68 protein-coding genes, 1 rRNA gene and 1 other annotated feature (1 of these 70 running past the window's edge) are annotated in these 54,995 nt (G+C 51.6%); of the genes, 68 read left to right on the forward strand and 1 reads right to left on the reverse strand.

Features of this window, described 5'->3' with window-relative positions; translation table 11 throughout:
• Nucleotides 1-199: 199 nt before the first annotated feature.
• Nucleotides 200-316 (forward strand): 5S ribosomal RNA (gene rrf / locus GSF01_RS24110).
• Between the two features lie 60 nt (nucleotides 317-376).
• Here rrf and pdaA read toward each other — a convergent pair.
• Nucleotides 377-1,129 (reverse strand): delta-lactam-biosynthetic de-N-acetylase, encoded by a 753-nt coding sequence (gene pdaA, locus GSF01_RS24115; RefSeq protein WP_159887898.1) that lies wholly within the window; start codon nucleotides 1,127-1,129, stop codon nucleotides 377-379.
• Between the two features lie 412 nt (nucleotides 1,130-1,541).
• On the opposite strand from pdaA, the gene GSF01_RS24120 reads away from it, so the two are divergent.
• From GSF01_RS24120 to GSF01_RS24450, 67 genes are all read left to right on the forward strand, one after another.
• A complete protein-coding gene (locus GSF01_RS24120; RefSeq protein ID WP_159887838.1) occupies nucleotides 1,542-2,003 on the forward strand; it encodes a CtsR family transcriptional regulator in 462 nt (153 codons plus the stop codon).
• A gap of 47 nt (nucleotides 2,004-2,050) precedes the next feature.
• A complete protein-coding gene (locus GSF01_RS24125; RefSeq protein WP_159887839.1) occupies nucleotides 2,051-2,584 on the forward strand; it encodes a UvrB/UvrC motif-containing protein in 534 nt (177 codons plus the stop codon).
• A 14-nt stretch (nucleotides 2,585-2,598) separates the two neighbouring features.
• Nucleotides 2,599-3,675, forward strand: a complete 1,077-nt coding sequence (locus tag GSF01_RS24130) for a protein arginine kinase (protein WP_159887840.1) — start codon at nucleotides 2,599-2,601, stop codon at nucleotides 3,673-3,675.
• A gap of 59 nt (nucleotides 3,676-3,734) precedes the next feature.
• Nucleotides 3,735-6,179 carry an ATP-dependent protease ATP-binding subunit ClpC gene (clpC, locus tag GSF01_RS24135; RefSeq protein WP_159887841.1) on the forward strand — a complete coding sequence of 815 codons (2,445 nt, stop codon included), beginning with the start codon at nucleotides 3,735-3,737 and terminating at the stop codon, nucleotides 6,177-6,179.
• A gap of 182 nt (nucleotides 6,180-6,361) precedes the next feature.
• Nucleotides 6,362-7,729, forward strand: coding sequence for a DNA repair protein RadA (gene radA / locus GSF01_RS24140; RefSeq protein WP_159887842.1), 1,368 nt, complete (start codon nucleotides 6,362-6,364; stop codon nucleotides 7,727-7,729).
• A gap of 106 nt (nucleotides 7,730-7,835) precedes the next feature.
• Nucleotides 7,836-8,885 carry a DNA integrity scanning diadenylate cyclase DisA gene (gene disA / locus GSF01_RS24145; protein WP_159887899.1) on the forward strand — a complete coding sequence of 350 codons (1,050 nt, stop codon included), beginning with the start codon at nucleotides 7,836-7,838 and terminating at the stop codon, nucleotides 8,883-8,885.
• 76 nt (nucleotides 8,886-8,961) lie between these two features.
• A complete protein-coding gene (gene pssA, locus GSF01_RS24150) occupies nucleotides 8,962-9,699 on the forward strand; it encodes a CDP-diacylglycerol--serine O-phosphatidyltransferase (RefSeq protein WP_159887843.1) in 738 nt (245 codons plus the stop codon).
• Between the two features lie 169 nt (nucleotides 9,700-9,868).
• Entirely contained in the window at nucleotides 9,869-10,966 is a 1,098-nt protein-coding gene (locus tag GSF01_RS24155) for a PIN/TRAM domain-containing protein (RefSeq protein ID WP_159887844.1), read from the forward strand.
• A 124-nt stretch (nucleotides 10,967-11,090) separates the two neighbouring features.
• The gene (ispD, locus tag GSF01_RS24160; RefSeq protein WP_159887845.1) at nucleotides 11,091-11,798 is read left to right on the forward strand and encodes a 2-C-methyl-D-erythritol 4-phosphate cytidylyltransferase; all 708 of its coding nucleotides are present in this window, start codon (nucleotides 11,091-11,093) and stop codon (nucleotides 11,796-11,798) included.
• Nucleotides 11,795-12,280: a 2-C-methyl-D-erythritol 2,4-cyclodiphosphate synthase gene (gene ispF, locus GSF01_RS24165; RefSeq protein ID WP_159887846.1), complete on the forward strand. Its 486-nt coding sequence runs from the start codon at nucleotides 11,795-11,797 to the stop codon at nucleotides 12,278-12,280. Before ispD ends, ispF begins: the two co-directional genes overlap by 4 nt.
• A 34-nt stretch (nucleotides 12,281-12,314) precedes the next feature.
• Nucleotides 12,315-13,766 carry a glutamate--tRNA ligase gene (gltX, locus tag GSF01_RS24170; protein ID WP_159887847.1) on the forward strand — a complete coding sequence of 484 codons (1,452 nt, stop codon included), beginning with the start codon at nucleotides 12,315-12,317 and terminating at the stop codon, nucleotides 13,764-13,766.
• A 484-nt stretch (nucleotides 13,767-14,250) separates the two neighbouring features.
• Nucleotides 14,251-14,913 carry a serine O-acetyltransferase gene (cysE, locus tag GSF01_RS24175; protein ID WP_159887848.1) on the forward strand — a complete coding sequence of 221 codons (663 nt, stop codon included), beginning with the start codon at nucleotides 14,251-14,253 and terminating at the stop codon, nucleotides 14,911-14,913.
• Nucleotides 14,903-16,300, forward strand: a complete 1,398-nt coding sequence (gene cysS, locus GSF01_RS24180) for a cysteine--tRNA ligase (protein ID WP_159887849.1) — start codon at nucleotides 14,903-14,905, stop codon at nucleotides 16,298-16,300. The genes cysE and cysS overlap by 11 nt, the downstream gene beginning before the upstream one ends.
• Nucleotides 16,301-16,362: 62 nt before the next feature.
• Nucleotides 16,363-16,899 carry a Mini-ribonuclease 3 gene (locus GSF01_RS24185; RefSeq protein ID WP_159887900.1) on the forward strand — a complete coding sequence of 179 codons (537 nt, stop codon included), beginning with the start codon at nucleotides 16,363-16,365 and terminating at the stop codon, nucleotides 16,897-16,899.
• A gap of 57 nt (nucleotides 16,900-16,956) precedes the next feature.
• On the forward strand, nucleotides 16,957-17,697 hold the full coding sequence (gene rlmB, locus GSF01_RS24190; protein ID WP_159887850.1) for a 23S rRNA (guanosine(2251)-2'-O)-methyltransferase RlmB: 741 nt from the start codon (nucleotides 16,957-16,959) through the stop codon (nucleotides 17,695-17,697).
• A 37-nt stretch (nucleotides 17,698-17,734) separates the two neighbouring features.
• Nucleotides 17,735-18,250: an NYN domain-containing protein gene (locus GSF01_RS24195; RefSeq protein ID WP_159887851.1), complete on the forward strand. Its 516-nt coding sequence runs from the start codon at nucleotides 17,735-17,737 to the stop codon at nucleotides 18,248-18,250.
• A 114-nt stretch (nucleotides 18,251-18,364) separates the two neighbouring features.
• Nucleotides 18,365-19,009, forward strand: a complete 645-nt coding sequence (sigH, locus tag GSF01_RS24200; protein ID WP_072338043.1) for an RNA polymerase sporulation sigma factor SigH — start codon at nucleotides 18,365-18,367, stop codon at nucleotides 19,007-19,009.
• Nucleotides 19,010-19,295: 286 nt separating this feature from the next.
• Nucleotides 19,296-19,445, forward strand: coding sequence for a 50S ribosomal protein L33 (rpmG, locus tag GSF01_RS24205; protein WP_072338042.1), 150 nt, complete (start codon nucleotides 19,296-19,298; stop codon nucleotides 19,443-19,445).
• Between the two features lie 19 nt (nucleotides 19,446-19,464).
• Complete coding sequence (secE, locus tag GSF01_RS24210; protein WP_072338041.1) at nucleotides 19,465-19,677, forward strand: preprotein translocase subunit SecE; 213 nt, start codon at nucleotides 19,465-19,467, stop codon at nucleotides 19,675-19,677.
• 28 nt (nucleotides 19,678-19,705) lie between these two features.
• Nucleotides 19,706-20,239, forward strand: a complete 534-nt coding sequence (gene nusG, locus GSF01_RS24215) for a transcription termination/antitermination protein NusG (RefSeq protein ID WP_159887852.1) — start codon at nucleotides 19,706-19,708, stop codon at nucleotides 20,237-20,239.
• 39 nt (nucleotides 20,240-20,278) lie between these two features.
• On the forward strand, nucleotides 20,279-20,704 hold the full coding sequence (rplK, locus tag GSF01_RS24220) for a 50S ribosomal protein L11 (RefSeq protein WP_159887853.1): 426 nt from the start codon (nucleotides 20,279-20,281) through the stop codon (nucleotides 20,702-20,704).
• A gap of 78 nt (nucleotides 20,705-20,782) precedes the next feature.
• Nucleotides 20,783-21,475, forward strand: a complete 693-nt coding sequence (gene rplA, locus GSF01_RS24225) for a 50S ribosomal protein L1 (RefSeq protein WP_159887854.1) — start codon at nucleotides 20,783-20,785, stop codon at nucleotides 21,473-21,475.
• A 56-nt stretch (nucleotides 21,476-21,531) separates the two neighbouring features.
• Nucleotides 21,532-21,696: a sequence feature (ribosomal protein L10 leader region), on the forward strand.
• Between the two features lie 103 nt (nucleotides 21,697-21,799).
• Nucleotides 21,800-22,312 (forward strand): 50S ribosomal protein L10, encoded by a 513-nt coding sequence (gene rplJ / locus GSF01_RS24230; protein ID WP_159887855.1) that lies wholly within the window; start codon nucleotides 21,800-21,802, stop codon nucleotides 22,310-22,312.
• Between the two features lie 65 nt (nucleotides 22,313-22,377).
• Nucleotides 22,378-22,740 carry a 50S ribosomal protein L7/L12 gene (rplL, locus tag GSF01_RS24235; RefSeq protein WP_159887856.1) on the forward strand — a complete coding sequence of 121 codons (363 nt, stop codon included), beginning with the start codon at nucleotides 22,378-22,380 and terminating at the stop codon, nucleotides 22,738-22,740.
• Nucleotides 22,741-22,950: 210 nt separating this feature from the next.
• Nucleotides 22,951-23,550, forward strand: coding sequence for a class I SAM-dependent methyltransferase (locus tag GSF01_RS24240; protein ID WP_159887901.1), 600 nt, complete (start codon nucleotides 22,951-22,953; stop codon nucleotides 23,548-23,550).
• 386 nt (nucleotides 23,551-23,936) lie between these two features.
• Complete coding sequence (rpoB, locus tag GSF01_RS24245; RefSeq protein ID WP_159887857.1) at nucleotides 23,937-27,473, forward strand: DNA-directed RNA polymerase subunit beta; 3,537 nt, start codon at nucleotides 23,937-23,939, stop codon at nucleotides 27,471-27,473.
• A 120-nt stretch (nucleotides 27,474-27,593) separates the two neighbouring features.
• A complete protein-coding gene (rpoC, locus tag GSF01_RS24250) occupies nucleotides 27,594-31,214 on the forward strand; it encodes a DNA-directed RNA polymerase subunit beta' (protein ID WP_159887858.1) in 3,621 nt (1,206 codons plus the stop codon).
• Nucleotides 31,215-31,358: 144 nt separating this feature from the next.
• Entirely contained in the window at nucleotides 31,359-31,610 is a 252-nt protein-coding gene (locus GSF01_RS24255) for a ribosomal L7Ae/L30e/S12e/Gadd45 family protein (protein ID WP_159887859.1), read from the forward strand.
• Nucleotides 31,611-31,738: 128 nt separating this feature from the next.
• Nucleotides 31,739-32,158: a 30S ribosomal protein S12 gene (gene rpsL / locus GSF01_RS24260; RefSeq protein WP_159887860.1), complete on the forward strand. Its 420-nt coding sequence runs from the start codon at nucleotides 31,739-31,741 to the stop codon at nucleotides 32,156-32,158.
• Between the two features lie 53 nt (nucleotides 32,159-32,211).
• Nucleotides 32,212-32,682, forward strand: coding sequence for a 30S ribosomal protein S7 (gene rpsG / locus GSF01_RS24265; protein WP_072338031.1), 471 nt, complete (start codon nucleotides 32,212-32,214; stop codon nucleotides 32,680-32,682).
• 36 nt (nucleotides 32,683-32,718) lie between these two features.
• Complete coding sequence (fusA, locus tag GSF01_RS24270) at nucleotides 32,719-34,794, forward strand: elongation factor G (protein ID WP_159887861.1); 2,076 nt, start codon at nucleotides 32,719-32,721, stop codon at nucleotides 34,792-34,794.
• Nucleotides 34,795-34,828: 34 nt separating this feature from the next.
• Nucleotides 34,829-36,022 carry an elongation factor Tu gene (gene tuf / locus GSF01_RS24275; protein WP_159887862.1) on the forward strand — a complete coding sequence of 398 codons (1,194 nt, stop codon included), beginning with the start codon at nucleotides 34,829-34,831 and terminating at the stop codon, nucleotides 36,020-36,022.
• A gap of 249 nt (nucleotides 36,023-36,271) precedes the next feature.
• On the forward strand, nucleotides 36,272-36,580 hold the full coding sequence (gene rpsJ, locus GSF01_RS24280; protein WP_062410373.1) for a 30S ribosomal protein S10: 309 nt from the start codon (nucleotides 36,272-36,274) through the stop codon (nucleotides 36,578-36,580).
• A gap of 55 nt (nucleotides 36,581-36,635) precedes the next feature.
• Nucleotides 36,636-37,262 (forward strand): 50S ribosomal protein L3, encoded by a 627-nt coding sequence (rplC, locus tag GSF01_RS24285; protein WP_159887863.1) that lies wholly within the window; start codon nucleotides 36,636-36,638, stop codon nucleotides 37,260-37,262.
• 24 nt (nucleotides 37,263-37,286) lie between these two features.
• The gene (gene rplD, locus GSF01_RS24290) at nucleotides 37,287-37,910 is read left to right on the forward strand and encodes a 50S ribosomal protein L4 (protein WP_159887864.1); all 624 of its coding nucleotides are present in this window, start codon (nucleotides 37,287-37,289) and stop codon (nucleotides 37,908-37,910) included.
• Complete coding sequence (gene rplW, locus GSF01_RS24295) at nucleotides 37,910-38,200, forward strand: 50S ribosomal protein L23 (RefSeq protein ID WP_159887865.1); 291 nt, start codon at nucleotides 37,910-37,912, stop codon at nucleotides 38,198-38,200. The genes rplD and rplW overlap by 1 nt, the downstream gene beginning before the upstream one ends.
• Before the next feature lie 29 nt (nucleotides 38,201-38,229).
• On the forward strand, nucleotides 38,230-39,060 hold the full coding sequence (rplB, locus tag GSF01_RS24300; RefSeq protein WP_159887866.1) for a 50S ribosomal protein L2: 831 nt from the start codon (nucleotides 38,230-38,232) through the stop codon (nucleotides 39,058-39,060).
• A gap of 46 nt (nucleotides 39,061-39,106) precedes the next feature.
• Nucleotides 39,107-39,385, forward strand: a complete 279-nt coding sequence (gene rpsS / locus GSF01_RS24305) for a 30S ribosomal protein S19 (protein WP_159887867.1) — start codon at nucleotides 39,107-39,109, stop codon at nucleotides 39,383-39,385.
• A 50-nt stretch (nucleotides 39,386-39,435) separates the two neighbouring features.
• Nucleotides 39,436-39,771, forward strand: coding sequence for a 50S ribosomal protein L22 (gene rplV / locus GSF01_RS24310; RefSeq protein WP_072338023.1), 336 nt, complete (start codon nucleotides 39,436-39,438; stop codon nucleotides 39,769-39,771).
• Nucleotides 39,772-39,784: 13 nt separating this feature from the next.
• Nucleotides 39,785-40,450, forward strand: coding sequence for a 30S ribosomal protein S3 (gene rpsC / locus GSF01_RS24315; protein ID WP_159887868.1), 666 nt, complete (start codon nucleotides 39,785-39,787; stop codon nucleotides 40,448-40,450).
• Between the two features lie 2 nt (nucleotides 40,451-40,452).
• Complete coding sequence (gene rplP / locus GSF01_RS24320) at nucleotides 40,453-40,887, forward strand: 50S ribosomal protein L16 (RefSeq protein ID WP_159887869.1); 435 nt, start codon at nucleotides 40,453-40,455, stop codon at nucleotides 40,885-40,887.
• On the forward strand, nucleotides 40,877-41,077 hold the full coding sequence (gene rpmC, locus GSF01_RS24325; RefSeq protein ID WP_013921153.1) for a 50S ribosomal protein L29: 201 nt from the start codon (nucleotides 40,877-40,879) through the stop codon (nucleotides 41,075-41,077). The genes rplP and rpmC overlap by 11 nt, the downstream gene beginning before the upstream one ends.
• 24 nt (nucleotides 41,078-41,101) lie before the next feature.
• Complete coding sequence (rpsQ, locus tag GSF01_RS24330) at nucleotides 41,102-41,365, forward strand: 30S ribosomal protein S17 (protein WP_159887870.1); 264 nt, start codon at nucleotides 41,102-41,104, stop codon at nucleotides 41,363-41,365.
• Between the two features lie 41 nt (nucleotides 41,366-41,406).
• On the forward strand, nucleotides 41,407-41,775 hold the full coding sequence (gene rplN / locus GSF01_RS24335; RefSeq protein WP_159887871.1) for a 50S ribosomal protein L14: 369 nt from the start codon (nucleotides 41,407-41,409) through the stop codon (nucleotides 41,773-41,775).
• A gap of 80 nt (nucleotides 41,776-41,855) precedes the next feature.
• A complete protein-coding gene (rplX, locus tag GSF01_RS24340) occupies nucleotides 41,856-42,209 on the forward strand; it encodes a 50S ribosomal protein L24 (RefSeq protein ID WP_235941714.1) in 354 nt (117 codons plus the stop codon).
• Between the two features lie 34 nt (nucleotides 42,210-42,243).
• Complete coding sequence (rplE, locus tag GSF01_RS24345) at nucleotides 42,244-42,786, forward strand: 50S ribosomal protein L5 (protein ID WP_159887872.1); 543 nt, start codon at nucleotides 42,244-42,246, stop codon at nucleotides 42,784-42,786.
• 50 nt (nucleotides 42,787-42,836) lie between these two features.
• Nucleotides 42,837-43,022 (forward strand): type Z 30S ribosomal protein S14, encoded by a 186-nt coding sequence (locus GSF01_RS24350; RefSeq protein ID WP_010498863.1) that lies wholly within the window; start codon nucleotides 42,837-42,839, stop codon nucleotides 43,020-43,022.
• 33 nt (nucleotides 43,023-43,055) lie between these two features.
• Complete coding sequence (rpsH, locus tag GSF01_RS24355; protein ID WP_054797092.1) at nucleotides 43,056-43,454, forward strand: 30S ribosomal protein S8; 399 nt, start codon at nucleotides 43,056-43,058, stop codon at nucleotides 43,452-43,454.
• Between the two features lie 31 nt (nucleotides 43,455-43,485).
• Nucleotides 43,486-44,028, forward strand: a complete 543-nt coding sequence (gene rplF / locus GSF01_RS24360; RefSeq protein ID WP_159887873.1) for a 50S ribosomal protein L6 — start codon at nucleotides 43,486-43,488, stop codon at nucleotides 44,026-44,028.
• Between the two features lie 62 nt (nucleotides 44,029-44,090).
• Complete coding sequence (gene rplR, locus GSF01_RS24365; protein ID WP_159887874.1) at nucleotides 44,091-44,459, forward strand: 50S ribosomal protein L18; 369 nt, start codon at nucleotides 44,091-44,093, stop codon at nucleotides 44,457-44,459.
• Between the two features lie 29 nt (nucleotides 44,460-44,488).
• Nucleotides 44,489-44,986: a 30S ribosomal protein S5 gene (gene rpsE / locus GSF01_RS24370; RefSeq protein WP_159887875.1), complete on the forward strand. Its 498-nt coding sequence runs from the start codon at nucleotides 44,489-44,491 to the stop codon at nucleotides 44,984-44,986.
• 10 nt (nucleotides 44,987-44,996) lie between these two features.
• On the forward strand, nucleotides 44,997-45,185 hold the full coding sequence (rpmD, locus tag GSF01_RS24375) for a 50S ribosomal protein L30 (RefSeq protein ID WP_159887876.1): 189 nt from the start codon (nucleotides 44,997-44,999) through the stop codon (nucleotides 45,183-45,185).
• A gap of 33 nt (nucleotides 45,186-45,218) precedes the next feature.
• Nucleotides 45,219-45,659 (forward strand): 50S ribosomal protein L15, encoded by a 441-nt coding sequence (rplO, locus tag GSF01_RS24380; RefSeq protein WP_159887877.1) that lies wholly within the window; start codon nucleotides 45,219-45,221, stop codon nucleotides 45,657-45,659.
• Entirely contained in the window at nucleotides 45,659-46,957 is a 1,299-nt protein-coding gene (gene secY, locus GSF01_RS24385) for a preprotein translocase subunit SecY (RefSeq protein WP_159887878.1), read from the forward strand. Before rplO ends, secY begins: the two co-directional genes overlap by 1 nt.
• Nucleotides 46,958-47,120: 163 nt before the next feature.
• Complete coding sequence (locus GSF01_RS24390) at nucleotides 47,121-47,774, forward strand: adenylate kinase (RefSeq protein WP_159887879.1); 654 nt, start codon at nucleotides 47,121-47,123, stop codon at nucleotides 47,772-47,774.
• Nucleotides 47,771-48,523, forward strand: a complete 753-nt coding sequence (gene map / locus GSF01_RS24395; protein ID WP_159887880.1) for a type I methionyl aminopeptidase — start codon at nucleotides 47,771-47,773, stop codon at nucleotides 48,521-48,523. The genes GSF01_RS24390 and map overlap by 4 nt, the downstream gene beginning before the upstream one ends.
• Before the next feature lie 6 nt (nucleotides 48,524-48,529).
• Nucleotides 48,530-48,838 carry a KOW domain-containing RNA-binding protein gene (locus GSF01_RS24400; protein ID WP_159887881.1) on the forward strand — a complete coding sequence of 103 codons (309 nt, stop codon included), beginning with the start codon at nucleotides 48,530-48,532 and terminating at the stop codon, nucleotides 48,836-48,838.
• Nucleotides 48,839-48,840: 2 nt separating this feature from the next.
• A complete protein-coding gene (gene infA / locus GSF01_RS24405; RefSeq protein WP_072338006.1) occupies nucleotides 48,841-49,059 on the forward strand; it encodes a translation initiation factor IF-1 in 219 nt (72 codons plus the stop codon).
• Nucleotides 49,060-49,167: 108 nt separating this feature from the next.
• Nucleotides 49,168-49,281 carry a 50S ribosomal protein L36 gene (gene rpmJ, locus GSF01_RS24410; protein WP_003333770.1) on the forward strand — a complete coding sequence of 38 codons (114 nt, stop codon included), beginning with the start codon at nucleotides 49,168-49,170 and terminating at the stop codon, nucleotides 49,279-49,281.
• 15 nt (nucleotides 49,282-49,296) lie between these two features.
• Entirely contained in the window at nucleotides 49,297-49,665 is a 369-nt protein-coding gene (gene rpsM / locus GSF01_RS24415) for a 30S ribosomal protein S13 (protein ID WP_072338005.1), read from the forward strand.
• Between the two features lie 19 nt (nucleotides 49,666-49,684).
• Nucleotides 49,685-50,080, forward strand: coding sequence for a 30S ribosomal protein S11 (gene rpsK / locus GSF01_RS24420; RefSeq protein WP_159887882.1), 396 nt, complete (start codon nucleotides 49,685-49,687; stop codon nucleotides 50,078-50,080).
• A 126-nt stretch (nucleotides 50,081-50,206) separates the two neighbouring features.
• Complete coding sequence (locus tag GSF01_RS24425) at nucleotides 50,207-51,151, forward strand: DNA-directed RNA polymerase subunit alpha (RefSeq protein ID WP_159887883.1); 945 nt, start codon at nucleotides 50,207-50,209, stop codon at nucleotides 51,149-51,151.
• 45 nt (nucleotides 51,152-51,196) lie between these two features.
• Nucleotides 51,197-51,565, forward strand: coding sequence for a 50S ribosomal protein L17 (rplQ, locus tag GSF01_RS24430; RefSeq protein ID WP_159887884.1), 369 nt, complete (start codon nucleotides 51,197-51,199; stop codon nucleotides 51,563-51,565).
• Nucleotides 51,566-51,669: 104 nt separating this feature from the next.
• Nucleotides 51,670-52,446: a tRNA pseudouridine(38-40) synthase TruA gene (gene truA, locus GSF01_RS24435; protein ID WP_159887885.1), complete on the forward strand. Its 777-nt coding sequence runs from the start codon at nucleotides 51,670-51,672 to the stop codon at nucleotides 52,444-52,446.
• 130 nt (nucleotides 52,447-52,576) lie between these two features.
• Complete coding sequence (rplM, locus tag GSF01_RS24440; protein WP_159887886.1) at nucleotides 52,577-53,014, forward strand: 50S ribosomal protein L13; 438 nt, start codon at nucleotides 52,577-52,579, stop codon at nucleotides 53,012-53,014.
• Nucleotides 53,015-53,032: 18 nt separating this feature from the next.
• The gene (rpsI, locus tag GSF01_RS24445) at nucleotides 53,033-53,425 is read left to right on the forward strand and encodes a 30S ribosomal protein S9 (RefSeq protein ID WP_159887887.1); all 393 of its coding nucleotides are present in this window, start codon (nucleotides 53,033-53,035) and stop codon (nucleotides 53,423-53,425) included.
• A 233-nt stretch (nucleotides 53,426-53,658) separates the two neighbouring features.
• Nucleotides 53,659-54,995, forward strand: the 5' portion of a protein-coding gene (locus tag GSF01_RS24450) for a X2-like carbohydrate binding domain-containing protein (protein WP_159887888.1). It continues 325 nt past the right edge of the window; only the first 1,337 of its 1,662 coding nucleotides appear in the window; the start codon lies at nucleotides 53,659-53,661; its stop codon lies beyond the right edge, outside the window.

The raw sequence follows: 54,995 nt of genomic DNA on the forward strand, positions 1-54,995 counted from the left end.
AACGCGTGTAGCTGACGAATACTAATCGGTCGAGGGCTTATCCAAATAAGCTAACAGCATTCAGCATGCTTAGTTTCGCATCCAGTTTTCAAGGTGCAAGCCTTGAGAAAGCGGGGATATTTTCTCGCAGCGATTCCAGAGGAGTAATCCTCGAAAAATCCAAGCTTCCGAAGTAGTTTCACTTCGTGAAACTTGCAGGTTTGGTGATGATGGCGGAAGGGAACCACGCGTACCCATCCCGAACACGAACGTTAAGCCTTCCAGCGTCGATGGTACTTGGACCGAAGGGTCCTGGGAGAGTAGAACGTCGCCAAGCTTCCAAAACAGCCCGTTCAGTTCACGCTGAATGAGCTGTTTTTTTGTTGGCCGAGTCTGGTTACGGCTTGCGAACCGTCATTTCATCCAGGCTTTTGAACACATATCCTTGCTTGCGCGCTTCATCGATGATAGCTCCCAGAGCTTCAGTATTGTCCTTGGATACCGAATGCAGCAGCAGTACAGCACCGGGATGCAATTGAGCCATGACCTTGTCATAGGCGTACTTCCACCCCTTCTGATCCCTCGTATCCCAATCCTTGTAAGCGACCGACCAGAACACATTCGTATAACCAAGCTCTTTGCTCACGGCTAAGGTCCGTTCATTGAAAATGCCCCTCGGCGTACGCAAGTAGGTCATCTCCTGCTGGCCGGTAATGTCAGCTACCGCTGTTTTTACTTGGGTGAGCTCCTCCCGGATACGTTCAGCGGAAATCTGACTCATGTCGGGATGATGCCACGAATGGTTGCCGATCAGATGTCCCTCCGCTTTCATCCGCTTAAGCAGTTCGGCTTGCTCCTTAACATAGTGGCCGGTTACGAAGAAAATAGCGGGTACTTGCTTTTCTTTCAGCGTATCCAAAATGCGTGGGGTAAACCCGTTCTCATAACCGTTATCGAAGGTAAGATACAGCTCCTTTTGATTCGGGTCTCCGGTGAAAATAGCTCCGTATTTTTGCAGCAGCGGTTTAAAGCCTTCTTCATTGATGGAAGGCTCTTGCCCGTTGACGCTTTTTTTAAAGCCAAAATGATAAGCTACGTCAGCTTGTACATCATCCGGAAGAAACCAGACTGTAACTAGGCAGGCCAACATCCACGCGGCAATAAGCTTGGGTCTACAGCCTCTCTGCTTCACTTCGATACATCCTCCTGATTTAGTGAAAATTAACGTGCATGGAACCCTCAAAGCTCGTGTTACTATCCCACGATTCAAAAGAGGGTATGTATGCCCGATCTAGAAAAAATATGGGTTCAGCAGATCGGAAGGCCGCCTACTTTACACAACATTTGGCTGCCGCGCATACGTTAACTTGGTCCAGGAATGTACATACTGAGACAAACGTACTCAGATAATGGAGGGCAGGTCCGGGAGAGAAGGGCGTGGGAAGACCAGTTGCAATCCGAAATAAATCTGTTATAATATTACTAAAGTCAAAGAAAGTCAAAGTCAGTAAATGGTTTAAAAAGCAAGTACCTAAATAACCTTTGTATGGAGGTTGAAGCAGATGCGCAGTGTTTCAGAAATGATCGAGCAGCATCTGAAGCAAATCATGCAGCAGAGCCCGGATGGCGTAATCGAGATCCAGCGCAATGAGCTGGCCGATCAGTTTAATTGCGTTCCGTCGCAAATTAATTATGTCATCAGCACTCGTTTTACCTTGGAGAAAGGGTATATCGTCGAGAGCAAGCGTGGCGGCGGGGGGTATGTCCGGATTCAGAAGATCGTGCTGCATTCGCATGGCACGGTGCTTGATTATATTTTTCAAAATGTAGGCACTCACATTGACCAAAATGCGTCCGAAGGGCTTCTCTACCGCCTGGAGGAAGGCGGGTTCGTTACTACTCGTGAGGCTGCGCTTATGAAAGCGGCTTTGGACCGAGAGGTGCTTACGCTCAAGCTGCCTCTGCGGGACGAGATACGCGCCCGGATGCTGAAGGCGATGATGATCTGCTTATTGAGCAAGTAAACGAAAGTAAACGATATACCCTATACAACGCCGAAGGAGGGACTGCTTTGATTTGTCAGGAATGCGGGAAAAAGCAGGCGACACTTCATTTCACGAAAATCTTGAACGGCGAAAAAACGGAATTCCATATTTGCGAATCGTGCGCTCGGGAGAAGGGAGAGATGATTCCGGGCACGCCCGGAGGATTCTCGATTCATAACCTGTTGAGCGGCTTGCTCGACTTCGAGCCTACGTCTCCTAATCAGACGGCGGCCAAGGTCCAGCCGACCCGATGCGATCATTGCGGCTTGACCTATAGCCAGTTCAGTAAAGTGGGACGCTTCGGCTGTAGCGAATGCTACAAGCATTTTAACGAAAGGCTAGACCCTTTATTCAAGCGGGTTCACGGCAATACGACACATACGGGCAAGGTTCCCAAGCGCTCAGGCGGGTTAATAAAGATTAAACGGGAAATTGAGGAATTAAAGAAGGACTTGCAAGGCCGGATCGAGCAAGAGGAATTTGAAGAGGCAGCTAAGCTGCGGGACAAAATCCGCGAATTGGAAAAACAGGCAGCAGAAGGCCAGACGGCGGGGGAATAAGGAGGAGCACCCTTATGACGGAAGTGCAACGCTTTACGGAGCACGCCTTGAGCGATTGGATGAAAGAGGAAGGTCCGGACTCGGACATCGTAATCAGTACGCGTATACGCATAGCACGCAATGTGGGGGCGTATCCCTTCCCCATGCTGGCCACGAACCAGCAGTCTCAAGAGGTGCTGAACCGCGTCAAATCATTGATGGACAATGAAGATCTGGAGACGATCAGTCACTTTACCCTGCTGCCACTGTCCGAGCTGGATGAGCTGCAGCGGCGCGTGCTTGTGGAGAAGCATCTGATCAGTCCGGCCCTTGCCAATGATTCGCGCAATGGGGCTGTTATTCTTTCGGATAATGAATCCATCAGTATCATGGTGAATGAAGAAGATCACCTGAGGATACAGTGCCTATGCCCGGGGTTTCAGATCAAGGAAGCCTGGGATCTGGCCAATCAGATTGACGATGTTTTTGAAGTTCAGCTGGACTACGCCTTCGATGAGAAGCGGGGATATATGACAAGCTGCCCGACTAATGTCGGCACGGGCATCCGTGCCTCGGTCATGATCCATCTGCCGGCGCTTGTGCTTACTCAGCAGATCAACCGGATTTTGTCGGCTATTACGCAGGTAGGCCTAGCTGTCAGGGGGTTATACGGAGAGGGCAGCGAAGCGCTGGGCAATTTGTTCCAGATATCCAATCAGATTACGCTGGGCCAGTCGGAGGAAGAAATTATCGACAATCTCCACAGCGTCGTTCGCCAGATTATCGAGCATGAGCGCGCCGCAAGGATGAAGCTGTCGGTAGAGAACCGAGCCAAGCTATTGGACCGGGTGAGCCGGTCTTACGGTATTCTGTCGTACGCAGCGATTATGGACTCGAAGGAAGCGGCTCAGCGACTGTCGGATGTGAGGCTCGGTATTGATCTCGGTTTTATCAAAAAAGTGCCTCCGCAGGTGCTTAACGAATTGCTGGTGATGACTCAGCCGGGTTTTTTGCAGCAGTTAGCAGGAGAAAAGCTGTCGCCTGAAGAAAGAGACATTAGAAGAGCGCAGCTGATCCGAGACAAAATGTCCGAATCGGACGAAGTCCGCTGACACCACGATCACCAGAACAGCAAACAAATGAATGTTTACCAATCTTGGAGGTGTTACTCATGATGTTTGGCAGATTTACGGAACGCGCGCAGAAAGTATTATCCTTGGCTCAAGAGGAAGCTGTCCGGCTAGGACATAACAATATTGGAACCGAGCATATTTTGCTTGGCTTGATTCGGGAGGGCGAGGGCATTGCCGCTAAAGCGTTAATCGCGCTCGGACTAGGCCTGGAGAAGATACAGGACGAGGTGGAATCCCTCATCGGGCGGGGGCAGGAGCAGCCGACCAACATTGCTTATACGCCTCGCGCCAAGAAGGTCATTGAGCTGTCGATGGATGAAGCCCGCAAGCTTGGGCATACGTATGTCGGTACGGAGCATATCCTGCTGGGACTTATTCGCGAAGGCGAGGGTGTGGCCGCTCGGGTGCTGAACAATCTCGGCGTGAGCTTGAACAAAGCTCGTCAGCAGGTTCTGCAGCTGCTCGGCAGCAGCGAAGTTGTTTCCCCTAGCCACGGCAATCCGGTCAATGTCAATACGCCTACGTTGGACGGCTTGGCACGCGATCTGACCGCCTACGCGAAGGACGGCAATCTGGATCCGGTTATCGGCCGCAGCAAGGAGATTGAGCGCGTGATTCAAGTGCTCAGCCGCCGCACGAAGAACAACCCGGTTCTGATCGGGGAGCCCGGTGTCGGTAAAACTGCGATCGCGGAAGGTCTTGCCCAAAAAATTATTAACAATGAAATTCCGGAGACGCTGCGCGACAAGCGGGTTATGACGCTCGATATGGGCTCGGTCGTTGCCGGAACGAAATATCGCGGTGAATTCGAGGATCGTTTGAAAAAAATTATGGACGAAATTCGCCAAGCCGGGAACATTATTTTGTTCATCGACGAGCTGCATACCCTGATCGGAGCGGGGGGCGCAGAGGGAGCGATCGATGCTTCGAATATTTTGAAGCCATCCCTGGCCCGCGGCGAGCTGCAATGCATCGGCGCTACCACCTTGGACGAATATCGCAAATATATTGAGAAAGACGCCGCTCTAGAGCGCAGATTCCAGCCGATTACGGTAGATCAGCCTTCGCCGGAAGAAGCGATTCAGATCCTGCATGGTCTGCGTGATCGGTATGAAGCCCATCACCGGGTGAAAATTACGGATGAGGCGATCGAGCAAGCCGTTAAACTGTCCGACCGTTATATTACGGACCGGTTCCTGCCGGACAAAGCGATCGATCTGATCGATGAGGCGAGCTCCAAGGTAAGGCTCCGCTCCTACACGGTACCGCCGGATCTGAAGAAGCTGGAGAACAAGCTGGAAGACATCCGCAAGGAGAAGGATGCTGCGGTACAAAGCCAAGAGTTCGAGAAGGCAGCTTCTCTGCGCGACACGGAGCAGAAGATGCGCGAAGAGCTGGATACGACGAAGAACGAGTGGAAGGAAAAGCAAGGACGCACGGACTCCGAGGTAACCCCTGAAGACATCGCGCAAGTAGTGGCGAGCTGGACGGGAATCCCGGTCGTCAAGCTGGCGGAGGAAGAGACCGAGCGACTGCTGAAGATGGAATCCATCCTGCATGATCGCGTGATCGGGCAGGATGAGGCCGTCAAGGCCGTAAGCCGCGCTATCCGCCGGGCAAGAGCAGGCTTGAAGGATCCGAAGCGTCCGATGGGCTCCTTCATCTTCCTGGGACCTACGGGCGTCGGTAAAACCGAGCTGGCCCGCGCCTTGGCCGAGTCGCTCTTCGGGGATGAAAATGCGGTGATCCGCATCGATATGTCCGAGTACATGGAGAAGCATTCCACGTCGCGTCTCGTCGGGGCACCTCCGGGATATGTGGGGTACGAGGAAGGCGGTCAGTTGACCGAAAAGGTTCGCCGCAAGCCCTACTCCGTCGTCCTGCTGGATGAAATTGAGAAGGCGCATCCTGAAGTTTTCAACATCCTGCTGCAGGTGCTGGAGGATGGCCGCCTGACCGATTCCAAAGGCCGTACGGTTGATTTCCGCAACACCTTGATCATCATGACATCCAACGTCGGGGCCGATGTGATCAGGAAAAATTCGACGCTTGGTTTCACGGCGACGATCGATGCGGGCCGGGAATACGGGAACATGAAGGACAAAGTGATGGGTGAGCTGAAGAAGAGCTTCCGTCCGGAGTTCCTGAACCGGATCGACGAGATCATCGTCTTCCACTCCCTTGACGAGCAGCATATCGCTCAGATCGTGACGCTGATGGCGGACGATCTCCGCAAGCGTCTGAGGGAGCAGGAGGTGGACTTCGTGATTACGGATGCCGCCAAGGCATTCCTCGCGAAGGAAGGCTACGACCCGAGCTTCGGTGCCAGACCGCTTCGCCGGGCGATCCAGAAGCACATCGAGGACCGGTTGTCCGAGGAACTGCTCCGCGGCAACATATCCAAAGGCGATAAGCTGACGATCGACGAAAAGGATGGGGAACTGGTCGTGAACCGCGACCTCAGCGTCGGCTCGGAGGCCTAAAGGGAATCGCTAAATTATCTGCCTTACAGGCACCTGCCGTTACCGGTTTATCCGGTCGGCAGGTGTTTTTTGGCTGAAGCCAGATTTTATTTGCATTTTATTGCCTATACGAGGAGAGTAAGGGTTTTCTTTGCCCGAGCGGCATGGTAAACTTTGAATGGAACTTGAGGTGACTAGAGAAGATGGCCAAAACAAAAACGAAATTTTATTGTCAGCAGTGCGGCTATGAATCGCCGAAGTGGCTCGGGAAATGTCCGGGATGCGAGGCGTGGAATACCTTTGTGGAAGAAGTAGAGACGGTCAGCAAATCGAGGGGAGCGAGTACCTCGATTTCCAATAAGAAAGAAAAACCGGTTTCGATCATAAATATAGAAAGCAGCGAAGAGCAGCGGGTTATCACGAACAACCAGGAGCTGAATCGGGTGCTGGGCGGCGGGCTCGTGCCGGGCTCGCTAATACTCGTCGGCGGCGACCCGGGGATCGGGAAATCTACGCTGCTGCTCCAAACCTCCCATGAGCTGACCGAACAGCAGTTGAAGGTGTTATATATTTCCGGTGAGGAATCGGTTAGACAAACGAAGCTAAGGGCAGACCGCCTGCAAGCGGTGTCTCCGCTTCTCTTCGTACTCAGCGAGACGAATGTCGAGTTTATTGAGGCGGCTATCGACGAGCTGGAGCCTGACTTTATTGTAATCGACTCGATTCAGACGGTATATCATCCGGCTGTTACCTCCGCACCGGGCAGCGTGTCCCAGGTCAGGGAATGCACCGGGCATTTTATGCGAATTGCGAAAGTCAGGGGTATTGCAACCGTACTGGTTGGTCATGTTACTAAGGAGGGGGCGATCGCGGGCCCTCGGCTGCTCGAGCATATGGTGGATTGCGTACTCTACTTCGAGGGAGAGCGGCATCATTCCTACCGGGTGCTCCGTGCGGTCAAAAACCGGTTCGGCTCCACCAACGAGATCGGCATCTTCGAAATGCGGGAGAGCGGATTGGTCGAGGTCAGCAATCCGTCCGAGCTTTTCTTATCCGAGCGTCCGCTCGGGGTAGCCGGCTCCATCGTAGTCGCCAGTATGGAGGGTACGCGGCCTGTGCTCGTAGAGCTCCAGGCGTTAATCTCCTCCACCAACTTCCCTTCCCCGCGCAGGATGGCAACCGGTTACGACCATAACCGGTTGTCGCTGATCATCGCGGTGCTTGAGAAGCGAATGGGGATGTTTTTGCAGAACCAGGATGCTTATCTGAATATTGCGGGCGGAGTCAAGCTGGATGAGCCCGCTGTCGATCTGGCGGTTGCCGTCAGCATCGCATCCAGCTTCCGCGACCAGCCGACCCAGCCCTTCGATGTCGTATTTGGCGAAGTGGGCTTGACCGGCGAGGTACGGGGCGTATCGCGCGTCGATCAACGCGTCCGGGAGGCACAGAAGCTGGGCTTCAAACGGGTCATTATGCCGGAGAAGAGCTTGAAAGGGTGGACGCCTCCTCCGGGAATTGAGATCATCGGCGTGCAGACTGTAGCACAGGCGCTGTCTGCCGCATTGGTATAAATATGATGGGTGTACAAGAAGCTCGGCTTTTTGGAATCCGAACTTATAGTCGTCAGGAAGTCAGGAGGGACATCGCTTGAGCAAGGAAGATTCAAAACGCGACGTGATGAGCCAGCTGCTGCAGCTGGTTGCACCGGGTACGCCATTTCGCGATGGGCTGGAGAACGTACTGCGGGCAAAGACGGGCGGGCTGATCGTAGTCGGCTATAGCCCGGAGGTGATGGAGATCGTAGATGGAGGCTTCTCCATCAATTGCGATTTTTCCCCAAACTACTTATATGAGCTTGCCAAAATGGACGGCGCCATTATCCTCAGTGAGGATCTGAAGCGAATCCTTTATGCGAATACCCAGCTCATTCCGGATTCATCGATCTCGTCTTCCGAGACGGGGATCCGCCACAGAACCGCAGAGAGGGTCGCAAAGCAAACCTCGAAGCTGGTCGTGTCCATATCGCAGCGCCGGAATGTCATTACGTTGTATCAGGGAAATTTGCGTTATGCATTGAAGGATATTGGGGTAATACTGACTAAGGCGAACCAGGCGATTCAGACGCTGGAGAAATATAAGTCGGTGCTCGATCAGGATATGACGAATCTCGGTGCGTCAGAGTTCGAGGAGATTGTGACGCTGCATGATGTCACGGGCGTTATCCAGCGGATCGAGATGGTGCTGCGCATTAAAACAGAAATCAATCGGTATATTAATGAACTCGGCAACGAGGGCCGGCTGATCAGCATGCAGCTGGAGGAATTGGTGGGAAATACGGAACGCGAAGCTCTGCTGCTCGTAAAAGATTATATAAAGGAGGCTAACGAGGACAAGGTCAAGGATGTGTTCTCGCAGCTCAAGCGGCTTGCAGGAGACGAGATTATCGATCACTCCCAGATTGCCCGCGTTCTCGGATATCCTCATTTTTCCGCCAACGCCGAAGAAATCGTTTCACCGCGAGGCTATCGTGTGCTGAATAAGATCCCCCGGCTGCCTACGATTATTATTCACAATTTAATCGAGCGGTTCGGGCAGCTCCCCCATCTGATGATGGCTACGATCGGAGAGCTGGATGAGGTGGACGGGATTGGAGAGGTACGGGCACGAACGATTAAAGAAGGACTGAAGCGTATCCAAGATCAGGTACTCATTGACAGACATATCTAACTTGCTTACAATCATAGGGTGACCCCACTAGCATGTACGGCTTGGGGGAACAGTAAAACCAGAGGTGGACTAATCCATGATAACTAAATCCCTACCCAATGTCTTTACGATTGGGAATTTGTTCCTCGGTATCATCGCCATTATATCCGTTTTTAATAATAAGCCGGAGCTTGCGGCGATCATGGTCATTGTAGCGATGCTGCTCGATGGCTTGGACGGGCGCGTGGCACGTGCGTTGAATGCCCAAAGCGAGTTCGGTAAAGAACTGGATTCCTTGTCGGATGTCATTTCTTTCGGAGTAGCGCCGGCGTTCATTATGTATGTAGTAGCTTTTACCGATCTGAATACGGCTGCGGCCTGGATCGTTACGGCTGTGTTCCCGATCTGCGGAGCTCTTCGCTTGGCAAGATTCAACGTGGTCGCCGGAACGCCCGGCTACTTTATCGGACTTCCCATTCCAGCTGCAGGCGGCGTGTTGTGCACCCTTGCCCTGTTCCATCAGGAATTGAATACCCTGGTGCTGGTACTGTCCACGCTTCTGCTATCCTATCTGATGGTTAGCACCGTGAAATACCCGAACTTCAAGAAAATCGGCATCCCGAAGGCGGCTATCTGGATTACTCCGGTCGTTGTCGTCATTGCCGTTGTACTGGCCATTAAATTTCCAGGCACCTTGTCCAAGCTTATTTTCGTGCCGCTGCTCCTTTATGCGCTGTATGGCTTAAAAAAAAACGTTGATCGCCTCTTCTTCTTTGCCCGCAGAAAGCGGAAAAAAGAACTCGAGGAAGCGGAATCGCAAACTCCCATCCTCTAAAACACGTATAGACGGAAATGAAAAGCATTTATTTTCCTCCTGGAGAATAGATGCTTTTTTTGTTTTTTCGTCATTTTTGTAAATTCTTTGCCTGCAGGGATTAGCGAGGATGCTTTTGGATCATAATTGTAACGAGGAAGTTAGGAAATTATTGGAGGTGAAGACTAGGATGAAAAAAGGATTCCAGCTACTATTTGCACTGATCGGCGGCGCCTTGGGCGCGCAGTGGAGCGATGCGCTCGGTACTCCCGTATTTGATGTCCTAGCATCGATAGCGGGAGTGGACGAGATAAGGGGACAAGCCGTCTGGATGTTTTTGGCTTTCGCTTTAGTCTTTTACCTCGTCAGCGCTTGGGCTTTCCATTCCATGCTGGATGCCATTCAGGACGGGGAGCAACGGATCGAATCCGTCCCGATCATCGATCTGATCGCCGGGTCGACGGGCATGGGGATCGGCGTCTTGCTTTCCACGCTGCTGCTGCTCCCCCTCGATCGAACAGGCTTTTCCAATCCGCTGCTTCATATGCTGGTCATCGGCATCCTGGCTTTTGCCGGCTTTCGGCTGGGGCTAGTGAAGAAGGAAGAACTGCTGGCCCTATTGGAGAAGCGGGGAGAAGCGCGCGGTCGGCGCGGGGGGCAAGGAGAGGTAAAGGGCTTTGAGGAACATAAGATTCTGGACACCAGCGTCATTATTGACGGCAGAATTGCCGATATCTGCAAAACCGGCTTTATCGAGGGCACGCTTGTCATTCCCGAGTTTGTGCTGGAGGAGCTCCAGCATATTGCAGATTCGTCGGATTTGCTGAAGCGAAACCGCGGCCGTCGCGGGCTCGACATTCTGAATAAAATTCAGAAGGAGCTGGATGTGAAGGTGCTGATCTACGAAGGGGATTTCGAGGATATCTCCGAAGTGGACAGCAAGCTGGTCAAGCTGGCGAAGGTGCTGCGCGGCAAGGTGATCACGAATGATTTCAACCTCAATAAGGTATGCGAGCTGCAGGGCGTATCGGTGCTCAATATTAATGATCTTGCGAACGCCGTAAAGCCGGTCGTGCTGCCGGGGGAGGAAATACTGGTCCAGGTCATCAAGGACGGCAAGGAGTATGGTCAGGGAGTCGCCTATCTGGACGACGGAACGATGATCGTGGTGGAGGGCGGCCGCGAATTTATTGGAACGACGCTGGACGTGCTCGTTACAAGCGTGCTGCAGACATCGGCGGGCCGGATGATTTTTGCCAAGCCCAAGCTATTGGAAAAAGCGCTCTGAACCGTTATGATAGAGGAGATGCACCTTTACGATCTCCATCCAAGCGGTCAGAGATGCTTGTTGCGAGATGATGCGAATGTATGTTCGCGGCTGGTGTTAGACGGTTGGCAGGCAGGTGGGCATAGTGAGGAACAAGACAGGCGTTGTCGTCGTGGCAGCCGGGAAAGGCACCCGTATGGGCACGACGGAAAGCAAGCAGTATTTGCAGCTGGATGACAAACCGATACTTATACATACGCTACTAGCGTTCGAACGGATGGAGTTTGTCGATACGATCGTCCTGGTGACCGGCGCAGACGATGTGGAGCGCTGCCAGCATTGGGTCCGGCAATACGGTCTGGTCAAGACGGCTGCGGTGATTCGCGGGGGCAGGGAACGTCAGGATTCCGTGTATGAGGGACTGATGGCACTGCCTACCGGCATCGACTGGGTGCTTGTCCATGACGGCGTTCGTCCGTTCGCGGCAGCCCGCCATGTGAAGGCATGTCTGGAGCAAGCGCGGCTGACGGATGCGGCCGTTCTCGCCGTGCCCGTGAAGGATACGATAAAAATCGTGAACGGCGATGGCGTCATTGCGGCGACGCCGGACCGCAGCAGCTTGTGGGCGATACAAACCCCGCAAGCTTTTCGTCTTTCTTTATTGCTGGAAGCGCATGCCGGGGCTAAGAGGGACGGCTTTACGGGTACGGACGATGCGATGCTGGTCGAGCGTCTGGGGAGAAGCGTATCCGTCGTAGAGAGCGATTATTACAACATTAAGATCACGACGCCGGAGGACATGCCTTGGGCCGAATGGATCTTACATCATGTCAGGGGAGAGGGAAACGAATGATTCGCGTAGGACAAGGATTTGACGTGCACCAATTGGTAGAGGGACGGAAATGTATCATCGGAGGGATCGAGATCCCTTTCGAAAAGGGGTTGATCGGACATTCCGATGCCGACGTGCTGCTCCATGCGCTTAGCGATGCGATTCTCGGGGCGCTGGCTATGGGCGATATCGGCAGACATTTCCCGGATACGGCTGACGCGTATAAGGATGCAGACAGCTACGAGCTGCTGCTGCAGGTGTGGAAGCTCGCGGTGGAAGCGGGATACCGACTGGGCAATGCGGATCTGACGATCATCGCTCAGAAGCCCAAGATGGCGCCGTATATTCCGGCTATGGTGACGCGGATTGCAGCCGCCCTCGGCGCAGAGGAAAACCAGGTCAATGTGAAGGCTACGACGACCGAGCAGCTCGGGTTTACCGGACGTGGCGAAGGAATCGCATCCCAAGCGATTGTTTGTCTGGTTCGAGATGTGTTATCATAACACATTATAGATTTTACGGAAGGGGATTCAGGGGATGGCTGACGTTCGTGTAAGATATGCGCCGAGTCCGACCGGTCATTTACATATTGGCGGTGCCCGCACCGCCTTGTTCGATTATTTGTATGCCCGTAAGCATGGGGGGCAGTTTATCGTCCGCTTCGAGGACACGGATCAAACGCGTCATGTGGAGTCGGGAGTCGACAACCAATTGGAAGGCTTGCGCTGGCTTGGCTTGGATTGGGACGAAAGTGTGGATATCGGGGGCCCTTATGGTCCTTATCGGCAGATGGAGCGGCTGTCCTTGTATCAGCCATTCGTCGAGCAGTTGCTGAAGGAAGGACATGCTTACCATTGCTTCTGTACGGAAGCCGATCTCGAAGCGGAGCGTGCCGCCCAGGAGGCGGCTGGCGAGATGCCGATGTACTCCGGCAGGTGCCGCAGCCTGACTCCGGACGAGCGCCAGCGCTACCTGGATGAAGGGCGTCAGCCGTCCATCCGCTTCCGGGTGCCGGCAGATCGGACGATCGCCTTCACGGACCGTATCCGTGAGCGCGTGGAGTTCGAAACGAACGGGATCGGCGACTTTATTATCGTGCGGCCGGATGGCATACCTACTTATAACTTTGCCGTCATTCTGGACGATCACCTGATGAAGATCTCGCTCGTGATCCGGGGAGAGGAGCATCTGACCAACACCCCGCGCCAGATCATGATGTATGAGGCGCTTGGCCTGCCGGTTCCCGAGTTCGCTCATTTGGCGCTGATTCTGAATCAGGAACGCAAGAAGATGAGCAAACGGGATGAGTCGATCATCCAATTTATCCAGCAGTATCAGTCGCTCGGGTATTTGCCGGAGGCGGTGGTCAACTTCATCGCGCTGCTAGGCTGGTCGCCGAAGGGCGAGGAAGAGATGTTCTCCAAGGAAGAGCTGATCGCGCAGTTCGACCTCGACCGGGTATCCAAGAGCCCGGCTGTTTTCGATATGGACAAGCTGAACTGGATGAATAATGCTTACATCAAAAAAGCGGACCCCGAGCGGATCGCCGGGCTCGCGCTGCCGCATCTGCAGCAGGCGGGCTTGCTGCCCGGGGAACTGAGCGAGGAGCAGCATACCTGGGCCCGCTCGCTGATCAGACTGTACCAGGAGCAGCTGCGTTATGCCTCTGAGATTGTTAATCTGTCCGAGCTGTTCTTCCGTGAAGAGGTGCAGATCGGCGACGAAGCCGGCGCGCTGCTTGCCGAGGAGCATGCTCCTGTCGTACTCGCTGCCTTCCTGAAGCAGGTCGAGGCTGCCGCAGATTTTAGCGTGGATGCGATCAAGGGTCTGATCAAGGCCGTACAGACCGAGACCGGCTACAAGGGCAAGCCTCTGTTTATGACGATTCGCGTCGCGTTGACGGGCCAGATGCACGGTCCCGATCTGAACATGACGATTCATCTTCTGGGCCGGGACAAGGTGCTTGCGCGGCTTAAGAAGTTATTGTAATCAAGCGGTATTTCTGCTAACATCGTAAACAAACCTATATCCATCATGGCGTAGAACGGGAAAGTACGCGGAAAGGGCGGATTCACAGAGAGGATGACCGGCACAGAAGCCGGCTGCGAGTCATCCAATCCACCATCGGCGGAAGTGCACCCGGGAGCCGTAAAGACGATCTGATCCGCGAGGACTCCCTCGTGCTCAGGGTAGTTTTGCCGTACCGTTCACGATACGAACGAGTAAGATGCGCGGATGCGTGGTTTCCAGGCGGACAGCCGGACAGCCATCGCCCGTGCAAGCAGAGTGGAACCGCGACTTGACACGCCTCTGCAGCCTTGACGGCTGCGGGGGCTTTTTGAGCTTTAAGAAGGCGGGACAGTAAGAGAGTATTAGCCTGCGGGGCGCAGATGGCGCGGTTCGGTAAGGGAAGGAAAGCCGCAGAAGCGTTTATGCTGCAGGGAAGGATAAAGGAAGCGGGGTCCTAAAAGTCATGTTCGGCAGAATGAAAGAAGACATTGCCACGATTTTTGAGAACGATCCGGCCGCCCGCGGCTGGTTTGAGGTGGTATTCACCTACGCGGGGCTGCACGCTTTGTGGGCGCACCGGATCGCTCATTGGTTCTACAACCGAAAGTGGTATTCCTTGGCGAGGGTCATCTCACAGATCAGCCGGTTTATGACCGGTATCGAAATTCATCCGGGCGCCGTGATCGGCCGCCGCTTTTTTATCGATCATGGGATGGGAGTCGTCATCGGGGAAACCTGTGAGATCGGCGACGATGTCCTGCTGTATCACGGGGTGACGCTTGGCGGGACCGGCAAGGAGAAAGGCAAGCGCCATCCGACGATCGGCAATAATGTCGTGATTTCCGCGGGAGCGAAGGTGACGGGCTCCTTCACGGTAGGCGACAATTCCAGAATAGGCACCAACGCGGTTGTGCTCTCCGAGGTTCCTCCGAACAGTACCGTTGTCGGCATACCGGGACGCGTCGTGAAGCGCGACGGCGTGCGGATCGGCCGGCTGGAGCATGACAAGCTGCCGGATCCGGTCATCGAGATGTTCCGGAATACCCAGGAGCAAGTGGATGAATTAAAAAGGAAGCTGGCTATACTGGAATCTAAGAACGGAGGACAAAACTCTCATGACGCTTAATATTTACAATACGATGGCCCGTCAAAAAGAAGAATTTAAACCGCTTGAAGCGGGTAAGGTGAAGATGTACGTCTGTGGTCCGACCGTATACGACTATATCCATATCGGCAACGCGCGGCCGGTCATCTTCTTCGATGTGGTACGCCGGTATTTGGAATACAGCGGATACGAAGTCACTTTTGTTGTAAATTTCACGGATGTCGACGATAAGCTGATTAAAAAAGCGGCCGAGATGAACCTGACGGTTCCTGAGGTGGCCGATCTGTTCGTTCAGCATTATTACGAGGATACGCGGGGACTTGGCGTACGCGAAGCGACTGTGCATCCCCGGGTTACGCAAAATATGAAGGAGATCATCGAATTCATCTCCGAACTGGAAGCGAAGGGACTCGCCTACGAGGCAGGAGGAGACGTGTTTTTCCGGACGGCGAATTTCTCAGAATACGGCAAGCTGTCGCAGCAGAACCTGGAGGAGCTTCAATTCGGCATCCGGGTCGATGTGGATCAGCGGAAGGAGCATCCGCAGGACTTCGTGCTGTGGAAGGCGGCTAAGCCGGGGGAGATCAGCTGGTCCAGCCCGTGGGGCGAGGGACGTCCCGGCTGGCATATCGAGTGTTCCGCCATGGTGCGCAAGTACCTTGGAGATACGATCGACATTCACGGCGGCGGACAGGATCTGACGTTCCCGCATCATGAATGCGAGATCGCGCAGTCAGAGGGGCTGACCGGTCACACGATGAGCCGCTATTGGATGCATAACGGCTTCGTGAACATCAACAATGAAAAAATGTCCAAGTCGCTTGGCAACGGGATTACCGTGCATCAACTGCTCAAAACGATCCCGGCCGAGGTTATTCGATACTTCATGCTATCCGGTCATTACCGCAACCCGCTTAACTTCAGCGATGAGGCGGTAGAGCAAGCGAGAGGTAGCCTCGCCCGGATCGAGAACTGCCGGGCTGCGCTGAAGCACCGGTTGAAGACGGCGGATGCGAGCCATGCTGATGAGGCGGTGGCTAAGGCAGTGGCAGAGATCAAGGCGCAATTCGAAGCCAAGATGGATGACGACTTTAATACGCCGGATGCGATTACTGCCGTGTTCGAGCTAGTCAATGTGGCGAATCCCTACTTGAATCAGGATCATGTTCATGCCGAGACGGTGGAGCTGCTGCTTGGCCAGTTGACTGCAATGAACGAGGTACTCGGCATTCTGGCCAGCGATTCGGAGGAGCTGCTGGATACGGAGATCGAACAGCTGATCCTTGACCGGACGGAAGCTCGCAAGAGCAGAAATTGGGCGCGTGCCGACGAGATCCGCGATCTTCTGACCGAGCGCGGCATTGTGCTTGAGGACACTCCGCAAGGCATACGTTGGCGGCGCAAATGAGGGGGGACGAACAAGCGAAGCCGCAGAAGCCGGCAGTCGCAGCTTCTTCTCCCGGCGCCGAGATGTCCGTCTGCGGGCCGGTCAAGGATAGCGCGGCTGTGCCGGGGGCCCGGGGCATACCAAGTGGCGGTGCAGGGGCCGGTGGATCCAGAGAGGATCTGCAGCCCTTCCAAGGGAGCGCTGACCCGTTCGGGCTGAATCTGTTCGCCTACCCCCCTGCCCGCGAGCCGCGGCTGCTCAATCCGCTTGTACTTGCCTATATAGGGGATGCGGTATATGAGGTGTTCGTCCGTCAATATGTGATCGCGCAGGCGAATCATAAGCCCGATCATCTCCACCGGCTGTCTACGAAGTTCGTATCCGCCAAGGCGCAGGCCAAGGCGCTCGGCCGCTGGCTTCCTCAGTTGTCCGAGGAAGAATCCGATATCGTGAAGCGGGGCCGCAATGCCAAGTCGGGGACGACGGCCAAAAATGCAGACGTGCTGGAATATCGGCACAGTACCGCATTTGAATGCCTGATCGGCTACCTGTACTATACCCGCCGCTGGGAGCGTCTGCGCTTCCTGCTTGAGCTCTCGCTGGAGCGGGAAGAAGCCTGAATATGGCCCCGCCTGAGGGCCGGCACACCAACTAACCGAAGAGAAGAGGGATACAGCGTGGAAGATCTCATTGGTGGCAAGCATTCCGTTCTAGAAGCGCTCCGTTCAGGTCGAACGGTGAATAAAATATGGATAGCCGAGCAGGCCCAGAAGCAGCTGACCCAGCCGATCATTGCCGAGGCCAAGCAGCATGGAGTTATCGTTCAATTTGCAGATAAGCGCAAGCTGGATCAGATGGCGGAGGGCTTGCAGCATCAGGGAGTGGTCGCCCAGGTAGCCGCCTACGATTATGTGGAGGTGGAGGACTTGCTCGCACGGGCTGCCGCCCGCAACGAACAGCCCTTTTTGCTCATTCTGGACGAGATCGAGGATCCGCATAATCTGGGCTCTATTCTCCGGACGGCGGACTGTACGGGGGTACACGGGGTTATCATTCCGAAGCGGCGTTCGGTCGGACTTACCGCTACCGTGTCCAAAACATCCGCTGGAGCCGTGGAGTACGTGCCGGTTGCTCGTGTAACGAACCTGGCTCAGACCATCGAGCAGCTCAAAGAGCGGGGCGTCTGGATCGCGGGGGCGGATGTCGGCGCCAAAGCTCCGCTTTATCAGACCGACCTCAGCTTGCCCATCGCGATCGTGATCGGCAATGAAGGCAAGGGGATTGGCAGACTGATCCGCGAAAAATGTGATTTTCTGCTCCAGCTTCCGATGTTCGGCCGCATTAACTCCTTGAATGCCTCGGTAGCGGCTTCGGTATTCATGTATGAAGTAGTCCGCCAGCGGCACGCCGGCAAATGACGGTTCGGAAGTCGCGGCGCTGCGGCGGGTGTGCGCTATGATTCAGGAAATTCTTATCGTGGACGGCTACAACATCATCGGAGCGTGGCCCGAGCTGCAGAAGCTGAAGGATATTCGGCTGGAGGAGGCGCGTGACCGGCTTATTCAGATCATGTCGGAATACCAATCCTTCTCCGGCATGAAGGTCATCCTGGTGTTTGACGCCTATTATGTGCCGGGTCATGGACGCAAGTATGTGCACAGCAAGCTGCCGGTTTACTTTACGAAGGAAAAAGAGACGGCTGACGAGCTGATCGAACGGCTGGTGACCTCTCATGTAGGACGGAGGAAACAGGTCTATGTGGCTACCTCGGATATGATCGAGCAGCATGTGATCTTCGGCAAAGGCGCATTTCGGATACCGGCTGGCGAGCTGCTGATCAAGGTGCGGCAGGCGAGGCAGGAGGTGCGCCGTAAAATTCGCGAGGAGACGGAGGTTCGGCGCAATTCCTTCGACGAGGCTTTGAGCGACGAGCTCCGGAAACGGCTGGAGGATTGGCGTCGAGGGCGCTGAAATGCCGTAAATCCGCGCATATGCCAAGCAAAGGCAAGTCGAATTTTATTGACGTTGATAGATTACATAATGTATACTAGCCTTATCTTTCAAGCGCAGGCCGGAGGGATTGTGGTGAGTGTCGACCTCAAAGAGTTGAGAATGTGCGAATACGACCTCAAGGCTGACGAAGACGTAGTCGAAGCGGTCCGCGAAGGCGACAGCGATGCGCTGGAGTACTTGATTAACAAGTATCGTAATTTCGTTCGTGCCAAGGCCCGGTCTTACTTTCTGATCGGAGCCGATCGGGAAGATATCGTACAGGAAGGTATGATCGGACTGTACAAGTCCATCCGCGACTTCCGTGGCGATAAGCTCGCCTCCTTCAAGGCATTTGCCGAGCTTTGCATTACCCGTCAGATCATTACGGCTATCAAGACGGCTACCCGTCAGAAGCACATTCCTCTCAATTCTTACGTATCTCTGGATAAACCAATTTACGATGAGGACTCAGACCGAACGCTGCTCGACGTTATTTGCGGCTCTCGCGTATCTGATCCGGAAGAATTGATCATCAACCAGGAGGAATTCAGCGGTCTTGAGGACAAGATGGGCGAGATCCTGAGCGATCTGGAACGCAAAGTGCTGATGCTGTATCTGGACGGGCGATCCTATCAAGAGATTGCCGTTGATTTGGACCGTCATGTGAAGTCGATCGATAATGCCCTGCAGCGGGTCAAACGCAAGCTGGAGCGCTATCTGGAAGTCCGCGACGCATAAGCATGCACCTTTTCTTTCACGGAGAAGGTGCTCTTTTTTATGAGTGTCCCCTGCGTGCAGCGGGGCCCTGCGCCTCTAGGCTGACGGCATCTGTTTATCTAGCTGGCTGGATGCCTATACTAGTGGTAGAGGCAGGCGACAAGAGAGGCTGACAGTTCTACCTATTTTCTTGACAGAAGAATAACCGTGTGATAATGTATTCAGGTAGCCTTAGCCGAGTAGGCGTTTTTTTGCTGATCGTGCAAGGGGCTGTAAATCAGAGGCTGGTCCGTAGGAGGTGTACATCATGCGGGTGATCATCACATTAGCGTGCACAAACTGCAAGCAAAGAAACTATGCGTCTTCCAAAAACAAGCGCAACCATCCTGACCGCATGGAGCTCAAGAAATATTGCAAGTATTGCAATGAACAAACGGCTCATCGCGAAACTCGCTAGTTTGTTGGAGGTGTAGGTTGTGTCCTTTTTGGCTAAAGTGAAGCAGGGATTCGGCAGCACGTTTTCTTTTTTTGGGGACGCATGGTCCGAGTTGAAAAAAGTAAAGTGGCCCAGCCGTAAAGAGCTGATTAGTTACACGCTGGTCGTGTTATTTACGGTCATCTTCGTGACGGTGTACTTCTACGTTCTGGACTTAGGTATTTCAGAGCTGCTTCGCCTCGTGTTTAAATAATCTAGGCTGATTGGTGGCGCTAATGGGAATGGAAAAGAGATGGTACGTCGTACATACCTATTCCGGGTATGAAAACAAGGTGAAGGCTAACTTGGAAAAACGTGTGGAATCTATGGACATGAAGGACAAGATCTTTCGCGTGCTTGTTCCCATGGAAGAAGAGTTGGTGAATAAAGACGGTAAGAAGAAGACGGTTATGCGCAAAGTATACCCGGGATATGTGCTGGTGGAGATGATCCAGACCGACGATTCCTGGTATGTGGTGCGGAATACCCCTGGAGTTACCGGATTTGTCGGCTCGACCGGTTCTGGTTCGAAACCGACCGCGCTGCTTCCTGAGGAAGTAGAGGCGATTCTCAAGCACATGGGGATGGAAGAGCCGAAACCGAAGATCGATTTCGAGCTTCGTGATACGGTTCGCGTGAAAGTCGGCCCGTTCGCCAACTTTGTTGGGTCCGTAGAGGAAATACTCGTCGACAAAAGCAAGCTGAAAGTGCACGTCAATATGTTTGGCAGAGAGACGCCGCTTGAGCTCGACTACCATCAAGTGGAGAAGCTGTAAGCGACGGCTGCCATACTACATGCGAGGAGGTGTCACACAATGGCAAAAAAAGTAATTAAAATGGTGAAACTGCAAGTTCCTGCAGGGAAAGCGAACCCGGCGCCGCCGATCGGTCCTGCACTGGGGCAAGCAGGCGTTAACATCATGGCATTCTGCAAAGAGTTCAACGCTCGTACTGCAGATCAAGCAGGTCTGATCATTCCGGTGGTTATCACGGTGTTCGAGGATCGTTCCTTTACGTTCGAGACGAAAACGCCTCCGGCTGCCGTATTGCTTCGCGTTGCTGCCGGTATCGAGAAAGGCTCCGGCGAACCGAACAAGAAGAAGGTTGCGACCGTTAGCCGTTCCAAAGTCCGTGAAATCGCTGAGCAAAAAATGCCTGACCTGAACGCAGCATCCGTTGAGTCTGCTATGCGCATGGTCGAAGGTACGGCTCGCAGCATGGGTGTTACTATCGTTGACTAATCCGGCACTTTCGCTGGAGGAAAAGCAAGGCAATCAGTGGGAGGATATTCCGCTAGTACCACATAGGAGGACTATAAAGTGGCTAAACACGGCAAAACATACTTGGAAGCTGCCAAGTTGATCGAAGCCGACAAGTTCTACGAGCCGCTCGAAGCGATCGAGCTCGTGAAGAAATCGGCACGCGCCAAATTCGACGAAACTGTCGAAGTGGCTGTACGTCTGGGTGTAGACCCTCGTAAACAAGACCAAGCCGTCCGCGGCGTGGTAGTACTGCCTCACGGCACAGGTAAAACCAAGCGCGTACTTGTATTCGCCAAAGGGGAGAAAGCTAAGGAAGCGGAAGCTGCCGGCGCTGATTTCGTAGGCGATCAAGACGTGATCAACAAAATCCAGCAAGGCTGGTTCGACTTCGATGTCTGCGTAGCTACGCCTGACATGATGAGTGAAGTCGGTAAACTCGGTCGTATCTTGGGTGGTAAAGGTTTGATGCCTAACCCTAAAGCGGGCACTGTAACATTTGATGTTGCTAAGGCCGTTCAGGAGATCAAGGCTGGTAAAATCGAATACCGTCTGGATAAGGCTGGTCAAATCCATGCTCCGATCGGGAAAGTTTCCTTCGACGCTGAAAAGCTCGCTGAAAACTTCAAAGCCCTGGTCGATGCGCTGAACAGAGCGAAGCCGGCAGCTGCCAAAGGGGTATACCTGAAAAACATCGCGGTATCCTCGACGCAAGGTCCGAGCGCTCGTATCAACGTAACGGGTCAACGCTAGAAAATGTTTGCTGGTTGACTTTTATAGTCGGCTGTGCTAACCTGTTCTAGGTTGTTAACAAACGAATATGCTTACCGTAGACAGCAGGTGCCTGAGCTTCAGGCTTAATTTCCTGCCGAGGTGTTATGATAAAAGTTCGATATTCAAAGCTTCACGGCTTATGGAATATGGGAATCATCATGCCTTCGCTCTTGTCTGCGAAGGCATTTTTGCTTGCAGCGAAGATGCCTTCGCAGACGCTCGACATGTGCGGACGATGTTTACGATAAGAAAGAATGCTTACGAAGTCAGTTTTCCTTCGGAAAACTCTTAGGAGGTGCAAAAATGGCAAACGCAAAAATTATCGAGCAAAAAGCGGCACAAGTAACGGAAGTAGCGGAAAAGCTGAAAGGCAGCTCCTGCGCAATCGTTGCGGACTACCGTGGTTTGAACGTCGCTCAAGTAACCGAGCTGCGCAAACAATTGCGTGAAGCTGGTATCGAGTTCCAAGTATTGAAAAATACAGTGGTACGGCGCGCGACAGCTGGTGTAGAATTGACGGAGTTGGACAGCTACCTGACGGGTCCTACGGCGATCGCATTCAGCAAAGACGATATCATTTCGCCGGCAAAGATTCTGACGAACTTTGCTAAAAAGAATGATAAATTGGAAGTTAAAGCGGGCGTGGTTGAAGGTAAAGTTGTTGATTTCAACCAAATCAAAGCTCTGGCCGATCTGCCTTCCCGCGAAGGTTTGTTGTCCATGTTGCTTAGCGTCCTTCAAGCTCCAGTGCGCAACTTTGCCCTCGCGGTCAAAGCTGTTGCCGACAAGCAAGAAGGCGGCGCGCAAGAAGCTTAGTATCCTTGTAAGTTCAGCAAGATCCCAAAAACAAATATCTTAATTGATATAATGGAGGTTTAACCATGAGCAAAGAGCAAATCTTGGAAGCCATTAAAGGCATGACTGTACTGGAACTGAACGATCTGGTTAAAGCAATCGAAGAAGAATTCGGCGTAACTGCAGCAGCTCCTGTAGCTGTAGTAGCAGGCGGCGCAGCAGCAGAAGTTGAAGAGCAAACAGAATTCGACGTAATTCTGAACAACGCTGGCGCTTCCAAAATCAACGTTATCAAAGCAGTTCGCGAAATCACAGGCCTTGGTCTGAAAGAAGCAAAAGATCTCGTAGACGGCGCTCCAAAGCCAATCAAAGAAAGAGTTGGCAAAGAAGAAGCGGATTCCATCAAAGCCAAGCTGGAAGAAGCAGGCGCTTCCGTAGAAGTGAAGTAATCTAGCTTTGCGACAGACCCCCTTGCCCGAGGCAGACCTCCGCAAGGGGGTTTCTTGTTCACGCATAGCTAGGTTGGAATGGACGGAGCAGGTTGCCATGCCTACCGTCTTGCGGACGTTTTTCTTCCTTCATCAATAGAGGCGCGACTGATGTCTCAAGAAAAGCTGCTGCTGGAAGTGTATGTATACGGATTAGATGGAGGACTGGATATGTCGGAACATTATTATACTTCTAAACCCAGTGCCCGCCATGACCTGCATCGGTTGGAGGAGACGCTGCGGGGCCATAAGCTGACATTGGTCACGGATGCCGGCGTGTTCTCCAAGAAGGGGCTGGACTTTGGGTCCAAGCTGCTGATTGAAACGATGGCTATCCCCAGAGATGCGCGGGTGCTTGATGTTGGCTGCGGGTATGGTCCGATCGGTCTGAGCGCCGCTCTCCTTGCAGACCGGGGGCATGTGACTATGGTGGACATTAATGAACGGGCCGTGGAGTTGTCTCGGCATAATGCAGAGTTGAATCGTATTGCGAATGTAACCATTCTTCAAAGCGATCGCCTGGAAGAGGTTAAGGAGAACGTCTTCGACGTGGTGCTGACAAACCCTCCGATCCGTGCGGGCAAGGAGGTTGTGCACAGTATTTTTGAACAAGCGTATGAGGCGTTGGCCGCTGGAGGGCAGCTTTGGGTGGTCATTCAAAAAAAACAGGGAGCACCATCGGCAGTTGCCAAACTGGAAACATTGTTTGCGGAAGTGACGGAAGTGGAACGCGATAAGGGGTATTGGATACTCAAGGCAGTTAAGCAATAGACTTTGGTGAGCTTTGCCCGAATTAGACGCCGAATATACATGTTCGATCCTGGAAAAACGTTGACTTGTGTTCGGTGTTGTGATATTATTATAAAATGTCAGCATTATGATTGGGCCATTTATCTTTAGTTCGCTAAAATGTCAAGAACTTTTTTGTACGGGGTTGAATAAAATTAACTCATTTGACGTATAATGTTTAGATTTTACGTAAACCCTACAAGGTATGAAGAAAATTGTGGTAAGCATGCATGGATTGTGGTCTATTATCTTGCATCAGGATTAGAAGCTTCTAAAAGAAGTTAGACTTCGCGAGATTTTGGTCGAGAAGGCTTCCAGAGAGGCTTTTATTTTGTTCTATATGAGCAAATATGAGGGGTGAATCTAAGTTGGCGGGTCATCTTGTTCAATTAGGTCGACGTAAACGCAGGTCGTACGCTCGGATTCATGAAGTTTTGGAAGTTCCAAATCTGATTGAAATTCAACAAAAATCATACCAATGGTTTTTGGATGAGGGATTGCGCGAAATGTTTCAGGATATTTCCCCGATTCAGGATTTTACGGGGAATTTGGTGTTGGAATTTATCGACTACTCTCTCGGAGAGCCTAAGTATTCGGTAGACGAATCCAAGGAACGCGATGTCACCTACGCAGCACCGCTTCGGGTGAAGGTGCGGCTGATCAATAAGGAAACCGGTGAAGTTAAAGAGCAAGAAGTGTTCATGGGGGATTTCCCGCTCATGACTGAAACGGGGACCTTTATTATTAACGGCGCTGAACGGGTAATCGTCAGCCAGCTGGTTAGATCCCCTAGCGTATATTTCAGTACCAAAGTCGACAAAAACGGGAAGAAAACTTACACCGCGACGGTTATTCCGAACCGCGGCGCATGGCTTGAGCTGGAGACGGATGCGAAGGACATTATTTATGTGCGCATCGACCGTACCCGTAAAATTCCTGTAACTGTACTGCTTCGTGCTCTTGGTTTCGGAAGCGATGCCGAGATCATCGAGCTGCTTGGCGACGACGAATATATCCGCAACACGCTTGACAAGGACAATACCGACTCGACGGACAAGGCATTGATCGAGATCTATGAGCGTCTCCGTCCAGGCGAGCCGCCTACTTTGGACAATGCTCGCAGCTTGCTGGTCGCTCGCTTCTTCGATCCGAAGAGATATGACCTTGCAAACGTCGGTCGTTACAAAATCAACAAGAAGCTTCACATTAAAAACCGTCTGTTCAACCAACGTCTGGCTGAGACGCTTGCAGACGGGAATACAGGCGAAATTATCGCAGAAGCGGGTCAATTGATCGACCGTCGTTTGCTCGATACCATCTTGCCTTACCTGGAGGACAACGTCGGGTTTAAAGAATACAGCATTGCGAATGGCGTTATGGAAAACGAACGCATTCCGCTGCAATGTATTCACGTTTACTCGCCGATCGAGGAAGGTAAAGTAGTCAAGGTTATCGCCAATGGAAAGATCGATAAATCCGTTAAGCACATCACGCCTGCGGACATTATCGCCTCCATTAACTATTTTATCGATTTGCTCCATGGTATTGGCAGCACGGATGATATCGACCACCTGGGCAACCGTCGTCTGCGTTCTGTGGGCGAGCTGCTGCAGAATCAGTTCCGTATCGGTTTGTCTCGTATGGAACGTGTCGTTCGTGAAAGAATGTCCATCCAGGACGTCAACACCATTACGCCGCAGCAGTTGATCAATATCCGTCCGGTCATCGCTTCGATCAAGGAGTTCTTCGGAAGCTCCCAGCTGTCGCAGTTTATGGACCAGACGAATCCGCTCGCTGAGCTTACGCACAAGCGGCGTCTGTCTGCACTGGGACCCGGCGGTCTGACGCGGGAACGTGCAGGCTTTGAAGTCCGGGACGTGCATCACTCCCACTATGGACGGATGTGCCCGATCGAGACTCCGGAGGGACCGAACATCGGGTTGATCAACTCCCTGTCGACGTTTGCGCGGGTTAATGAATTCGGATTTATCGAAGCCCCTTATCGCCGCGTTGACCCGAATACCGGCATCGTTACCGCAGAGATTTCGTATCTGACGGCCGATGAGGAAGATAATTATGTGGTCGCGCAGGCGAATGCGGAGCTTACGGAGGATGGCTACTTTGCGAACGATTCCGTTATCGTCCGTTATAAGGATGACAACCTCCGGATCGCCAAAGAGCGTGTCGACTATATGGACGTTTCGCCTAAGCAGGTTGTCTCGGTGGCCACGGCGCTCATTCCGTTCCTGGAGAACGATGACTCCAACCGTGCGCTCATGGGATCGAACATGCAGCGGCAGGCGGTTCCTCTGCTTATTCCAAAGGCGCCTCTCGTTGGCACTGGGATGGAGCATAAGTCGGCGAAGGATTCCGGCGTATGTATTGTCTCCAAGGTCAATGGCGTCGTTGAGAAGGTATCCGCGAACGAAATTTGGGTGCGCAAGCAAGAGACCGTCGATGGCCGTTTGGTCAATGGCGATATCGTCAAGCATAAATTGCACAAGTTCCTTCGTTCCAACCAAGGGACCTGCATCAACCAGCGCCCGATCTGTCACAAGGGTGAGCAAGTGCGCGTCGGCGATATTCTGGCTGACGGCCCTTCCACCGAGCAAGGCGAGCTGGCGCTTGGCCGCAACGTTGTCGTAGCTTTCATGACATGGGAAGGCTACAACTATGAGGATGCGATCCTGCTCAGCGAGCGTCTGGTGAAAGAGGATGTCTATACCTCCATTCACATCGAGGAGTATGAATCCGAGGCTCGTGATACGAAGCTGGGACCGGAAGAGATTACGCGCGACATTCCGAACGTCGGGGAAGATGCGCTGAAGAACCTCGACGAGCGCGGCATTATCCGTGTCGGTGCCGAGATCGCAGCAGGCGATATTTTGGTCGGTAAAGTAACGCCTAAGGGCGTAACCGAGCTGACGGCGGAAGAGCGCCTCCTGCACGCGATCTTCGGTGAGAAGGCGCGTGAGGTTCGCGATACGTCCCTGCGGGTGCCGCATGGTACGGATGGAATCGTCGTCGATGTCAAAGTATTTACCCGCGAAAACGGGGATGAGCTGCCTCCAGGCGTAAATCAGCTGGTTCGCGTCTATATCGCGCAAAAACGGAAAATTTCCGAAGGCGATAAAATGGCGGGACGCCACGGTAATAAGGGTGTTGTCGCCCGGATTCTACCTGAAGAGGACATGCCGTTTATGCCGGACGGCACGCCGGTCGAAGTCGTTCTGAACCCGCTCGGGGTTCCTTCCCGGATGAACATCGGTCAGGTGCTTGAGGTCCACTTGGGCATGGCGGCTCGCTTCCTGGGGATTCATACCGCTTCACCTGTATTTGACGGAGCGCGTGAGTACGACGTGTTCGATGCGATGGAAGAGGCAGGCATGCAGCGCAACGGTAAGACGATGCTGTATGATGGCCGGACCGGTGAGTCGTTTGAGCGCGAAGTGACCGTTGGGGTCATGTATATGATCAAGCTGGCGCACATGGTTGACGATAAAATTCATGCCCGTTCCACAGGACCTTACTCGCTCGTTACGCAGCAGCCTCTGGGTGGTAAAGCCCAGTTCGGCGGACAGCGCTTCGGTGAGATGGAGGTTTGGGCGCTTGAGGCCTATGGGGCCGCTTATACGCTTCAAGAGATTTTGACCGTCAAGTCCGATGATGTCGTAGGACGGGTCAAAACGTACGAATCTATCGTCAAGGGCGAGAACGTCCCTGAACCGGGAGTTCCCGAGTCGTTTAAGGTTTTGATCAAAGAGCTTCAAAGCTTGGGTATGGACGTGAAAATTCTCTCGGAAGACGAGCAAGAGATCGAGATGAGAGAAATGGACGACGAGGACGAAGTAACCAGCGACAAGCTGAACTTGAATCTAGAAGGCGCGGAGATGGGTGTAGAGTAAGCTGCTTTGCTGCCATAGAGAGTGTTTTAGACGCCGGTACGGCGCCTAAGGCCGTATATCGATAAGACGCAGGGTTCCGATAGATCTGATGAGAGACAATAGCTGGAGGAGGGTTGCTCCTTGATTGACGTCAATAATTTTGAATTCATGAAAATCGGATTGGCTTCCCCGGAGAAGATTCGCTCGTGGTCCAGAGGCGAAGTGAAAAAGCCGGAGACGATCAACTACAGAACGTTGAAGCCTGAGAAGGAAGGTTTGTTCTGCGAGAAGATTTTCGGGCCGACCAAGGACTGGGAATGTCACTGCGGCAAGTATAAGCGCGTTCGCTACAAAGGCGTCGTCTGTGATCGCTGCGGCGTAGAGGTTACTCGCCAGAAGGTTCGCCGTGAACGTATGGGCCATATCGAGCTGGCCGCGCCTGTCTCGCATATCTGGTACTTCAAGGGTATTCCGAGCCGTATGGGTCTGGCGCTCGATATGTCTCCCCGTTCGTTGGAGGAGATCATCTACTTCGCTTCTTACGTAGTGACGGATCCAGGCGATACGCCGCTCGAGAAGAAGCAATTGCTGTCCGAGAAGGAATACCGCAGCTATCGTGAAAAGTATGGCTACGCCTTCCAGGCAGGCATGGGCGCTGAGGCTGTGAAGAAGCTGCTTTCAGACATCGACATCGAGAAAGAAGTCGATATGCTGAAGGAAGAGCTCCGTACGGCACAAGGCCAACGCCGCAACCGTGCGATCAAGCGCTTGGAGGTTATGGAAGCGTTCCGTAACTCCAAGAACATGCCGGGCTGGATGGTGCTGGATGTGCTTCCCGTCATCCCTCCTGAGCTTCGTCCGATGGTTCAGCTCGACGGCGGACGTTTCGCTACGTCTGACTTGAACGACCTGTACCGCCGGGTGATCAACCGGAATAACCGTTTGAAGCGTCTGCTTGATCTGGGTGCGCCGGATATTATCGTACAGAACGAGAAACGGATGCTTCAGGAAGCCGTCGACGCCTTGATTGACAATGGACGCCGCGGCCGTCCGGTTACCGGACCGGGGAACCGTCCGTTGAAGTCCCTCAGCCATATGCTGAAAGGGAAGCAAGGTCGATTCCGTCAGAACCTGCTCGGTAAGCGCGTCGACTACTCCGGCCGTTCCGTTATCGTTGTAGGGCCTAGCCTGAAGATGTACCAATGCGGTCTGCCGAAGGAAATGGCGCTTGAATTGTTCAAGCCTTTCGTGATGAAAGAGCTTGTGAATAAAGGGCTCGCCCACAATATTAAAAGCGCTAAGCGTAAAGTTGAGCGCGTAAGTCCCGAAGTATGGGACGTTCTGGAAGAGGTTATCAAGGAGCATCCGGTTCTGCTGAACCGTGCCCCTACGCTTCACCGTCTCGGTATTCAGGCATTCGAGCCGATCCTGGTCGAAGGTCGCGCCATCAAGCTTCATCCGCTCGTATGTACGGCTTATAATGCCGACTTTGACGGTGACCAGATGGCCGTTCACGTACCGTTGTCTGCAGAAGCGCAAGCTGAAGCTCGCGTACTGATGCTGGCGTCAGGCAATATCCTGAACCCCAAAGACGGCAAGCCGGTTGTAACGCCTTCGCAGGATATGGTTCTGGGAAGCTTCTACCTGACGACGGAGAACAAGGATTCCAAAGGCTCGAATACGATTATTCGTACGGTAGCCGAGGCGGTATCCATGTACCATCGCGGAGATGCCTCGCTTCATGCCCGTGTTGCTATTCCGGCCAAAGCATTGGGTAAAACCAGCTTCACGCCTGAGCAGCAGGAAGGCATGCTGATTACGACGATCGGTAAAATCATCTTCAACGAGATTTATCCGAGCGACTTCCCGTATATCAACGAAGCGACCAAAGCGAACCTGCTGAGCGGCGTATCGGACACGTACTTCGTCTTCGGCAAAGGCGGAGACATCCGCGCGAAGATGCTGGAGCTGCCTGAGACGAAAGCGGTGGGCAAGGACTATCTCGGAACGATTATTGCCGAATGCTTCCGTCGCTACCATACGACGCAAACCTCGGTTATTCTGGATAACATCAAGCAGCTCGGATTTACGTACTCGACACGCGCCGGGATTACGATCGCGGTTGCCGACGTTACCGTTCCTTCCGAGAAGGATGAGATCCTGGCACAGTCCGACGAGAAGGTCAAAGTCGTGACGAACCAGTATCGCCGTGGTCTGATTACGGACGACGAGCGCTATGACCGCGTTATTGCGATCTGGAGCAAGGCGAAGGATGAAATCACGGATATTCTGATGAAATCCTTGGATAAATACAACTCCATCAACATGATGGTGGAATCCAAAGCACGGGGTAACAAATCGCAGATCACCCAGCTGGGCGGTATGCGGGGTCTGATGGCCAACCCATCGGGTAAAATCATGGAGTTGCCGATCAAGTCGAACTTCCGTGAAGGCCTTACGGTTTTGGAATACTTTATCTCGACGCACGGTGCCCGTAAAGGTTTGGCGGATACCGCGCTTCGTACGGCTGACTCCGGTTACTTGACGCGTCGTCTGGTTGACGTGGCTCAGGACGTTATTGTCCGCGACGAGGACTGCGGTACGGATAAAGGCTTCATGGTCAGCACCATCCGGGACGGCAAGGAGATCATCGAGGAGCTGTACGACCGTATCGAAGGCCGTTATTCCTTCGAGACGATCCGCCATCCGCAAACTGGCGAGGTGCTGGTTAACCGCAACGAGCTGATTGAGGCGACGATTGCCGATCAGATCATCGCGGCAGGCGTGGAACGCATTCAGATCCGCTCGGTGCTGAGCTGCCGCTCCAAGCATGGCGTTTGCAAAAAATGCTATGGCCGTAACCTAGCTACAGGCCAGCACGTTGAAATCGGCGAAGCCGTCGGGATCATCGCCGCGCAATCCATCGGGGAGCCGGGAACCCAGCTCACGATGCGTACGTTCCATACCGGGGGCGTTGCCGGAGACGATATTACCCAAGGTTTGCCGCGGATCCAGGAGCTCTTCGAAGCCCGGAATCCGAAAGGTCAGGCTATCATCACCGAAATAGACGGTGTCGTGAAGGAAATTCGCGAAGCGAAGGACCGCCGCGAGATCGAAGTGCAGGGCGAAGCCGAATCGAAGACCTACAATGTTCCTTACGGTTCGCGTATCCGCGTATCGGCCTCGCAAGTTGTCGAAGCCGGAGACGAGTTGACCGAGGGTTCCATCGACCCGAAAGAAATGCTGCGCATCAAGGGCATCCGCGGCGTGCAGAACTATATCCTTCAGGAAGTTCAGCGCGTATACCGGAACCAAGGGGTAGAAATCAACGACAAGCACGTTGAAGTCATGATCCGCCAGATGCTGCGCAAAATCCGTATTGTCGATGCAGGGAATACGACGCTTCTGCCAGGCTCCTTCGTAGACATCCATGAATACGAGGATGCCAATAAAGTGTCGTTGTTCGCAGGGGAAGAGCCGGCAGTCGCTAAGCCCGTCCTGCTCGGTATTACCAAGGCGTCGCTGGAAACCGATTCCTTCTTGTCCGCAGCTTCCTTCCAAGAAACGACACGCGTTTTGACGGATGCGGCGATCAAGGGGAAAGTGGACCAATTGCTCGGCCTGAAAGAAAATGTCATCATCGGTAAGCTGATTCCGGCAGGTACGGGGATGAACCGCTACCGCAACATCCGGATTACCGATCCCAACGCTGAGCCGATCGATGAGCTCACCGATGAGGTGGAAGCTGTTACCGTAGAATAGCCGTCTACGCCGATCGCCTGATTTTGTATGAAAAAATCATCAATATGGCGGTCGGCGGTTCTTGACACGATAGTGGCGAAGTGCTACTATATCAAAGTGTGCCAATTTACAAGCCCCGTAACCTCTGCTTTGGAGGGGATTTACTTGGATCTCGATAAAGTAAAGCAGGCTGCGAAGCTGACGATCGGCACGAAGCAAGCCACGAGAACAGTGGAACAAGGCATGGCCGCTGAAGTTTTCGTAGCGAAAGATGCAGATCCGCGGATTACGATAAAAATGATTAACCTCTGCAAGAAAATGGGGGTTAAGGTCACATACGTTGAATCCATGAATATGCTCGGTAAGGCGTGTGGCATCGAAGTAGGCGCCGCTATGGCGGCTGTAGTAAATGAATAAAAAACCGACGTTTTTGTTCGGGAATTGCTTAAAGTCCCGGGCAAAGACGTTTCCTTTGTTCATTTATGATTCGCCTGGATCTGTGGGCTTGAAAAATGCAAGTCATTTTGATGAAGGAGGTGGCCACTATGCCAACAATTAACCAGCTCGTCCGTAAAGGACGCCAAGCTAAAGTTGTAAAATCCAAATCCCCGGCTCTTCAAAGAGGCTTCAACGCTTTGAAAAGAGAGTCGACGGAAATCAGCTCCCCTCAAAAACGCGGCGTTTGCACGCGTGTAGGTACCATGACGCCAAAGAAACCGAACTCCGCTCTTCGTAAGTATGCGCGTGTTCGTTTGACTAACCGTGTTGAGGTAACAGCTTATATTCCGGGTATCGGACACAACCTGCAAGAGCACAGCGTCGTTCTGATTCGCGGCGGTCGTATTAAGGACCTTCCAGGGGTTCGTTATCACATCGTTCGCGGCGCGCTCGATACTGCAGGCGTGAACAACCGTAAGCAAGCTCGTTCCAAGTACGGCGCAAAACGCCCAAAAGTGAAGAAGTAATAAGGCAAGCAGCTTGACAAAATCGAATGAGTTTTTGAGAAAGGGGGATAACTATGCCTCGTAAAGGTCCAGTTACTCGCAGAGACGTATTGCCAGATCCGGTATACAACAGCAAGTTGGTTACTCGTCTGATCAACCGTATCATGATCGACGGTAAAAGAGGAGTAGCACAATCTATTCTGTATAATGCCTTCGGTCTGATTCAAGAGCGTACAGGCAAAGAGCCGATGGAAGTTTTCGAACAAGCCATCAAGAACATCATGCCTGTGCTCGAAGTCAAAGCTCGCCGTGTGGGGGGCGCGAACTACCAGGTGCCGATCGAAGTTCGTCCAGAACGCCGTTCGACGCTGGGACTTCGCTGGCTCGTAAACTATTCCCGTCTTCGCGGTGAGAAGACGATGGAAGAAAGATTGGCAGCTGAAATTATGGATGCAGCCAACAACACTGGTGCTTCTGTCAAAAAACGTGAAGATACGCACAAAATGGCTGAAGCCAACAAAGCGTTCGCTCACTATCGCTGGTAGAATTATAATCCACGAGTTTAGGAAGGAGAAAACCTGATGGCTAGACAGTTCTCCTTGAAAGATACGCGTAACATCGGGATCATGGCGCATATTGATGCGGGTAAGACAACCACTACGGAGCGTATCTTGTTCTATACAGGCCGTGTACACAAAATCGGTGAAACCCATGAAGGTGGGGCAACGATGGACTGGATGGAGCAAGAGCAGGAGCGCGGAATCACGATTACATCCGCCGCAACTACCGCTCAGTGGAAAAACCACCGCATCAATATCATCGATACCCCGGGACACGTTGACTTCACAGTAGAGGTTGAACGTTCCCTCCGCGTATTGGACGGAGCAGTAGGTGTGTTCAGTGCCAAAGAAGGCGTTGAGCCACAATCGGAAACCGTTTGGAGACAAGCGGACCGTTATGGCGTTCCTCGGATTGCCTACGTAAACAAAATGGATATCATCGGCGCTGACTTCTTGCAAGTTATCGAATCGATGCGTGCCAAACTCGGCGCTAACGCAGTTGCTATCCAACTGCCGATTGGTGCAGAGAATGAATTTGTCGGCGTAGTTGATCTGGTTGAGCGTAAATCCTATGTCTATAAAGACGATCTTGGCAAAGACCCGATCGAAGGTCCTGTGCCGGACGATCTGAAAGACCAGGTAGAAGCGCTTCGCCTTGAGCTTGTTGAGAAGGTTGCTGAACTCGACGAAGCACTGATGGAGAAGTATCTGGAAGGCGAAGAGCTGACCATCGAGGAGATCAAAGCAGGACTGCGCAAAGGCGTTTGTTCCGTAAGCATCTTCCCGGTTATCTGCGGTTCGTCCTACCGTAACAAAGGCGTTCAACAAATGCTCGACGCAGTTATTGACTACCTCCCATCCCCAATCGATGTACCGGATATTAAAGGTACCCTCGAAGACGGTACGGAAGTTGTTCGTAAATCTGCGGACGATCAGCCGTTCTCGGCGCTTGCTTTCAAAATCATGACAGACCCGTTTGTTGGCCGTCTGACATTCTTCCGCGTATACTCCGGTGTATTGAGCGCTGGTTCGTACGTGCTGAATGCTACGAAAGGCAAACGTGAGCGCATTGGTCGTATTCTTCAGATGCATGCGAACAGCCGTCAAGAGATCAGCGAAGTTTACTCCGGTGATATCGCGGCTGCCGTAGGCTTGAAGGATACCGTTACCGGCGATACGCTGTCTGATGAGAAGAATCCGGTTATTCTGGAATCCATGAATTTCCCGGATCCGGTTATCCAGCTTGCTGTTGAGCCTAAGACGAAAGCCGACCAAGATAAGATGGGTATTGCTTTGTCCAAGCTTTCCGAAGAAGATCCAACTTTCCGTGCACATACGGATGAAGAAACAGGCCAAACGATTATTGCCGGTATGGGCGAGCTCCATCTGGAAATCATCGTAGACCGCATGCAGCGTGAGTTCAAGGTAGAAACCAACGTGGGTAAACCGCAGGTTGCTTACCGCGAAACCTTCAAGCAAGCTGCTAGAGTCGAAGGCAAGTTTGTTCGCCAATCCGGCGGCCGCGGCCAGTACGGCCATTGTTGGGTGGAGTTCGAACCGCTTGAGGCAGGAACTGGCTTCCAGTTTGAAAGCAAAATCGTCGGCGGCTCGATTCCTAAGGAATTCGTAGCACCGATCCAAGCGGGTATTGAAGAGTCCATGAAAAACGGCGTATACGCAGGCTTCCCGCTTGTGGATATCAAAGCAACCGTTGTTGACGGATCCTACCACGATGTTGACTCCAGTGAAATGGCGTTTAAGATCGCAGGCTCCATGGCACTCAAGGCAGCAGCCGACAAGTGTAAACCGATATTGCTTGAGCCAATCATGAAAGTCGAAGTAACCGTTCCGGAAGAGTACATGGGCGACGTAATGGGCGACCTGAACTCCCGCCGCGGACGCATCGAAGGTATGGACGCACGCTTCGGCGCGCAAATCATTCGTGCTAAGGTGCCTTTGTCTGAAATGTTTGGTTACTCCACGACTCTGCGTTCGCGTACCCAAGGTCGCGGCGTATACTCGATGGAAATCTCGCACTATGAAGAAGTACCTAAGTCGATTGCGGAAGAAATCGTCGCAAAACACAAAGGTGCCTAATATAAAATCCATTATCTGAGGAGGCAATCCACTCATGGGAAAAGCGAAATTTGAACGCAATAAGCCGCACGTTAACGTCGGAACAATCGGTCACGTTGACCATGGTAAAACCACTCTGACAGCAGCTATCACTACTGTATTGAACAAAAGATTCGGCAGCGGCGTTGCGTTCGCTTACGATCAAATCGACAAAGCTCCAGAAGAGCGCGAGCGCGGTATCACAATTTCCACTTCCCACGTGGAATACGAAACAGCTAACCGCCACTATGCTCACGTTGACTGCCCAGGTCACGCCGACTATGTTAAAAACATGATCACTGGCGCGGCTCAAATGGACGGAGCGATCCTGGTTGTATCCGCAGCTGACGGCCCAATGCCGCAAACTCGCGAGCACATCCTTCTCTCCCGCCAAGTAGGCGTTCCATACATCGTTGTTTTCCTGAACAAATGTGATATGGTTGAAGACGAAGAGCTTCTGGAACTGGTTGAAATGGAAGTTCGCGACCTGCTGAGCGAGTATGAATTCCCAGGCGATGACACTCCGATCATCCGTGGTTCCGCTCGTGAAGCACTTCAAAACCCAGAAGGTCCTTGGGCTGACAAAATCGTTGAGCTGTTCGAGCACATCGATTCCTACATCCCTAACCCGCAACGTGATACAGACAAGCCATTCCTGATGCCGGTAGAGGACGTGTTCACGATCACTGGTCGTGGTACCGTTGCTACAGGTCGTGTAGAGCGCGGTGTGGTTAAAGTCGGCGACGAAGTTGAAATCATCGGCTTGCAAGAAGAATCCCGCAAGAGCGTTTGCACAGGCGTTGAAATGTTCCGTAAATTGCTGGATTCCGCACAAGCGGGCGACAACATCGGCGCATTGCTTCGCGGCGTAGAGCGTAAAGACATCGAGCGTGGTCAAGTTATCGCGAAACCGGGTTCGGTTAAGGCGCACACAAACTTCACAGCTCAAATCTACGTTCTGACTAAAGAAGAGGGTGGCCGTCACAAGCCTTTCTTCACAGGCTACCGTCCACAGTTCTACTTCCGTACAACTGACGTAACAGGTATCATCAACCTGCCAGAAGGTACTGAAATGGTAATGCCAGGCGACAACATCGCGGTAACGGTTGAGCTGATCTCCCCAATCGCTATCGAAGAAGGTACTCGCTTCGCTATCCGCGAAGGCGGACGTACGGTTGGTGCCGGTGCGGTTGCATCGATCCAAAAGTAATAGATTTGCGAGACCCTTCATCCCTCGGGATGAAGGGTTTTTTGGCAGTGAAAAAAACTTTTAAATTTACTGCAAATTTGCTTGCAATTTGTATCTGGATTTAATATAATAGTGAACGTTGGTCTGTGACGTTGCGATGATGTGAGAGGTTGCTGACACACCCGGCCCCTTTGCCATAGGGATGGCGAGTCAGGAGATTTTCACGGAGTATGTCCGATACTAAATTGGGCGATAGAAGGAGGGAATACAATGGCAAAGCAAAAGATTCGTATTCGTTTGAAGGCTTATGATCACAGAATTTTGGATCAATCCGCAGAAAAAATCGTGGATACAGCCAAACGTTCCGGTGCAGGAGTGTCTGGTCCGATTCCGCTTCCAACCGAGAAGCAAATCATCACGATTCTTCGCGCTGTGCATAAGTACAAAGATTCGCGTGAGCAATTCGAAATGCGCACACATAAGCGTTTGATCGATATCGTGAATCCAACGCCGCAAACGGTTGATGCGCTGATGCGTCTGGATCTGCCGTCCGGTGTGGACATCGAAATCAAACTGTAATATAAGCGTTAGCGGATAAATACAAACAAGCAACAGAGGAAAAGAGGTGTCAACGATGACTAAAGGTATCTTAGGAAAAAAACTTGGGATGACTCAAGTGTTTACTCCCGAAGGATTGGTTGTTCCAGTTACCGTAATCCAAGCAGGTCCTAACACGGTTCTGCAGAAGAAAGATGCGGATAACGATGGTTACGAAGCCATCCAAATCGGTTTTGAAGACAAGAAAGAACAAAGAGCCACTAAACCGGAGCTCGGCCATGCTAAGAAGGCAGGAGCTACGCCTAAGCGCTACATTAAGGAGATTCGCGGCGTTGATATGGCTGGTTACGAAGTTGGCCAGGAAATCAAAGCAGATCTGTTCTCCGAAGGCGAATTCGTTGATGTAACGGGTGTTTCCAAAGGTAAAGGATTCCAAGGCGTTATTAAGAGACATAACCAATCCAGAGGCCCTATGACTCACGGTTCCCGTTATCACCGCGGTCCAGGTTCGATGGGCTCCATCCAAGCTAACCGTGTACCGAAAGGCAAAAAGCTGCCAGGACACATGGGTAAAGAAACGGTAACGATTCAAAAGCTTGAAGTGGTTAAGGTTGATGTTGAACGCAACGTGCTTCTGATTAAAGGTTCCATTCCGGGTCCTAAAAATAGCTATGTTACCGTCAAAGCTACGGTGAAGAAGTAAGCAAGCAGGAAAGGAGGATAACAAATGCCAACAGTAGCAGTATATAATGTCAGCGGTTCGCAGGTGGGCGAAGTCGAATTGTCCGAGAACGTATTCGGTATCGAGCCCCATGCACATGCACTGAATCAAGCTGTTCTTTTGCAACGCGCTTCGCTTCGTGCGGGTACGCACAAAACGAAAGGTCGTTCCGAAGTACGCGGCGGTGGCCGTAAGCCTTGGAAACAAAAAGGTACAGGACGTGCTCGTCAAGGTAGTATCCGCTCTCCTCAATGGAAAGGCGGCGGTGTGGTTTTCGGACCAACTCCTCGCAGCTACTCGTTCAAACTGCCTAAGAAAGTTCGTCGCTTGGCGATTAAATCCGCGTTGTCTTCCAAGGTGAAGACTAGCGAAATTATTGTTCTGGATCAACTGCAGCTTTCCGCTCCTAAAACGAAGGAATTCGCAGCTATCCTGAACAACCTGAAAGTCGATCGTAAGGCCTTGGTAGTGACAGCTGGCTACGAAGAAAACGTAGCATTGTCGGCCCGCAACATTCCTGGCGTAAAGTTTGTTATCGCTGAAGGAATCAACGTGCTGGACGTATTGTCGTATGACAAGCTGATCATTACGAAGGACGCGGTGCAAAAGGTAGAGGAGGTGTTTGCGTAATGAAGAACCCTCGCGATATTGTTAAGCGCCCGATCATTACTGAACGTACCAGTGAAATGATGGCCGATAAAAAATATGTGTTCGAGGTTGACATCCGTACAAACAAAACGGAAATCAAGCAAGCGATCGAACAAATTTTCAAAGTGAAAGTAACGAACGTGAACACACTTAGAATGCCGGCAAAGCCAAAGCGTTACGGCCGTTACTCCGGTTATACATCCGAGTGGAAGAAAGCAATTGTAACTCTTTCGGCTGATAGCAAAGAGCTTGAATTCTTTGAGTCCGTCTAAGAAACTTCTAAAGTAAGGAGGGAAACCACGTGCCAATTAAAAAGTATAAACCATCGTCCCCGGCGAGACGTGCGATGTCCGTTTCGACTTTCGAAGAGATCACGACATCCACACCGGAAAAATCGCTTTTGGCTCCATTGTTCAAAAAAGCAGGACGTAACAACCAAGGTAAAATTACGGTTCGTCACCAAGGCGGCGGACATAAGCGTAAATACCGGATCATCGACTTCAAACGTAACAAAGATGGAATACCTGGACGCGTTGCTACGATCGAATACGATCCAAACCGTACAGCTAACATCGCTTTGATCAACTACGTGGATGGCGAGAAACGCTATATCATCGCTCCTCAAGGCTTGAAAGTGGGCGATCAAGTCGTATCCGGCCCTGAGGCTGATATCAAAATCGGTAATGCTCTTCCAATGGAGAATATCCCGGTTGGTACAGTTATCCACAACATCGAATTGAAGCCTGGCAAAGGCGGTCAATTGGTTCGCGCAGCTGGTACAGAAGCGCAATTGCTCGGTAAAGAAGAGCGTTATGTAACGGTTCGTCTGTCCTCTGGCGAGATGAGGAAAATCCTTAAGGTTTGCCGCGCTACCATCGGTTCCGTAGGTAACGAGGATTATGAGCTCATCAAAATCGGTAAAGCCGGTCGTTCCCGCTGGCTCGGACAAAGACCGGAAGTTCGCGGTTCCGTCATGAACCCTAACGATCACCCTCACGGTGGTGGTGAAGGTCGCTCCCCGATCGGTCGCAAATCTCCAATGTCCCCATGGGGCAAACCGACGCTTGGTTACAAAACTCGGAAGAAAAACAAAGCTTCCAACCAATACATCGTTCGTCGCCGCACGAAGTAAGATTTGTTTGGATAGATGCGTTGCTTAAAGAAGGGAGGAACAATATATGGGTCGCAGTTTGAAAAAAGGACCGTTTATCGATGGCTATCTGCTTAAAAAGGTTGCAGAGGTAGACGCTTCCTCGAAAAAGCAAGTGATCAAAACTTGGTCCCGCCGCTCTACGATTTTCCCGCAATTCATCGGTCACACGTTCGCTGTTTATGATGGCAGAAAGCATGTACCGGTTTACGTAACGGAAGATATGGTAGGACATAAGCTTGGCGAGTTTGCACCAACCCGTACTTACAAAGGTCATGACGACGATAGAAAAACGGGCAAGCGCTAAGATAAATCGTTGAATATAGATTCAGTTCGTGAACGAGAGGAGGTACAACCATGCAACAAGCAAAAGCTATTGCAAGATACGTACGCATCGCTCCCCGTAAAGCTCAGCTCGTGGTCGACTTGATCCGCGGCAAGCAAGTGGGCGAAGCTATTGCAATCCTGAACCATACGCCTAAAGCGGCATCCCCGATTATCGAGAAGCTGCTCAAATCGGCGATTGCGAATGCGGAGCATAACAACTCCCTAGACCCTAACAGTCTGGTCATTTCGCAAGTGTTCGTTGATCAAGGACCAACCTTGAAAAGATTCCGTCCTCGCGCTATGGGTCGTGCGAGCCGCATCAATAAACGTACCAGCCACATCACTGTAGTGGTATCTGAGAAATAAGGAGGGACAACGTGTGGGTCAAAAAGTAAACCCGGTGGGACTTCGCATAGGTATTATTCGCGATTGGGAGTCCAAATGGTATGCCGGCAAAGATTTCGGCGATCTGTTGATGGAAGACGTAAAAATTCGTGAGTACTTGAAACAGAAATTGAAAGAATCCGCAGTTTCCCGCATCGAGATCGAGCGTGCGGCTAACCGCGTGAACGTTACAATTCATACAGCCAAGCCAGGTATGGTTATCGGTAAAGGCGGTTCGGAAGTTGAAGTAATCCGCGCTTACCTGACAAAGCTGACTAACGGCAAAAAAGTTCACATCAATATCACTGAGATTAAAACACCCGATATGGATGCGATCCTGGTAGCAGAAAGCATTGCACAACAGCTGGAGCGTCGCGTTTCGTTCCGTCGTGCTCTGAAACAAGCTATCCAAAGATCGATGAGATCCGGCGCTAAAGGAATCAAAACTTCGGTTAGCGGTCGTCTGGGTGGAGCGGAAATTGCAAGACAGGAAGGCTATAGCGAGGGTACAGTACCTCTTCATACATTGCGTGCGGATATCGACTACGGTACGGCTGAGGCTCATACCACATACGGACGGATCGGCGTAAAAGTATGGATCTATCGCGGCGAAGTTCTTCCTCCGGCTAAGAAAAAGGCTGCTGCGGAAGGAGGCAACTAATCATGTTAGTTCCTAAACGTGTAAAACACCGTAAAGAGCACCGCGGCAGCATGCGCGGTAAAGCTAAAGGCGGTCAGGAAGTACATTTCGGCGAATACGGCCTGCAAGCGATGGAGCCGGCTTGGGTAACCAACCGTCAAATCGAAGCTGCTCGTATCGCGATGACTCGTTATATTAAGCGGGGCGGTAAAGTTTGGATCAAGATTTTCCCTTCCAAGCCGATTACCCAAAAGCCGCTTGAAGTCCGGATGGGTAGCGGTAAAGGTAACGTAGAAAAATGGGTTGCTGTCGTAAAACCGGGTAAGGTTCTGTTCGAACTGGCCGGCGTAAGCGAAGAAATCGCCCGTGAAGCTATGCGTCTCGCCGCTCACAAGCTCCCGATCAAGACGAAGTTTGTGAAAAGAGAAGAACTGGGTGGTGAAGCAAATGAAAGCTAGTGAATTTCGCAACTTAACCACTGCTGAGATCGAACAAAAGATTGCCGGATTTAAAGAGCAACTCTTTAACCTCCGTTTTCAACTGGCTACAGGTCAACTGGATAATCCCGTACAGATTCAAAAAGTACGCAAAGAGATTGCTCGGGCAAAGACTGTTTTGCGTGAAAGAGAATTGGGAATCACTAGTTAATGAAAGAGAGAGGAGGATCTCGCAATGGCTGAACGCAACGAGCGTAAAACGCAATTGGGCAGAGTCGTAAGCGACAAGATGGAAAAAACCATCGTTGTTGCGGTTGAGACTTACAAGAAACACGACTTGTACCACAAGCGGATTAAATATACGAAGAAATTCAAAGCTCATGACGAAAATAACGAAGCTAAAATCGGCGACGTTGTTGAAATCATGGAAACACGTCCACTCTCCAAGGACAAACGTTGGAGATTGGTAAAAGTGGTTGAAAAAGCGGTTATTGTTTAATATAAGCACCTAGCATCAATACCGGAAGGAGGAACTACACAATGATTCAACCATTTACTCGTTTGAAAGTAGCTGACAACTCTGGTGCGAAGTCGCTGATGTGTATCCGAGTGTTGGGTGGTACTGGACGTCGTTCGGCTAACATTGGTGATCTGATCATCTGCTCGGTGAAAGAAGCAACACCTGGTGGCGTTGTCAAGAAGGGCGATGTTGTCAAAGCAGTAGTGGTACGCACGAGACGTGGCGCTCGTCGTAAGGACGGATCCTACATTACATTTGACGAGAACGCAGCTGTTATCGTTAAGGAAGACAAGAGCCCGCGCGGCACTCGTATCTTTGGACCGGTAGCTCGTGAGCTTCGTGATAGAGATTTCATGAAAATCGTATCTCTGGCACCTGAAGTTATCTAAGCTCCTTCCCTATGAAGTACCAAGCATGACTTACGAAGCGGTTTTCAGTCGCGAAAACCTGTAGGAGGTGTAATACCACAATGCCAAAACAACCGAAGAAACTGGAGTCCCACAACAATAAATTGCACGTGAAAAAAGAAGACACGGTTATCGTGATCACGGGAAAAGACAAAGGCAAGAAGGGCCGCGTACTCGCAGCTTACCCTCGTCAAAACCGTGTGCTGGTCGAAGGCGTGAACATGATCAAGAAGCATGCGAAGCCATCCCAGGCTAACCCGCAAGGCGGCATCCTTACGCAAGAGGCTTCTATTCATGTCTCCAACGTGATGCTCGTAGATCCGAAGAGCGGTCAACCGACGCGTATCGGCTACAAAGTATTGGATAACGGCAAAAAAGTCCGCGTCGCGAAAAAATCCGGCGAGGTTATCGATTAATAGTAAAGGTGAAGAAAGGAGGTAAACGAGTCTTATGGCAGCAAGAATGAAAGATCGTTTCCTGAACGAAGTAACGCCAGCGTTGATTCAAAAGTTTAACTACACTACGGTTATGCAAGTTCCGAAAATCGAGAAAGTAGTTATCAACATGGGTGTTGGCGAAGCAGTTTCCAACTCCAAGATCCTTGATACCGCCGTCTCCGACCTGCAGTTGATCTCTGGTCAAAAGCCGGTTATCACTCGTGCTAAAAAATCGATCGCAGGGTTTAAACTGCGTGAAAATATGCCAATCGGCGTGAAGGTAACGCTGCGCGGCGAGCGTATGTATCACTTCCTCGACAAGCTGTTCAACGTTGCGCTTCCGCGCGTACGTGACTTCCGTGGCGTATCGACAAAAGCATTTGATGGCCGCGGCAACTACACGCTTGGTTTGAAAGAACAACTGATCTTCCCAGAGGTCGAATACGATAAAGTGGACAAAGTCCGCGGTATGGATATCGTAATCGTCACGACGGCGAAAACAGACGAAGAATCCCGCGAATTGCTGACGCAGCTCGGCATGCCGTTCACGAAATAATAAGCTTACGATACGGGTTTCCAAAGAAACCTATGGAGGTGTAAACGAAAGTGGCAAAAACTTCGATGAAGATTAAGCAGCAGCGTCCTCCGAAATTCAAGGTGCAGGCCTACACGCGCTGCGAGCGCTGCGGACGTCCCCATTCGGTATTGCGTAAATTTAAAATTTGCAGAATTTGCTTCCGCGAATTGGCATACAAGGGCCAGATCCCTGGCGTGAAGAAAGCAAGCTGGTAAAACTCATAGTTTCGGGAAGGAGGTTTACAACACATGGTTATGTCCGATCCAATTGCAGATATGCTTACACGCATTCGCAACGCTAATGTCGTTCGTCATGAGACTGTTGAAATTCCGGCTTCGAAGATCAAGCGTGAAATCGCCGAGATCCTCAAGAAGGAAGGCTTCATCCGTGACGCTGAATATATCGAAGACAGCAAGCAAGGCATCATCCGCTTGTTCCTGAAATACGGCTCCAATAACGAGCGCGTAATCACAGGTCTTAAAAGAATCAGCAAGCCAGGTCTTCGCGTTTATGCGAAAAGCCAAGAGGTACCACGCGTACTCGGCGGGCTGGGTATCGCAATTCTCTCGACTTCTAAAGGTGTAATGACCGATAAAGAAGCTCGTCAATCCAAAGCTGGCGGAGAGGTTATCTGCTACGTTTGGTAATTTCCATTTTTAAAGAACGGAGGTGCACAACATGTCCCGTATTGGTCGCAAACCAATCACGATTCCTAGCGGAGTTAACGTGACTTTAGACAACGCAGTAATTACGGTTAAAGGCCCTAAAGGCACATTGAGCCGCGAGCTTCACAAAGACATGAAGGTCAGCGTCGAAGAAAGCATCATTAACGTAGAGCGTCCTTCTGACAATAAATTGCATCGTTCCCTGCATGGCACGACGCGCAGCGTCGTTCAAAACATGGTGAGCGGAGTAACTGACGGTTTTGCAAAAAACCTTGAACTGGTCGGCGTAGGTTACCGTGCGAACAAATCCGGCAACAAGCTGGTATTGAACGTTGGTTACTCGCATCCAGTTGAGATCGAACCGGCAAGCGGCATCGAATTCGAAGTTCCTTCGAACACGAAGATCACGGTTAAAGGTATCGACAAAGAGCTGGTAGGCGCATATGCTGCCAAAATCCGCTCTGTACGCGAGCCTGAGCCTTATAAAGGCAAAGGTATCAAGTACGAAGGCGAACGGATTCTTCGTAAAGAAGGTAAGGCCGGTAAGAAGAAGTAAGGCAGCTTAGCTAATGCGGCTGACTTGCTTCGCCAACGATACCGAAAGGAGTGAAGACTCGAATGATTACTAAAGTCGATAAAAACAAGGCGCGCTTGAAAAGACATCTTCGCGTTCGTAAGAAAATTCAAGGAACGGCTGAGCGTCCGCGTCTCAACATTTTCCGTTCTTCCAAACATATGTATGCACAACTGATCGACGACGTCAAAGGCGTAACCATCGCTTCCGCTTCCACGCAAGATAAAGAGCTGAAAGAAACAGTCGGTAACGGCGGCAACGCTGAAGCTGCTACGAAAGTCGGCGCTTTGATCGCAGAACGTGCGAAGAAAGCAGGCGTAGAGAAGGTTGTGTTCGACCGCGGCGGATACCTGTACCATGGTCGTGTAAAAGCATTGGCTGATGCTGCTCGCGAAGCAGGTCTTGATTTCTAAAACAAATCTACACATAAGGAGGTATGAACTTGCGTATCGATCCAAACACATTGGAATTGACTGAAAAAGTCGTTCAAATCAACCGCGTTGCTAAAGTTGTAAAGGGCGGACGTCGTTTCAGCTTCAGCGCCCTCGTTGTTGTAGGCGATGGCAAAGGCTGGGTAGGCGCTGGAATCGGTAAAGCTTCCGAGGTACCTGATGCAATCCGCAAAGGTATTGAAGATGCGAAGAAAAACCTGATTCAAGTCCCAATCGTCGGAACTACGATTCCTCACTTGGTAATCGGACACTTCGGCGCGGGCAGAGTGCTGCTGAAGCCTGCATCTGCAGGTACAGGAGTTATCGCAGGCGGTCCGGTTCGTGCAGTACTGGAGCTTGCCGGCGTTGGCGATATCCTGACGAAATCTCTGGGTTCCTCGAACTCGATGAACATGGTTAACGCTACCCTGGAAGGCTTACAACGCCTGAAGCGTGCGGAAGATGTTGCTAAGCTTCGCGGTAAAACCGTAGAAGAACTTTTAGGTTAGGAGGGATACCATGGCTAAGCAATTGCAAATTACCCTCAAGCGCAGCCTGATCGGCAGACCTGAGACGCAACGTCGCACGGTTACCGCTCTCGGACTTCGCAAGCTTCATCAAACGGTCTCGCAAGCTGACAATGCTGCTATCCGCGGTATGGTCAATCAAGTGAGCCACTTGGTGGAAGTTAAAGAAATCGAAGCGTAATGACTTAACATAAAGCTAGAGGAGGTGCAAACGATGAAATTGCATGAACTTACTTCTGCCCCTGGTTCGCGTCAATCGCGCAAGCGTGTGGGCCGTGGTGTTGGTAGCGGCATGGGCAAAACTTCGACTCGCGGTCACAAAGGTCAGAACTCTCGTTCCGGCGGCGGTGTTCGTCCAGGATTTGAAGGCGGTCAAAACCCGTTGTATCGTCGCTTGCCGAAGCGTGGATTTAACAACCAGTTCCGCAAAGAGTACGCCATCGTCAATCTGTCGGACTTGAACAAGTTCGAAGCTGGCACGGAAGTGACTCCAGAAGTTTTGCTGGAATCCGGTATCGTTAAGAACCCGCTTAGCGGCATCAAGATCCTCGGTAACGGTGAAATCACGGTTCAACTTAATGTAAAGGCGAGTAAATTCTCCCAATCTGCGGTAGAGAAAATTACAGCTGCCGGCGGTAAAACCGAGGTGATTTAATGTTCCGTACCATATCCAATATTATGAAAGTAGACGATTTGAGGAAACGGATCCTGTTCACCCTTCTGGTGCTGATCGTCTACAGAATTGGTGCTTTTATTCCGGTACCTAACATCAACACAGAGCTGCTTAAAATGCAGGACCAAGCTACCAGCGGAGTTTTCGCCTTGCTGAATACCTTCTCCGGGGGTGCGTTGTTCCAGTTCTCCATCTTCGCGATGACGATTACTCCGTATATTACGGCGTCGATTATCGTTCAGCTCCTGTCGATGGATGTCATTCCGACATTCACTCAGTGGGCTAAAGAAGGAGAAGTGGGCCGCAAAAAGCTAAGTCAAGTTACCCGTTACGGTACTATCGTGCTAGGACTTATCCAGGCTTTCAGCTTTGCGATCGGTTTTAACCGGATGGTTAGTGGATTGGTAATCAATCCGAGCTTTACGACGTATGCTTTAATTGCGATCGTACTTACAGCTGGTACAGCATTTCTGATGTGGTTAGGGGAACAAATCACCGAGAATGGCATTGGAAATGGTATTTCCATTATCATCTTCGCGGGTATTGTCGCTGCGATTCCGACAGGCATCAGCCAAATTTATCAAACTCAATTTGTCGATGCTGGCGGCGCGGTTTTCCTCAACATCCTTAAGGTGCTGATTATCGCTGCTGTTGTAGTCGCCTTGATCGTTGGTGTCATATTCGTCCAGCAGGGCATTCGTAAGATTCCGGTTCAGTACGCGAAACGGGTGGTCGGTCGCAAAATGTTCGGCGGTCAGTCTACGCACATTCCGCTTAAAGTGAACGCTGCGGGCGTTATCCCAGTTATTTTCGCACTGTCCTTACTCGTGTTTCCGCCGACCGTTGCCAGCTTCTGGCGTGGGAATCCGGTAGCCGAATGGATCATCACGAATCTGAGCTACACGCATCCGCTTGGCATGGTGCTGTATGTACTTCTGATCATCGGATTTACGTACTTCTACACATTCGTACAGATTAACCCTGTGCAAATGGCTGAGCAGATGAAGAAGAACGGCGGATATATCCCGGGCATCCGACCAGGGAAGAACACCGAAGTATACTTGACCCGCGTGATGACTCGGATCACCCTTTCCGGCGCGCTGTTCTTGGCTGCCGTATCTATTGTCCCGATGATTTTCGCTGCTCTGGCCGGGTTGCCGCAATCCGTGCAAATCGGCGGCACTTCCTTACTCATCGTAATCGGTGTAGGTTTGGAAACGATGAAAACCATCGAAAGCCAATTGATCAAACGCCATTACAAGGGCTTCATTAATAAATAGCATATAGGTTCTGATAGTACGCTCGCCCGGCGCCTGTGACGACCGACCTTCGGCATCATCGGCGTTGAGGTTGACGGGGCCCGCCTTCTGCGGTTTTCGTGAGAACTATCGGCACCTATTGTGCTGTTAGCATCGGATGATGCAAGTGAGGGAGGAAGTCACGGTGAATATTATCTTTATGGGACCTCCTGGTGCAGGTAAAGGTACGCAAGCGGAACGGATCATTGATGAATTCCAAATTCCGCATATCTCCACCGGTGATGCATTTCGGCTTGCGATGAAGCAAGAGACACCTCTTGGCGTCGAAGCGAAGAAGTTTGTGGATCAGGGGCTGCTTGTTCCGGATGAAATTACGATCGGCATCGTACGCGACCGCTTGTCGCAAGACGATTGCTCGAAAGGGTTTTTGTTGGACGGCTTCCCAAGAACGATCTCCCAGGCTGAAGCATTGGATGAAATTGCGACGGCTCTGAATCGGAAAATCGATCATGTCGTTAACTTGAGTGTAGATCGTAATTTGCTTCTTGCCCGTCTGACTGGCCGTCGGATTTGCAAATCCTGCGGTGCAACCTATCACGTCTTATTTAACCCTCCGGCAGTTGATCAGGTTTGTGACAAATGCTCAGGTGAATTGTATCAGCGCTCGGACGATAACGAAGAGAAGGTCGGAACTCGTTTGGACGAATATATCAATAAAACCGCTCCTCTTCTGGAGTACTATCGGAACAAGGGAATATTGCGCGAGGTTAACGGTGAGCAAGAAATCGATACGGTTACTGCACAAATCAGTTCACTATTGCGAGGACAAGCGGAATGATCATTTGTAAATCTGCCGCTGAATTGGACTACATGCGCGAGGCCGGACGCATCGTTGCCGAAACGCACCGCGTGCTGCAGAAGGCCATTCAGCCCGATATTACAACCAAAGAACTCGATCAGATCGCTGAAGATTTTATTCGCAGTCAGGGCGCAATTCCATCTTTTAAAGGCTACAATGGTTTTCCTGGAAGCATCTGCGCTTCGGTCAATGATGAATTGGTTCATGGGATCCCCGGTCAGCGCAAGCTGAATGAAGGTGACATTATCAGCATCGACATCGGAGCTCAATACAAAGGATATCATGGGGATTCCGCTTGGACTTATGGCGTAGGCACGATCACCGAAACGGCGAGCAAGCTGCTTGAGGTTACGGAGAGGTCGTTGTTCGCCGGTCTGGCGGAAGCGAAACCGGACGCTAGGTTGTACACGATATCCAATGCCATCCAAAGATGCGCCGAGAATGAAGGATTTTCGATTGTCAGAGAATATGTAGGACATGGCATCGGGGCCGAGCTCCACGAGGAGCCGCAAATACCTAACTATGGCATTGCCGGTCATGGACCGCGTCTTCGCCCGGGTATGGTGCTTGCAATCGAACCGATGGTCAACGTGGGTGAGCGATACGTCCGGACGCTTCAAGATAACTGGACGGTGGTCACGGTGGATGGCACACTGTGCGCACACTTCGAGCATACCATCGCCATTACGCAGGACGGCTTCGAGATACTGACGCTGCCGGGAGCGTAATTGCGTATGGAACCGACGAAAGTTCCGCAGCTCGGACAAATCGTGAGGGTAATTAGAGGACGGGATTCCGAGAAGCTTGCCGTTATAATCGGCGTCGTAGACCAACGATACGTGCAGATCGCTGACGGCAGCAAACGGAAGTTCGATGATCCCAAGAAAAAAAGTCTGCTTCATCTCCAGCTTCTTCCGGCAATTAGCCCCGAAGTGGCCGATAGTATCCGTGAAACGGGACGGGTAACCAATGCTAAGCTCAGGCATGTTTTGACGCAAGCAGCGAACCAATTTACGCAAGATGCGCAAGAGAAAGGAGAATGACTGTGGCCAAAGAAGATGTAATTGAAGTTGAAGGTACAGTGATTGAACCTCTTCCGAATGCAATGTTCAAGGTTGAGCTGGAGAACGGTCATCAGATACTTGCTCATGTATCCGGCAAAATCAGAATGCACTTTATTCGGATATTGCCAGGTGATAAAGTGACGGTAGAACTCTCGCCGTATGATTTGACCAGAGGCCGTATAACCTATCGTTTTAAATAGATCGAACGTCTTACAACTAGGCACACACTTACGAAGTAGCTTCCACGAGGGAGCCCTATATTCCTTACGTAGCAGCTTTCTGACGAAAGCTTGGAGGAGGTAACCACCATGAAGGTTAGACCATCGGTCAAACCGATTTGCGAAAAATGCAAAGTCATTCGCCGCAAAGGTAACGTTATGGTCATTTGCGAAAATCCGAAACACAAACAAAAACAAGGCTAAGGAGGTGCTGCATTCATGGCACGTATTGCTGGTGTAGACTTACCGCGTGACAAGCGCGTGATTATCGCTTTGACTTACATTTTCGGAATCGGCAACACGACTTCTGCGAAAATCGTAGCTCAAACCGGTATCAACCCGGATACTCGCGTTCGCGATCTGACAGAAGACGAAGTGAGCAAAATCCGTGAAGTAATCGACAAGACGCTGAAAGTGGAAGGCGACCTTCGTCGTGAAATTTCCCTGAACATCAAGCGCCTGATCGAAATCGGATGCTATCGTGGCGTTCGTCATCGCCGCGGCTTGCCTGTTCGCGGTCAACGTACTAAGACAAATGCTCGTACACGCAAAGGTCCTCGCCGTACGGTAGCTAATAAGAAAAAATAGTAAAGGAGGGTAATGTTACATGGCTAAACCAAAAAAAGTCGTTCGTACAAAACGTCGCGACCGGAAAAATATTGACAGCGGAGTGGCTCATATCCGTTCTACGTTCAACAATACGATTGTTACTATCACGGATCCGCACGGTAATGCAATCTCCTGGGCAAGCGCAGGTAACCTTGGATTCAAAGGTTCCCGTAAGAGCACGCCGTTCGCCGCTCAAATGGCAGCAGAATCGGCAGCTAAAGCTGCAATGGAGCATGGCATGAAAGTGGTTGAAGTTATGGTTAAAGGTCCGGGCGCAGGCCGTGAGGCAGCTATCCGTTCTTTGCAAGCAGCAGGTTTGGAAGTAAACCTGATTAAAGACGTGACTCCGATTCCTCATAACGGTTGCCGTCCTCCAAAGCGTCGTCGTGTCTAGTTCAGGATTGCTAAGCCCAGTGGTATAAATATCCAAATGGTGTCTATACTATTTGGATAGGCATACTACGCGTTTTATACGTCTTACGTTATCCAGAATGAAACGACGTTTGAAGGAGGGTTTACAATGATCGAAATCGAAAAGCCGAAAATAGAAACCGTATCATTAAGCGAAGATGGCACGTACGGCAAATTTGTCGTAGAGCCTTTGGAAAGAGGCTACGGAACTACGCTCGGCAACTCGTTACGCAGAATCTTACTGTCTTCCCTTCCGGGCGCGGCGGTAACATCCGTCCAGATCGACGGCGTTCTGCACGAGTTCTCCACGGTTCCAGGTGTCATGGAAGATGTTACGGAAATCATCCTGAACCTGAAAGGTCTCTCGCTGAAAATTCATTCCGATGAAGAAAAAGTGCTTGAGATCGATGCAGAAGGTGAAGGGGCTGTTGTGGCTGGCGATATTCGCGGCGATAGCGATGTGGAGATTTTAAACCCGGATCTGCACATTGCTACGCTGTCCTCCGACTCCAGACTTCACATGAGAATTCATGCGAATCGCGGTCGGGGTTATGTATCGGCAGACAAAAACAAAAGAGAGGATCAGCCGATCGGCGTGATTCCGATCGATTCGATCTACACTCCTATTACTCGTGTCAATTACAGCGTGGAGAATACGCGCGTCGGGCAAGTCACGAACTATGACAAGCTCACGCTCGAGGTATGGTCCGATGGAAGTATTCGTCCTGAAGAGGCCGTTAGCTTAGGCGCCAAAATCTTGACCGAGCATCTGATGCTGTTTGTCGGTCTGACCGACGAAGCCAAAGATGCGGAGATCATGGTGGAGAAGGAAGAGGACAAGAAGGAGAAAGTGCTCGAGATGACTATCGAAGAGCTCGATCTCTCCGTACGTTCTTATAACTGTCTCAAGCGTGCAGGCATCAATACGGTACAGGAATTGATTACGAAAACGGAAGAAGATATGATGAAGGTTCGTAACCTGGGCCGCAAATCCCTAGAAGAGGTACAAGAGAAGCTCGAAGAGCTTGGTCTTGGACTTCGGATGGAAGATTAGCGCCAGACTGAACGTTCAACCATCAAGCAGAAGGAGGTTGCACACATGGCTGCATACAAAAAGTTAAATCGTGATTCCAGCTCGCGTAAGGCACTGTTCCGCGACCTGGTAACCGACTTGTTCATACATGAGCGCATTCAAACGACAGAAGCAAAAGCGAAAGAATTGCGTTCGATCGCCGAGAAGCTGATTACTCTGGCTAAGCGCGGAGATCTGCATGCTCGCCGTCAAGTAGCTTCTTTTGTTCGTCGTGAACAAGCAAACGAAAACCAAGATGCGATTCAAAAGCTTTTCTCTGAGCTAGCTCCTCGCTACGCAGAGCGTCAAGGCGGATACACGCGTATCCTGAAGCTTGGCCCTCGTCGCGGTGATGCTGCGCCTATGGTTTATCTGGAACTCGTAGACCGCGCTTAAGAGATAAGGATGGGAAAGGGTGGACGGGATCTTCTGATTCTGATGAAACCCTTTTTTTGTATCTAGGAAACGGGTTAGGTTGAGTTTTTCGGAGGGCAGGGCCCGTGAGAAATTTATGTGTAACGGTGAGCTATGATGGGGCCGGCTACAACGGCTTCCAGGTTCAACCCGGTCTGAACACCGTGCAGCACCAGTTGGAGCAAGCGATACGTCTGTTAACGGGGGAAGAAGTGAAGATTCATGCCTCCGGACGAACCGATGCAGGTGTGCATGCGCGCGGACAAGTGTTTCATTTCCATACCGCCTCTCAAATCCCCGTAAACCGCTGGTGCATGGCATTGAATGGCAGACTTCCCCATGACATTCGTATCTGGGACGTACGCGAGGTGCCGTTGGAATTTCATTCCCGGCGATGGGCCAAGCGTAAGACTTATCGCTATACCATCCGCTGCGGCAGGGTTTTCGATCCGATGACCCGGCATATGGAATACTACCATCCTCCTGCTTTGGACCTTGATGCGATGCGTGAGGCTTTGTCTTATGTAGAAGGCGAACATGACTTTACTTCGTTCTGCTCGGTTCGTACGAAGACGGTGAGTCATGTACGCACGATCTACGAAGCCAGGCTGGTGAACGCATGGAAGGATGAGCACTTGAGATCAAGTGTTATTCATATTTATTTGACGGGCAACGGTTTTTTATACAACATGGTGAGGATCATCGTCGGGACGCTTATACAGGTCGGGGAGGGCAAACGGAAAGCTTCGGATATGAAGCGAATCCTGGAGGCTAGAGACAGAGGAGCTGCCGGTCCAACGGCGATGGCTCAAGGCCTGATGCTCTGGGAAGTTTTTTATGACGAAGCACCGTTTACTACTTGAAAATACCAGCGATTTGTAGTAAGATTATCAATGGTGTTTCTGACTGGCTATCCCACGGCCCCGGGTCTGAAAACCATTAGATTGTTGATTAATGATCATGGATGAAGATAGATCTAGGAGGAACATTTACATGCGTACCACATATATGGCTAAGCCAAATGAAGTAGAACGCAAATGGTACATCATCGATGCTACCAATAAAACGCTTGGCCGTCTTGCGAGCGAAGCAGCTGCTATCCTGCGCGGCAAGCATAAACCAGAATTTACTCCTCATGTTGATACAGGTGACTTCGTTATCGTCATCAACGCTGAGAAAATTCACTTGACCGGTAAAAAACTTCAAGACAAAAAATACTATCGTCACTCCCTGCATCCGGGCGGCTTGAAAGTTACAACAGCTCAAGAGCTGTTGAACACAAAGCCTGAGCGCGTTTTGGAGTCGGCAATCCACGGGATGCTTCCAAAAACCCGTTTGGGCAATCGTCTGAGAACAAAGCTGAATGTATACGCCGGATCGGAACATCCGCATCAAGCACAACAACCTGTAGTTTGGGAACTTCGCGGTTAATAAAGGGAGGACTGTCTTGTGGCACAAGTACAATATTATGGCACCGGCCGTCGTAAGCACTCGGTAGCACGTGTACGTTTAGTACCGGGTGAAGGCCGTATCGTGATCAATAAACGCGAATTGGACGAATACTTCGGTCTTGAGACTTTGAAGCTGATCGTCAAACAACCTTTGAACCTGACTGAAACGTTGTCCAAGTACGACGTACTGGTTCTTGCGCACGGCGGCGGTATTTCCGGACAAGCTGGCGCAATCCGTCACGGTATTTCCCGTGCTCTGCTGAAAGCAGACCCGGAATATCGCGGCGCACTGAAAAGAGCAGGCTTCCTGACTCGTGACCCTCGTATGAAAGAGCGTAAGAAATACGGCTTGAAAGCCGCTCGTCGCGCTCCTCAATTCTCGAAACGTTAATATCCTGCAGTCTCTGTTATACGAGCCCTTGGCCTTCATCGGTCAAGGGCTTTTTCCTGTTTTCAACTTGTTCTATTTATGAAACTTTGTCATTACCTGATTGCTCGGCCCTTCCTCGGGTTAAGTCAATATAAAAGAGAAAATCTCGGCTGAAGCGGCTAACTGAAGGAAAAAGCCGCAAGCGGCGTCCATGACGAGCTAATCTTTGTGTTCTGAGAATAAGAGGAAGGTGAGTGAGGCTGACAATGTATAGGCAATTGATCCCCATAGGGCTGGCTGTGGTACTCATCCTAGCGGCGATTCCCAGATCCGCAGACCCGTCGTTTATGGAAGATCAGGGACGCGATCGCAATAAGGGCGCAGAAGTCGCAGGAAAAAGCCTTGTCTACGGGGGAGAACATTTTGTAGAGGACGGGGAAATCTGGACTAGGCAATATACCGGATTAACTAATCATCTTGACGGCTATGCAAACGGTAGCGAAGAGTATGCAACAGATGAAGCAGCCCCTATGATTCTAGAGGCGGACGGGGGAGGGAGTGGCCTCTTGGCAGCGGAGGAGGAGGCCGGACATGCGAAAGGTTTCGTACGCTTGGACCGTCTACGCTATGAAGATGACCGAAGGGTGGGGGTAACAAGCAGTAGCGCCGATGCTAGCGTTTTGAGCCAAAGGGCAGGGCAGATGGTCGCAGGCGGCCAACCAATGCAGATCGAAGCTGACTTGCTTCCGATGGGTGCGGCGATGAATGAGATGAATCCGCTTACTTTTACGTCGGGGGCTGCTCTAGCCTTGAATGTTTCAGGGGAGAGCCCGAGCACGACCGAGTATGAAGACGGTGAAGGCGAGCAAGAAGACAGCCTTCCGCAACTGAGTATCGAGGAGATGAATTCGGTAGCCAAGCTAGCGCCTGCGGATCTTCCGGTTACAGCAGTGCCGGGCGCGGCAGTGGGCACGACCGCATTGACGGCAACCCCAGGTATTGGGAACCATCTAGTGCTCGTGGTTTCGTCCAGCAGCATCGTCCCGCCTGCAGTAGGGGATGGAGTGCCGGTGGGAGAAGGAGTGATTGACCCTTACACGTCCGGCACGGACTTGGTTGGGGTGGACCCGATAACGAACAACTACGTGGGCGTATATGAGGTAGATGGCAGCGGTCAGATTATAAGCTTCCGGGAGCTTACGCTGACCGAGGAACTGATCAAGCCTGCGGATAGCTCGATCAGTCCGGCAACCGCAAGCTTCAGCAACAACGCGGACCAGACGTCTTCAGGATTGGAAGAGGGGCTGGCTGTGACCGTCGGCTGGAACGGCAACATGCTTAACGACATCCTGCTTGACGGGGTAAGCATGGAACCAACGAATTATGAGATAACAGGGAACATTGTCACGTTTAAGAAAGAGCTTTTAGCGGCTTTGACCGATGGGGTACACCAGTTCACTTTCGATATGAATGTTGGCGCCGATCCGACGTTGACATTGACGGTCAGCAATTCGGCAAAAGCTATTCCAGCAGCGCCGACTCTGCAACCAGCTGAGGCGGATGACGCGAAGGTTACCATTCGTTGGAGTCC

The organism is Paenibacillus puerhi (assembly GCF_009846885.1).
Classification (GTDB): Bacteria; Bacillota; Bacilli; order Paenibacillales; family NBRC-103111; genus Paenibacillus_G; species Paenibacillus_G puerhi.

What these genes read in the sequence shown, in the direction of transcription:
- rplQ (WP_159887884.1), top strand. Translation starts at nt 51,197, where the DNA reads ATGGCTGCATACAAAAAGTTAAATCGTGATTCCAGCTCGCGTAAGGCA.
- rpsM (WP_072338005.1), top strand. Translation starts at nt 49,297, where the DNA reads ATGGCACGTATTGCTGGTGTAGACTTACCGCGTGACAAGCGCGTGATT.
- ispF (WP_159887846.1), top strand. Translation starts at nt 11,795, where the DNA reads ATGATTCGCGTAGGACAAGGATTTGACGTGCACCAATTGGTAGAGGGA.
- rpmD (WP_159887876.1), top strand. Translation starts at nt 44,997, where the DNA reads ATGGCTAAGCAATTGCAAATTACCCTCAAGCGCAGCCTGATCGGCAGA.
- rplO (WP_159887877.1), top strand. Translation starts at nt 45,219, where the DNA reads ATGAAATTGCATGAACTTACTTCTGCCCCTGGTTCGCGTCAATCGCGC.
- GSF01_RS24130 (WP_159887840.1), top strand. Translation starts at nt 2,599, where the DNA reads ATGACGGAAGTGCAACGCTTTACGGAGCACGCCTTGAGCGATTGGATG.
- map (WP_159887880.1), top strand. Translation starts at nt 47,771, where the DNA reads ATGATCATTTGTAAATCTGCCGCTGAATTGGACTACATGCGCGAGGCC.
- rplK (WP_159887853.1), top strand. Translation starts at nt 20,279, where the DNA reads ATGGCAAAAAAAGTAATTAAAATGGTGAAACTGCAAGTTCCTGCAGGG.
- rplE (WP_159887872.1), top strand. Translation starts at nt 42,244, where the DNA reads ATGGCAGCAAGAATGAAAGATCGTTTCCTGAACGAAGTAACGCCAGCG.
- rpsG (WP_072338031.1), top strand. Translation starts at nt 32,212, where the DNA reads ATGCCTCGTAAAGGTCCAGTTACTCGCAGAGACGTATTGCCAGATCCG.
- rpsL (WP_159887860.1), top strand. Translation starts at nt 31,739, where the DNA reads ATGCCAACAATTAACCAGCTCGTCCGTAAAGGACGCCAAGCTAAAGTT.
- fusA (WP_159887861.1), top strand. Translation starts at nt 32,719, where the DNA reads ATGGCTAGACAGTTCTCCTTGAAAGATACGCGTAACATCGGGATCATG.
- GSF01_RS24195 (WP_159887851.1), top strand. Translation starts at nt 17,735, where the DNA reads ATGATTCAGGAAATTCTTATCGTGGACGGCTACAACATCATCGGAGCG.
- rplD (WP_159887864.1), top strand. Translation starts at nt 37,287, where the DNA reads ATGCCAACAGTAGCAGTATATAATGTCAGCGGTTCGCAGGTGGGCGAA.
- rplJ (WP_159887855.1), top strand. Translation starts at nt 21,800, where the DNA reads ATGGCAAACGCAAAAATTATCGAGCAAAAAGCGGCACAAGTAACGGAA.
- cysE (WP_159887848.1), top strand. Translation starts at nt 14,251, where the DNA reads ATGTTCGGCAGAATGAAAGAAGACATTGCCACGATTTTTGAGAACGAT.
- rplV (WP_072338023.1), top strand. Translation starts at nt 39,436, where the DNA reads ATGCAACAAGCAAAAGCTATTGCAAGATACGTACGCATCGCTCCCCGT.
- rpsH (WP_054797092.1), top strand. Translation starts at nt 43,056, where the DNA reads ATGGTTATGTCCGATCCAATTGCAGATATGCTTACACGCATTCGCAAC.
- GSF01_RS24185 (WP_159887900.1), top strand. Translation starts at nt 16,363, where the DNA reads ATGTCCGTCTGCGGGCCGGTCAAGGATAGCGCGGCTGTGCCGGGGGCC.
- rplW (WP_159887865.1), top strand. Translation starts at nt 37,910, where the DNA reads ATGAAGAACCCTCGCGATATTGTTAAGCGCCCGATCATTACTGAACGT.
- rplC (WP_159887863.1), top strand. Translation starts at nt 36,636, where the DNA reads ATGACTAAAGGTATCTTAGGAAAAAAACTTGGGATGACTCAAGTGTTT.
- rplX (WP_235941714.1), top strand. Translation starts at nt 41,856, where the DNA reads ATGCCAAAACAACCGAAGAAACTGGAGTCCCACAACAATAAATTGCAC.
- rpmJ (WP_003333770.1), top strand. Translation starts at nt 49,168, where the DNA reads ATGAAGGTTAGACCATCGGTCAAACCGATTTGCGAAAAATGCAAAGTC.
- rpsS (WP_159887867.1), top strand. Translation starts at nt 39,107, where the DNA reads ATGGGTCGCAGTTTGAAAAAAGGACCGTTTATCGATGGCTATCTGCTT.
- GSF01_RS24400 (WP_159887881.1), top strand. Translation starts at nt 48,530, where the DNA reads ATGGAACCGACGAAAGTTCCGCAGCTCGGACAAATCGTGAGGGTAATT.
- rpsK (WP_159887882.1), top strand. Translation starts at nt 49,685, where the DNA reads ATGGCTAAACCAAAAAAAGTCGTTCGTACAAAACGTCGCGACCGGAAA.
- pssA (WP_159887843.1), top strand. Translation starts at nt 8,962, where the DNA reads ATGATAACTAAATCCCTACCCAATGTCTTTACGATTGGGAATTTGTTC.
- disA (WP_159887899.1), top strand. Translation starts at nt 7,836, where the DNA reads ATGAGCCAGCTGCTGCAGCTGGTTGCACCGGGTACGCCATTTCGCGAT.
- radA (WP_159887842.1), top strand. Translation starts at nt 6,362, where the DNA reads ATGGCCAAAACAAAAACGAAATTTTATTGTCAGCAGTGCGGCTATGAA.
- rpmG (WP_072338042.1), top strand. Translation starts at nt 19,296, where the DNA reads ATGCGGGTGATCATCACATTAGCGTGCACAAACTGCAAGCAAAGAAAC.
- rplR (WP_159887874.1), top strand. Translation starts at nt 44,091, where the DNA reads ATGATTACTAAAGTCGATAAAAACAAGGCGCGCTTGAAAAGACATCTT.
- clpC (WP_159887841.1), top strand. Translation starts at nt 3,735, where the DNA reads ATGATGTTTGGCAGATTTACGGAACGCGCGCAGAAAGTATTATCCTTG.
- rplF (WP_159887873.1), top strand. Translation starts at nt 43,486, where the DNA reads ATGTCCCGTATTGGTCGCAAACCAATCACGATTCCTAGCGGAGTTAAC.
- rplL (WP_159887856.1), top strand. Translation starts at nt 22,378, where the DNA reads ATGAGCAAAGAGCAAATCTTGGAAGCCATTAAAGGCATGACTGTACTG.
- pdaA (WP_159887898.1), bottom strand. Translation starts at nt 1,129, where the DNA reads ATGTTGGCCTGCCTAGTTACAGTCTGGTTTCTTCCGGATGATGTACAA.
- rpmC (WP_013921153.1), top strand. Translation starts at nt 40,877, where the DNA reads ATGAAAGCTAGTGAATTTCGCAACTTAACCACTGCTGAGATCGAACAA.
- cysS (WP_159887849.1), top strand. Translation starts at nt 14,903, where the DNA reads ATGACGCTTAATATTTACAATACGATGGCCCGTCAAAAAGAAGAATTT.
- nusG (WP_159887852.1), top strand. Translation starts at nt 19,706, where the DNA reads ATGGAAAAGAGATGGTACGTCGTACATACCTATTCCGGGTATGAAAAC.
- GSF01_RS24425 (WP_159887883.1), top strand. Translation starts at nt 50,207, where the DNA reads ATGATCGAAATCGAAAAGCCGAAAATAGAAACCGTATCATTAAGCGAA.
- GSF01_RS24240 (WP_159887901.1), top strand. Translation starts at nt 22,951, where the DNA reads ATGTCGGAACATTATTATACTTCTAAACCCAGTGCCCGCCATGACCTG.
- rplP (WP_159887869.1), top strand. Translation starts at nt 40,453, where the DNA reads ATGTTAGTTCCTAAACGTGTAAAACACCGTAAAGAGCACCGCGGCAGC.
- GSF01_RS24155 (WP_159887844.1), top strand. Translation starts at nt 9,869, where the DNA reads ATGAAAAAAGGATTCCAGCTACTATTTGCACTGATCGGCGGCGCCTTG.
- rplM (WP_159887886.1), top strand. Translation starts at nt 52,577, where the DNA reads ATGCGTACCACATATATGGCTAAGCCAAATGAAGTAGAACGCAAATGG.
- rpsQ (WP_159887870.1), top strand. Translation starts at nt 41,102, where the DNA reads ATGGCTGAACGCAACGAGCGTAAAACGCAATTGGGCAGAGTCGTAAGC.
- GSF01_RS24120 (WP_159887838.1), top strand. Translation starts at nt 1,542, where the DNA reads ATGCGCAGTGTTTCAGAAATGATCGAGCAGCATCTGAAGCAAATCATG.
- secY (WP_159887878.1), top strand. Translation starts at nt 45,659, where the DNA reads ATGTTCCGTACCATATCCAATATTATGAAAGTAGACGATTTGAGGAAA.
- tuf (WP_159887862.1), top strand. Translation starts at nt 34,829, where the DNA reads ATGGGAAAAGCGAAATTTGAACGCAATAAGCCGCACGTTAACGTCGGA.
- gltX (WP_159887847.1), top strand. Translation starts at nt 12,315, where the DNA reads ATGGCTGACGTTCGTGTAAGATATGCGCCGAGTCCGACCGGTCATTTA.
- rplN (WP_159887871.1), top strand. Translation starts at nt 41,407, where the DNA reads ATGATTCAACCATTTACTCGTTTGAAAGTAGCTGACAACTCTGGTGCG.
- rpsJ (WP_062410373.1), top strand. Translation starts at nt 36,272, where the DNA reads ATGGCAAAGCAAAAGATTCGTATTCGTTTGAAGGCTTATGATCACAGA.